Origin of the sequence: Streptomyces sp. NPDC006208 (assembly GCF_040613775.1) — a bacterium.
GTDB lineage: Bacteria > Actinomycetota > Actinomycetes > Streptomycetales > Streptomycetaceae > Streptomyces.
The window spans coordinates 14,395-71,644 of sequence record NZ_JBEXSW010000016.1 but is presented as its reverse complement, the minus strand read 5'-3'; the positions used below and the strand labels follow the sequence as shown (position 1 = coordinate 71,644).

Annotated in this window: 50 protein-coding genes (1 of these 50 cut by a window edge); 13 read left to right on the top strand and 37 right to left on the bottom strand. The window is 70.5% G+C overall.

The annotated features are described in order from the left end of the window. Positions 1-286 carry the 5' portion of a DNA polymerase III subunit alpha gene (locus ABZ208_RS15410; RefSeq protein ID WP_356909972.1) on the bottom strand. Its footprint begins 3,158 nt before the window's first position, so only the first 286 of its 3,444 coding nucleotides appear in the window; the start codon lies at positions 284-286; its stop codon lies off the left edge, out of view. 208 nt (positions 287-494) lie between these two features. On the opposite strand from ABZ208_RS15410, the gene ABZ208_RS15405 reads away from it, so the two are divergent. Next, positions 495-1,742: an AI-2E family transporter gene (locus tag ABZ208_RS15405; RefSeq protein ID WP_356909971.1), complete on the top strand. Its 1,248-nt coding sequence runs from the start codon at positions 495-497 to the stop codon at positions 1,740-1,742. 58 nt (positions 1,743-1,800) lie between these two features. Here the strand turns inward: ABZ208_RS15405 and ABZ208_RS15400 are convergent, their stop codons facing one another. Continuing rightward, entirely contained in the window at positions 1,801-2,985 is a 1,185-nt protein-coding gene (locus ABZ208_RS15400; RefSeq protein ID WP_356910058.1) for a S1 family peptidase, read from the bottom strand. 170 nt (positions 2,986-3,155) lie between these two features. On the opposite strand from ABZ208_RS15400, the gene ABZ208_RS15395 reads away from it, so the two are divergent. Further along, complete coding sequence (locus ABZ208_RS15395; RefSeq protein WP_356909970.1) at positions 3,156-4,022, top strand: alpha/beta fold hydrolase; 867 nt, start codon at positions 3,156-3,158, stop codon at positions 4,020-4,022. A gap of 189 nt (positions 4,023-4,211) precedes the next feature. Here the strand turns inward: ABZ208_RS15395 and fxsT are convergent, their stop codons facing one another. The 4 genes from fxsT to fxsB all read right to left on the bottom strand — a co-directional run bounded on the left by fxsT (position 4,212) and on the right by fxsB (position 12,535). After that, positions 4,212-8,150, bottom strand: coding sequence for an FxSxx-COOH system tetratricopeptide repeat protein (gene fxsT, locus ABZ208_RS15390; RefSeq protein WP_356909969.1), 3,939 nt, complete (start codon positions 8,148-8,150; stop codon positions 4,212-4,214). Continuing rightward, on the bottom strand, positions 8,134-9,471 hold the full coding sequence (locus ABZ208_RS15385) for a TIR-like protein FxsC (protein ID WP_356909968.1): 1,338 nt from the start codon (positions 9,469-9,471) through the stop codon (positions 8,134-8,136). Before ABZ208_RS15385 ends, fxsT begins: the two co-directional genes overlap by 17 nt. Positions 9,472-9,585: 114 nt before the next feature. Then, a complete protein-coding gene (locus tag ABZ208_RS15380; protein WP_356910057.1) occupies positions 9,586-10,296 on the bottom strand; it encodes an AAC(3) family N-acetyltransferase in 711 nt (236 codons plus the stop codon). Positions 10,297-10,354: 58 nt separating this feature from the next. Further along, positions 10,355-12,535, bottom strand: coding sequence for a radical SAM/SPASM protein FxsB, inactivated metallohydrolase extension form (gene fxsB / locus ABZ208_RS15375; protein WP_356909967.1), 2,181 nt, complete (start codon positions 12,533-12,535; stop codon positions 10,355-10,357). A gap of 424 nt (positions 12,536-12,959) precedes the next feature. On the opposite strand from fxsB, the gene ABZ208_RS15370 reads away from it, so the two are divergent. Beyond that, positions 12,960-13,868 (top strand): DUF4231 domain-containing protein, encoded by a 909-nt coding sequence (locus ABZ208_RS15370; protein WP_356910056.1) that lies wholly within the window; start codon positions 12,960-12,962, stop codon positions 13,866-13,868. Positions 13,869-13,887: 19 nt separating this feature from the next. Here the strand turns inward: ABZ208_RS15370 and ABZ208_RS15365 are convergent, their stop codons facing one another. The 5 genes from ABZ208_RS15365 to ABZ208_RS15345 form a co-directional block, all read right to left on the bottom strand. Beyond that, a complete protein-coding gene (locus ABZ208_RS15365) occupies positions 13,888-14,367 on the bottom strand; it encodes a hypothetical protein (RefSeq protein ID WP_356909966.1) in 480 nt (159 codons plus the stop codon). Positions 14,368-14,503: 136 nt separating this feature from the next. After that, positions 14,504-15,409, bottom strand: a complete 906-nt coding sequence (locus ABZ208_RS15360) for a S1 family peptidase (RefSeq protein ID WP_356909965.1) — start codon at positions 15,407-15,409, stop codon at positions 14,504-14,506. Between the two features lie 270 nt (positions 15,410-15,679). Then, the gene (locus ABZ208_RS15355; protein ID WP_356910055.1) at positions 15,680-15,901 is read right to left on the bottom strand and encodes a DUF1684 domain-containing protein; all 222 of its coding nucleotides are present in this window, start codon (positions 15,899-15,901) and stop codon (positions 15,680-15,682) included. After that, complete coding sequence (locus ABZ208_RS15350) at positions 15,808-16,299, bottom strand: hypothetical protein (protein ID WP_356910064.1); 492 nt, start codon at positions 16,297-16,299, stop codon at positions 15,808-15,810. The genes ABZ208_RS15355 and ABZ208_RS15350 overlap by 94 nt, the downstream gene beginning before the upstream one ends. Before the next feature lie 524 nt (positions 16,300-16,823). Next, positions 16,824-18,068: a DUF5685 family protein gene (locus tag ABZ208_RS15345; RefSeq protein ID WP_356909964.1), complete on the bottom strand. Its 1,245-nt coding sequence runs from the start codon at positions 18,066-18,068 to the stop codon at positions 16,824-16,826. 290 nt (positions 18,069-18,358) lie between these two features. On the opposite strand from ABZ208_RS15345, the gene sepF reads away from it, so the two are divergent. Next, on the top strand, positions 18,359-18,793 hold the full coding sequence (sepF, locus tag ABZ208_RS15340) for a cell division protein SepF (protein ID WP_328402318.1): 435 nt from the start codon (positions 18,359-18,361) through the stop codon (positions 18,791-18,793). An 84-nt stretch (positions 18,794-18,877) separates the two neighbouring features. On the opposite strand, the gene ABZ208_RS15335 is transcribed toward sepF, so the two are convergent. Both ABZ208_RS15335 and ABZ208_RS15330 read right to left on the bottom strand, forming a co-directional pair. Then, positions 18,878-20,068 carry an acyl-CoA dehydrogenase family protein gene (locus tag ABZ208_RS15335; protein ID WP_356909963.1) on the bottom strand — a complete coding sequence of 397 codons (1,191 nt, stop codon included), beginning with the start codon at positions 20,066-20,068 and terminating at the stop codon, positions 18,878-18,880. An 88-nt stretch (positions 20,069-20,156) separates the two neighbouring features. Beyond that, entirely contained in the window at positions 20,157-21,788 is a 1,632-nt protein-coding gene (locus tag ABZ208_RS15330) for an MFS transporter (protein WP_356909962.1), read from the bottom strand. 437 nt (positions 21,789-22,225) lie between these two features. Here ABZ208_RS15330 and ABZ208_RS15325 point away from each other — a divergent pair, with 437 nt between their 5' ends. After that, positions 22,226-23,209: a phosphatase PAP2 family protein gene (locus ABZ208_RS15325; RefSeq protein WP_356909961.1), complete on the top strand. Its 984-nt coding sequence runs from the start codon at positions 22,226-22,228 to the stop codon at positions 23,207-23,209. Positions 23,210-23,286: 77 nt separating this feature from the next. On the opposite strand, the gene ABZ208_RS15320 is transcribed toward ABZ208_RS15325, so the two are convergent. Then, positions 23,287-23,502 (bottom strand): proteinase inhibitor I78, encoded by a 216-nt coding sequence (locus ABZ208_RS15320; RefSeq protein WP_328402310.1) that lies wholly within the window; start codon positions 23,500-23,502, stop codon positions 23,287-23,289. Between the two features lie 319 nt (positions 23,503-23,821). Here ABZ208_RS15320 and ctaD point away from each other — a divergent pair, with 319 nt between their 5' ends. Further along, positions 23,822-25,543: a cytochrome c oxidase subunit I gene (gene ctaD / locus ABZ208_RS15315; RefSeq protein ID WP_356909960.1), complete on the top strand. Its 1,722-nt coding sequence runs from the start codon at positions 23,822-23,824 to the stop codon at positions 25,541-25,543. Here ctaD and ABZ208_RS15310 read toward each other — a convergent pair. The 3 genes from ABZ208_RS15310 to ABZ208_RS15300 form a co-directional block, all read right to left on the bottom strand. Further along, the gene (locus tag ABZ208_RS15310) at positions 25,494-26,459 is read right to left on the bottom strand and encodes a YafY family protein (protein ID WP_356909959.1); all 966 of its coding nucleotides are present in this window, start codon (positions 26,457-26,459) and stop codon (positions 25,494-25,496) included. The two genes, ctaD and ABZ208_RS15310, sit on opposite strands and share 50 nt — an antisense overlap. Before the next feature lie 75 nt (positions 26,460-26,534). Continuing rightward, on the bottom strand, positions 26,535-27,335 hold the full coding sequence (locus tag ABZ208_RS15305; RefSeq protein WP_356909958.1) for a hypothetical protein: 801 nt from the start codon (positions 27,333-27,335) through the stop codon (positions 26,535-26,537). Continuing rightward, positions 27,332-28,618, bottom strand: a complete 1,287-nt coding sequence (locus ABZ208_RS15300; RefSeq protein WP_356909957.1) for a glycosyltransferase — start codon at positions 28,616-28,618, stop codon at positions 27,332-27,334. The genes ABZ208_RS15305 and ABZ208_RS15300 overlap by 4 nt, the downstream gene beginning before the upstream one ends. Positions 28,619-28,896: 278 nt before the next feature. Here ABZ208_RS15300 and ABZ208_RS15295 point away from each other — a divergent pair, with 278 nt between their 5' ends. Together ABZ208_RS15295 and ABZ208_RS15290 are read left to right on the top strand one after the other, a co-directional pair. Beyond that, positions 28,897-29,676: a hypothetical protein gene (locus tag ABZ208_RS15295; protein WP_356909956.1), complete on the top strand. Its 780-nt coding sequence runs from the start codon at positions 28,897-28,899 to the stop codon at positions 29,674-29,676. A gap of 247 nt (positions 29,677-29,923) precedes the next feature. Next, a complete protein-coding gene (locus ABZ208_RS15290) occupies positions 29,924-30,208 on the top strand; it encodes a hypothetical protein (RefSeq protein ID WP_356909955.1) in 285 nt (94 codons plus the stop codon). Between the two features lie 76 nt (positions 30,209-30,284). On the opposite strand, the gene der is transcribed toward ABZ208_RS15290, so the two are convergent. From der to ABZ208_RS15260, 6 genes are all read right to left on the bottom strand, one after another. Continuing rightward, on the bottom strand, positions 30,285-31,733 hold the full coding sequence (gene der, locus ABZ208_RS15285; protein ID WP_328402298.1) for a ribosome biogenesis GTPase Der: 1,449 nt from the start codon (positions 31,731-31,733) through the stop codon (positions 30,285-30,287). A gap of 76 nt (positions 31,734-31,809) precedes the next feature. Then, the gene (locus ABZ208_RS15280; protein ID WP_328405996.1) at positions 31,810-32,412 is read right to left on the bottom strand and encodes a lysophospholipid acyltransferase family protein; all 603 of its coding nucleotides are present in this window, start codon (positions 32,410-32,412) and stop codon (positions 31,810-31,812) included. A gap of 53 nt (positions 32,413-32,465) precedes the next feature. Continuing rightward, a complete protein-coding gene (gene cmk / locus ABZ208_RS15275; RefSeq protein WP_356909954.1) occupies positions 32,466-33,149 on the bottom strand; it encodes a (d)CMP kinase in 684 nt (227 codons plus the stop codon). A gap of 182 nt (positions 33,150-33,331) precedes the next feature. Continuing rightward, positions 33,332-34,417: a prephenate dehydrogenase gene (locus tag ABZ208_RS15270; RefSeq protein ID WP_356909953.1), complete on the bottom strand. Its 1,086-nt coding sequence runs from the start codon at positions 34,415-34,417 to the stop codon at positions 33,332-33,334. Further along, positions 34,414-34,776 carry a chorismate mutase gene (gene aroH / locus ABZ208_RS15265; RefSeq protein WP_356909952.1) on the bottom strand — a complete coding sequence of 121 codons (363 nt, stop codon included), beginning with the start codon at positions 34,774-34,776 and terminating at the stop codon, positions 34,414-34,416. The genes ABZ208_RS15270 and aroH overlap by 4 nt, the downstream gene beginning before the upstream one ends. 89 nt (positions 34,777-34,865) lie before the next feature. Further along, positions 34,866-35,291: a YidB family protein gene (locus tag ABZ208_RS15260; protein ID WP_356909951.1), complete on the bottom strand. Its 426-nt coding sequence runs from the start codon at positions 35,289-35,291 to the stop codon at positions 34,866-34,868. Between the two features lie 139 nt (positions 35,292-35,430). Here ABZ208_RS15260 and ABZ208_RS15255 point away from each other — a divergent pair, with 139 nt between their 5' ends. Together ABZ208_RS15255 and ABZ208_RS15250 are read left to right on the top strand one after the other, a co-directional pair. After that, a complete protein-coding gene (locus ABZ208_RS15255) occupies positions 35,431-35,763 on the top strand; it encodes a DUF952 domain-containing protein (RefSeq protein ID WP_356909950.1) in 333 nt (110 codons plus the stop codon). Positions 35,764-35,908: 145 nt separating this feature from the next. Further along, on the top strand, positions 35,909-36,379 hold the full coding sequence (locus ABZ208_RS15250) for a Rieske (2Fe-2S) protein (protein WP_356909949.1): 471 nt from the start codon (positions 35,909-35,911) through the stop codon (positions 36,377-36,379). A 336-nt stretch (positions 36,380-36,715) separates the two neighbouring features. Here ABZ208_RS15250 and ABZ208_RS15245 read toward each other — a convergent pair whose 3' ends face one another. The 14 genes from ABZ208_RS15245 to ABZ208_RS15180 all read right to left on the bottom strand — a co-directional run bounded on the left by ABZ208_RS15245 (position 36,716) and on the right by ABZ208_RS15180 (position 51,542). Next, entirely contained in the window at positions 36,716-36,898 is a 183-nt protein-coding gene (locus ABZ208_RS15245; protein ID WP_356909948.1) for a hypothetical protein, read from the bottom strand. Between the two features lie 109 nt (positions 36,899-37,007). Then, on the bottom strand, positions 37,008-38,042 hold the full coding sequence (locus ABZ208_RS15240) for an ADP-ribosylglycohydrolase family protein (protein ID WP_356909947.1): 1,035 nt from the start codon (positions 38,040-38,042) through the stop codon (positions 37,008-37,010). Further along, the gene (locus tag ABZ208_RS15235; RefSeq protein WP_356909946.1) at positions 38,039-38,758 is read right to left on the bottom strand and encodes an NUDIX domain-containing protein; all 720 of its coding nucleotides are present in this window, start codon (positions 38,756-38,758) and stop codon (positions 38,039-38,041) included. The genes ABZ208_RS15240 and ABZ208_RS15235 overlap by 4 nt, the downstream gene beginning before the upstream one ends. Further along, positions 38,758-39,837, bottom strand: a complete 1,080-nt coding sequence (locus tag ABZ208_RS15230) for an AAA family ATPase (RefSeq protein WP_356909945.1) — start codon at positions 39,835-39,837, stop codon at positions 38,758-38,760. The genes ABZ208_RS15235 and ABZ208_RS15230 overlap by 1 nt, the downstream gene beginning before the upstream one ends. Next, on the bottom strand, positions 39,834-40,487 hold the full coding sequence (gene pnuC / locus ABZ208_RS15225; RefSeq protein WP_356909944.1) for a nicotinamide riboside transporter PnuC: 654 nt from the start codon (positions 40,485-40,487) through the stop codon (positions 39,834-39,836). Before pnuC ends, ABZ208_RS15230 begins: the two co-directional genes overlap by 4 nt. 109 nt (positions 40,488-40,596) lie before the next feature. Continuing rightward, positions 40,597-41,715 (bottom strand): pseudouridine synthase, encoded by a 1,119-nt coding sequence (locus tag ABZ208_RS15220; RefSeq protein WP_328402277.1) that lies wholly within the window; start codon positions 41,713-41,715, stop codon positions 40,597-40,599. Then, a complete protein-coding gene (scpB, locus tag ABZ208_RS15215; protein WP_328405994.1) occupies positions 41,715-42,284 on the bottom strand; it encodes an SMC-Scp complex subunit ScpB in 570 nt (189 codons plus the stop codon). Before scpB ends, ABZ208_RS15220 begins: the two co-directional genes overlap by 1 nt. A 32-nt stretch (positions 42,285-42,316) precedes the next feature. Next, positions 42,317-43,594: a segregation/condensation protein A gene (locus ABZ208_RS15210; protein ID WP_356909943.1), complete on the bottom strand. Its 1,278-nt coding sequence runs from the start codon at positions 43,592-43,594 to the stop codon at positions 42,317-42,319. Between the two features lie 44 nt (positions 43,595-43,638). Next, the gene (locus ABZ208_RS15205) at positions 43,639-44,217 is read right to left on the bottom strand and encodes a hypothetical protein (protein WP_356909942.1); all 579 of its coding nucleotides are present in this window, start codon (positions 44,215-44,217) and stop codon (positions 43,639-43,641) included. Further along, positions 44,202-45,368, bottom strand: a complete 1,167-nt coding sequence (locus ABZ208_RS15200; protein WP_356909941.1) for a ParA family protein — start codon at positions 45,366-45,368, stop codon at positions 44,202-44,204. Before ABZ208_RS15200 ends, ABZ208_RS15205 begins: the two co-directional genes overlap by 16 nt. Before the next feature lie 339 nt (positions 45,369-45,707). After that, positions 45,708-46,823, bottom strand: coding sequence for an alanine dehydrogenase (gene ald / locus ABZ208_RS15195; protein WP_356910054.1), 1,116 nt, complete (start codon positions 46,821-46,823; stop codon positions 45,708-45,710). A gap of 143 nt (positions 46,824-46,966) precedes the next feature. Continuing rightward, positions 46,967-49,024 carry a tetratricopeptide repeat protein gene (locus tag ABZ208_RS15190; RefSeq protein ID WP_356909940.1) on the bottom strand — a complete coding sequence of 686 codons (2,058 nt, stop codon included), beginning with the start codon at positions 49,022-49,024 and terminating at the stop codon, positions 46,967-46,969. Between the two features lie 158 nt (positions 49,025-49,182). Beyond that, a complete protein-coding gene (locus ABZ208_RS15185) occupies positions 49,183-49,809 on the bottom strand; it encodes an NUDIX hydrolase (RefSeq protein ID WP_356909939.1) in 627 nt (208 codons plus the stop codon). A gap of 83 nt (positions 49,810-49,892) precedes the next feature. After that, complete coding sequence (locus tag ABZ208_RS15180) at positions 49,893-51,542, bottom strand: CTP synthase (RefSeq protein WP_356909938.1); 1,650 nt, start codon at positions 51,540-51,542, stop codon at positions 49,893-49,895. Between the two features lie 428 nt (positions 51,543-51,970). On the opposite strand from ABZ208_RS15180, the gene ABZ208_RS15175 reads away from it, so the two are divergent. From ABZ208_RS15175 to ABZ208_RS15165, 3 genes are all read left to right on the top strand, one after another. Further along, positions 51,971-53,773: a glycoside hydrolase family 15 protein gene (locus tag ABZ208_RS15175; RefSeq protein ID WP_356910053.1), complete on the top strand. Its 1,803-nt coding sequence runs from the start codon at positions 51,971-51,973 to the stop codon at positions 53,771-53,773. Positions 53,774-53,861: 88 nt separating this feature from the next. After that, positions 53,862-55,244, top strand: coding sequence for an FAD-binding oxidoreductase (locus ABZ208_RS15170; protein ID WP_356909937.1), 1,383 nt, complete (start codon positions 53,862-53,864; stop codon positions 55,242-55,244). 40 nt (positions 55,245-55,284) lie between these two features. Further along, on the top strand, positions 55,285-56,943 hold the full coding sequence (locus ABZ208_RS15165) for a PucR family transcriptional regulator ligand-binding domain-containing protein (RefSeq protein WP_356909936.1): 1,659 nt from the start codon (positions 55,285-55,287) through the stop codon (positions 56,941-56,943). Positions 56,944-57,250 lie beyond the last annotated feature (307 nt).

The window sequence follows — 57,250 nt, the reverse complement described above, 5'->3', positions numbered from 1 at the left end:
CGATGAACGCCCCGCCGCGCACCGGAGTGCGCCGCCGCTCGGCGGGCCCCTCCTGGTGCGTACGCCCCGCCACCGCGAGGTCCACCCCGAACAGCGGCCGTACCCCGATGCCCTCCCTGGCGCAGGCCTTGGCGAAGCGGACCGCGCCCGCGAGGGTGTCGCGGTCGGTCAGCGCGAGGGCGTCCATGCCCCGCTCGGCGGCGCGCTCGGCAAGCCGCTCCGGGTGGGACGCCCCGTACCGCAGGGAGAACCCGGACACGGTGTGCAGATGCGTGAACCCGGGCACCCGCACCTCCTGGATCAGACCGTTTCACCTCCCCCCTGTCTCCACCATAGACCAAGTTTCGAACATTCGTGCGACACATGAGGGAAGCGTCCACGCCAGGCCCGCGGCCCCTGTCCGGCAGGTCCGCGGCCCGCCCCGGGCCTGCGGCCATCCGCCATTCGGCCCCGTCCCACCTGCACGAACACCGGGTGCCGCCGAGCGTTGGGCCATGGCACAGACAAGCCCCGGCCCGTCGGGTGGCGACAGGCCCGCCGGGGAGCCCGACGCCGGTGGCCCGTCCCAGGCGCGGCGGCTGCGGATCCGTACGGCACGCCGCACGGCCCACCGCCCGGCCGGCCCGGCTCACCGCGCCGGTACGGAGCCCGCCGGCACGGAGCCGGGCGCCGGGCCACGCGTCCCCCCGCTCCTTGGGACCGCCGCGGCGTACGCCTGGCGACTCCTGGTGGTGGGCGCCGTCGTGTACGCCGTCTTCTCGCTGCTGGGTCGCTTCCACGAGATCGCCGTGGCCGTCTTTCTCGGACTGGTCGCCACCGCGCTGCTCCGGCCGGTGACCGATCTGCTGGCCCGCAGGCTTCCACGGGCGCTCGCCGTTGCCATCACTCTGATCGGCAGCATGATCGCTGTCCTCGGCACCCTCGCGCTGATCGGCGAGGTGGTCGCCGGGGAGCGCGCCACGCTCCAGCGGGAGTTCGGGGCGGGCCTCGGCAGAATCGAACGGTGGTTGGAGGAGCCGCCGTTCCGGCTCAACCCCGACACCCTCACCGACATCCGGTCCCGGATCGGGCAGTTCCTGTCGAGCCACCGTTCCACGCTGATCAGCACGGCGCTCAGCGGCGCCGGGCGGCTGGTGCAGGTGCTGACGGTGCTCGCGCTGGCACTGTTCTGCTCGGTGTTCTTCCTGCACTCGGGCGACCGGCAGTGGAGCTGGTTCTGTGGCCGGCTGTCGGCGCGGCTCAGGAGCCGCGTGGTGCTTGCCGGACGGGCGGGCTGGCGGACCTTCACCGGGTACACCCGGGGGATCGTGCTGGTGGCCGCCACCAACGCCGTCCTTGTCGGCGTCGCCCTCTACGCACTCGGTGTGCCGCTCGCCGTGCCCCTCGCACTGCTGGAGTTCTTCGCCGCCTTCGTTCCGCTGATCGGCTCGCCCATCGCACTGGCCGTCGCGGCGGTGGTGGCGCTGGCCACCAAGGGGCCGGTGATCGCGGCCGTCGTCGTCGCACTGATCGTGATCATCGGCCAGATCGAGGGGCATCTGCTGCACCCGCTCGTGATGAGCTGGGCGGTCCGGCTGCACCCGGTGGTGGTCGCGCTCACGGTGATCGGCGGAGCCATCGCGGCGGGGGTGGTGGGCGCGGTGGTGGCCGTCCCGCTGGTGTCGGTCATCTGGGCGGCCCACCTGGCGCTGCGCCGGCCAGGCGAGCCGGGCCGGGAGAAAGGCCCGGAGGGCCGGGCATGAGCAGGGCCCGGGCCGCCCGTGACGGGAGACCCGGGCCCTCGGCCCACGGTGGGGTACGTCAGCCGATCTCGGCGCCGAAGACGCTCAGCGCCTCGGTCACCGGCTGGAAGAAGGTCTCGCCGCCCGAGGTGCAGTCACCGCTGCCGCCCGAGGTGAGCCCGATCGCAGCGTCGCCGGCGAAGAGGGAGCCGCCGCTGTCGCCCGGCTCGGCGCAGACGTTGGTCTGGATGAGGCCTTCCACGATGTCGCCGTTGCCGTAGTTCACGGTGGCGTCGAGCCCGGTGACCTCGCCGTCGTGGACCTGGGTGGTGGAGCCGCTGCGCTGCACCTGCATACCGACGGTCGCCTCGCCCGCCTGGGTGATGGCCTGCGCGCTGCCGTTGTAGAGGTCGACCTCGCTCGGGTGCTCGGTGCTGCCGCTGTACTTGACCAGCGCGAAGTCGTTGCCCGGGAACTGCGAGTCGACCATCGTGCCGATCGGCGCGCCGTCCGCGGACTCGGACCACTCGCTGCCGGACTGGCCGCAGTGGCCGGCGGTGATGAAGTGCGGTTCGCCGTCCTTGACCACGTTGAAGCCCAGCGAGCAGCGCCCGCCGCCGGAGTGGATCGCGTCGCCGCCCGCGATGAACGGCTTGAACTCACCTGCGGTCTTCTTGAGCTCGGCCTTGCCGCCGAGGCCCTTCACGACCTGCTGCAGCTTGGTCCATTCCGCGCCGGAGACCGTGCGGTCGGCCGTGACGACCACCTTGTTGGTGACCGGGTCGGTGGCCCACGAGGTGCCGGGAATGGACGCCTTGTCGGTCAGGGTCTGCCGGGCGCCGGTCAGCTCGGTAAGGGTGTTCTCGACGATTCTGGCCTTGCCGCCCGCCTCGCGAACGGTCTGCGCGGCTGCCTCGTCCACCACGTTGACGACGAGGGCCTTGGCCTTGGTGTCGTAGTACGCGCCTGCCTCGTCGGCTCCCAGGTCCGCCTTCAGCGTGACGGCGAGATTCCCGGCAGCCGGCGCCGTCAGCGACTTGACGCTGAACTGCTCGGTGTTGTCACTGGCGTTCGCACTCTGGAACGTGAGGCCGGCGGCGGCCAGGGCGACGATCGCGCCGCCGGCGATCGCTGCCTTCCGCTTGGGTATGCGTCGGTGCTTCAACGTTTGACCTCCTGTGGGGGCCGCGCCCGGCGCACGTGGGGGTGACCGGACACGGAGGATCGGCCGCCCACTATTCCGACGCGTCACACTCGCACACAAGGTCGACCGCGGGACGGGCACACGACACCACGGTTGCGTTCACAGACTCTTCACAGGAGGCCGGATTACGGCGGCACGTCTGCGTCCTGATGGGTAATCACCGGACGTGCGGGGAATTTCAGGCTCATGATGTCTGCATAGGGCAGGTACGGCCGAAGGGGGGCGTTCGGGTGCGACGTCGGGTGCACGCGACGGACGGGCGGCATCTGATGGTGGAGCGACTGGGCGATCCGCGCGGCAGGCCGGTCTTCCTGCTGCACGGCACGCCCGGCAGCAGACTGGGCCCGGCTCCGCGCGGCATGGTGCTGTACCAGCGCGGCACGCAGCTGATCGCGTACGACCGCCCCGGCTACGGCGGTTCGGACCGGCTGGCAGGTCGCAGCATCGCCGATGTGGCCGAAGATGTCCGCGCGATCGCCGACGCACTCGGCCTGGAGCGCTTCGCCGTGGTGGGCCGCTCCGGCGGCGCCCCGCATGCGCTGGCCTGCGCGGCTCTGATGCCCGAACGGGTCACCCGGACCGCCGCGCTGGTGACGCTGGCCCCCAAGGACGCGGACGGACTCGACTGGTTCGAGGGCATGGCCGCGTCCAATGTGCAGGAGTACAGAACGGCGTTGGCCGACCCGGCCGATCTCGTCGAACGGTTCATCACGCGCTCGGCCGAGATCAGGAAGGATCCGGTCAAGCTCCTCGACGATCTGCGCCGGGAGCTGACAGACTCGGACCGCATGGTGGTCGCGGACGCGGGCGTCAGATCCATGCTGCTGCGCAACTACCGGGAAGCGCTGCGCACTTCGGCGTGGGGCTGGATCGACGACGCACTGGCCTTCCTCAGCCCTTGGGGCTTCGATCCTGCGGACATCAAGGGCCCGGTGATGCTGTGGCACGGCGAGAAGGACGTCTTCGCGCCGGTCGGCCACTCCCGCTGGCTGGCGCAGCGCATCCCGGGTGTGACGGCCGTGCTGGAACCGGCCGCCGCACACTTCGACGCGCTGCACGCGCTGCCGAGGATCCTCACCTGGCTGCTCGACGACTGACTCAGGCGCCGGGGCCCGCGGACGGACGCGGGGCGCCGCCCCACGGACCTGCCTCCGGCCCCGCCACGCCACGCAAGTGACGCCGCCCGACCACCCCGACCCGGGAACCCGGCGTCGGCCCCCGGACCGCCCGACGCGCGCCCCGAAGCCCGGTGCGGGACACACTGCCCCGCACCGCGCCTTCGGGCCTCACACCGCCAGCGGCTCCAGGTCGCGGTGTGCCCTGCGCTCGTCGCGGGCGATCCGGGTCAGCGCGTGCTCGTCGCCGAGCTGGCGCTGCAGCTCCTTCAAGGTCTCCGTCCGCAGCTGCCCCGCCTCGTCCTTGCGCCCCAGCAGCCCGAGCGTGACGGACAGGTTGGAGGCGATGCCGAGCACCTCCGGGTGGTGCGGGCCGAGCACCTTGCGCAGCTTGGCCACGGTCCGCTGCTCGATCTCCAGTGCCTCCTCCAGACTGCCCAGATCCGCAAGGGCGTTGGCGAGGTTGATGGTGCAGTACAGGGCGTGCGGATGATTCTCGCCGAGCACTTGGCGCATCACGGCGGAGACATTCTGCAGCAGCTGCGCCGCGGACTCCGCAGACCCGCAGCCCCATGTGTAGATGCCGAGGTTGTTGATGGCGGCCAGGGTGTACGGGTGCCGCTCCCCCGGCACCAGCCTGTACTGGTCGACGACCTCCTGCGCCAGGTCCCGCGCCGCCACCGGCTCACCGGCCGCGAACAGGTCGGCCGCCAGGTTCAGGTCGCAGGCCAGCAGGTCCGGGTTGGCCGAGGTGTACTTGGCCCGGTAGCGGATCCGGGTCGCGGTCGTCAGCCGCCGCGCGTCCTCCAGCCGGCCGGCCCTGCGCAGCGAGACCGCCAGGCTCTTGGCGGCGGCCAGCGTGCCCGGGAAGGCCCGGCCGAGCTGCTCCTTGTAGCGCTCGTAGGTGCGGCTGAGCAGCGACACGGAGTCCTCGTACATCCCGAGCTCCCTCATGTCCCGGGCGAGGTTCATCGCGCAGGAGAGGGTGTACGGGTGTGCCGGGCCGTGGAGCTCGAAGCGCCGGTCGAACAGGCTCTGGTCGAGCTCGAGGGCCTCGGCGTACCGCCCGACCATGCGCAGGTTCAGGGCCAGGTTGTTGGCCGCGGCCAGCGTCCGCGGATGGGACTCGTGGAAGATCTGGCTGAATCCCTCGTGCGCCCTGGTCGCCAGCTCCATCGCCGTGCCGTACTCGCCGAGCGCGCCCAGGTCGGTCGCGAGTCCGCTGGTGGTCATGTACGTGTGCGGATGGGTTTCCCCGAGCACTCTCCGCTGCCTCTCCAGGGTCTCCTCGTCGAGCTCCTTGGCCTCTACGTAACGCCCTTGGGAGCGAAGGATGTTGGAGAGGTGGAAACGCAGATACAGGTACTGGAGGTCGTCGTTGCCGAGCATGTCCCGCCAGGCTTCGCGCAGATCGTTGGCGAGGGTGGAAGCCGTGTTCCAGTCACCGCGCTTCCACAGATAGCGCACCCGGTCGATCAGCAGCCGGCGCGTCTCCGGCTCCTTGCAGTACCGGGCCTCCGACGGGCCGAGGTGCGGCCAGATGGTGGCGAACCGCGGCCAGGTCTCGGGGTTGTCGATCGGCTCGTCGTCGTCGGGCCGCGCACCGGCGAGGATGCGGTGGACCGCGTGCCGCGCATCCATCTGCTCCTGTTCGCCGAGCTGGGCTCTGATGACCGCCTGTACCAGCCGGTGCACCTGGATGCTGTTGGAGACCTGGTCGACCTTGGCAAGGGCGAAACGGCCGATCTCCCGGATGACCCGGCCGAGCACCAGCTTCTCCTGGAGCGACGCGTCGTAGGGCTTGAGCTCGTCGATCATCTCCTTGCTGTAGAGCAGGTTCGCGGAGATCGGCTCGGGTGCGAAGAAGGCACAGAGCTGCAGCAGACGCACGGCGGCGGGTGAGCGTTCCTGGAGCTGCTCGATGGACACGTTCCAGGTCGCGGCGACCGGTTCGGGGTAGCCGGCGGGCTGGTTGAGCGCGAGGACGCTGGTGGCCTGCTCCCTGAGCTGTTCCAGATAGGCGGCGACCGGGGTCGCGGTCTCGGCGATCCAGGCGGCGGCCTGTTCGACGGCGAGTGGCAGGTCGCCGACGGCCGTGGCGACCTGATCCGCGTCCTCGACGCTCAGCCCTCGCGCGCGACGCTGGATGTGCTCGATGGACTCCTCGCGCAGGAAGACGTCGACGGGCAGGGCGTCCCCGTACTGCGACCAGGTCTGGTTGCGGGAGGTGACGAGGACGTGCCCCGGTCCGCCCGCGGGAAAGTACTGCTTGAGCTGCTCGGGATCGTCCGCGTTGTCGAACACGAGCAGCCAGCGGGGGGACGGCACGCCGCGCCGCAGCAGGTCGATGGCTTCCTGCGAGGCGGCGGCCATGTCGTCGCCGCCCTGCGCACCGAGGCGGACGGCGAGTTCGGCGAGTCCGGCCACCACATCGTCCGGCTGCTCTGCGGAGATCCACCAGACCAGGTCGTAGTCGGCCATGAACCGGTGGACGTACTCCAGCGCCACCTGGGTCTTGCCGACGCCGCCGAGTCCGTAGAGAGTCTGCGGCTGCGGCAGCACCGCGGCCACGGACATACCGCCGCCGAGCTGGTCGCGCATCCGCTCCAGGACCACCGAACGCCCGGTGAATCCAGGGTTGCGCGGGGGCGCGTTCCAGATCTTCGGCACGGTGCCGGGGAAGCGCGGCCCGGCCGACGCCGCCTCGGGCAGCTGCACCGGACGGTCGAGGGAGCGCAACAGCGACGCGGTTGCCTGGACCTCGTCGAGCCGGAACAGGTCGACGGGGTTGCGGTCGATGTTCGGACTGGTCATGCGTACGTCGCCGACCCGCACCTGCACCAGCTGACGCCGCGCGCCCGGTTCGGCGGCCGCGGCGCGGGAGAAGACGTCCACGGCGTGGGCGGACTTGAGGTACGCGGGCGACAGCAGCACCACGGTACGGGTGGCAGCCTCGTCGCTCTGCGTGTCGACCTCGACGCGCTCACGCTCGGCCGACACATCGCGCGGTACGACCCGGAAGCCCGCCCGGGTCAGGACGTACTCGACCCAGTCGGCCCACATGCGGTTCTCGGCCACGTAACTGAGGAAGAGGTCGGCGGGCAGGGCGGGCCGGCGGCGCGTGAACGCGTCCCTGATCCGCAGCCGGGCCTCGTCGCCGACCGCGGGCATGGAGGTGATCTCCTGGTCGGTGATGACGGCGGTGAGCCGCTCGAAGGCGGAGAGCAGCGAACTTGTCAGCCCGGCTTCGTCGCCGAAGGTCGCGAGCGTCTCCTCGTAGGCGTAGTACGGCCGGTACGGAATCTCCACCGCGCCCCAGTAGGCGGTCAGTTCGTCTCCGGTGAGCCCGCTCGGGATGCCGTCGAACTTGAGCCGGGCCAGTGCCCGTCCGGCATCCGCCTTCTCCTTCTCGCCCTCGTCGATACGGCACGGCACCGGGAAGATCCTTATCCCGCGGCCGCCGTAGCGCTCGTCGATCTGCCGGGCGACGGCGGCGGCGCCGTCGATGGACTGGTCGGAGAGGGTGAAACAGTCGACGAGCAGGTCGGGCAGGTGGACGGTGCAGATGTCGGCGATGTCGCTGAGGCCGGTGCGGCTGTCGATCAGCACGTAGTCGTAGTTGGTCTTCATGTCGTCGCGCAACGCGTCGAAGAAGTGTCCGCCGCCGAGCCGGTCGTAGAAGTTGTCCCAGTCGAAGGTGGACACGGTCGCGGAGTATTCGCGGTTCTGTTTGCCGGCCGAGACGAAGTCGAGTGTGCCGCCCTCGGGGAATTGCCAGCCCAGGCTCTCCGGTGTGAGGGAGACGGCGTGCGGCTGGATGCGTGCGTAGTCGAGATGCCAGTCGTCGCGGCGCGGTTCCGGGTTGGTGGCCGCCCAGGCGTACTCGGTGATCAGATCGATGACACCGGTGGTCGCACCGAGGGTGGAGGGGTCGAGGAAGGGGTGGAAGAACTTGTGCAGGCCGGGTGCTTCCAGGTCCCAGTCGACGGCGAGGACCCGCTTGCCGTTCGCGGCCAGGATCCAGGCCACGTTGGCCAGGGCCATCGTGCGGCCCGTGCCTCCCTTGTACGAGTAGAAAGTGATGATGCGCCCGTCACGACTGGCTGTCATCCGTGTCCTCCGCATCAGGGGCTATGTCACGCATGTTCGGGACGTAGTGCGTGGTGCTGTACTCGGCCGCCATCGGGCCGCGCAGCCGGGGCCGTTCGCTGCGGCTGCCGCCGCCCGGCGGGGCGGGCGGGAAGACCTCGGCGTGCCGTAGGTACTCCTGGGCCGCCGACTCCACCACCTGCGGCAGCAGTTGGCCGAACGCCTCCATACTGAGCACGCCCTTGGCCGCGGCCCGGCAGGCGGCGCGGCCCTGACGCATCTGGTGCGGCATGGTGCGCTCCAGCTTCTCGATCAGCTCGGCCTCCGAGGCCCGGCTCTGCGGGTCGTCCCGGTTCCACGGGACGACGACACAGACCCAGGGCCGCGGCTCGGCGTCGAAGGCCGCGAGCCGCCGGCGGCGGTCCTCGTCCTCCAGCGCCCAGCGGTCGACGAGCAGGATCTCGGGCCGGGTGGGCGGCTGCCCGGCGTCGGCGGGTGTCTCGTGGTCGAACGACGAGACGCTTGCCTGGTAGTTCAGTGAGCGCACCAGGTCCTGGGCCACATACGCCAACGGCCTTGCGGAGTCCGGATGGTAGGGGTTCCAGTCCTGGGACTGTTTGCCGTAGTAGTCGGAGGCGCGGCCTTCGGGGAGGTCGTGCTGGGTGGGTGCGGCCACGGTGACATGCATGGGCCGTGGGCCGCCGGTCGGTTTGCCGAAGGCGCTGGGCGCCTGGCGGTAGTCGACGGGGTTGCCGGACGGCACGCGCGTGGTGTCCGCGACGCTGACGATGCGTTTGGCCAGTTCGTAGACGGCGGCCTCGTACTCCTCGGCGAAGATCCGGAGTTTGATCAGCCCGTAGAGCCCGTCGGTCACATAGCGGTCGCCGAAGGCGCGATGGTTGAACTGCAACCGCTCCGCGGGTCCGGGGAGTTGCTCCGGAGGCATCGGCACCCATAACGCCGGGACGATCGCCTCGGCCGGCCGGTTGCTCTTGGCCTGGTGGTAGATGGCCCGTTGGGCAAAGGCGTACCACTCCTTGCCGCACATCTCGCTGGCGAAGTAGCGGGGGGAGAAGAGCGGCACGAAGACCCGGCAGGTGGCCAGAACTTCACCCAGCCGCTCGGACCAGCCCTCCCCCGACCGTATCTCCCGGTCGATGAACCCGGCGGGTGCGCCGGCCGGCAGATCGGTCATGGCCATCACATGGCCGCACAGATCGCGGAAGAGCCGTTCGACCCACATGTCGGGGTCAGGGCCTCCCGCTCCGTACCGCGGTGTGTGTGCGTAGCTCAAAAAGAAGTACGGCCGATGATCAGCCGTCCGTTGCGCTGAATCCGACACACGACCCCCGTCCTGTGTGAAGCCCGACCTGACACCCACGATCGATGAAAGATGCGAGCGACGACTTCATCATTCCGGAGCAGGACACACTCCATGCCCCCGACGTTCAGTCATTCAACGCCGCTTTTCGGTCATCCATCTCTCCGCATGGTCCACCGCATCCCTGATCGAGAACAACCTTGTGACCGCTCCCCCCAGTTGTCTCTCCTGTTTCAGGCCATCGGAGAAAGAACTGCCGATGACATCGAAATCGCTGTCGTCCAGTTCGATGTCCTTGTACTCGGTCCATTCCCGGCCACCGTCGGGCCGGGGCACCACACAGCGGTAGGTGCGCAGGGGCACCTGGGTGCGGTACTCGGCGAGATGAAATGCGGTGCAGACGCGGTAGCCGGTATTGATCATCAGTACGTGCGCATCGGCCCGGTAGAGCGCGCCGAGCGGTGAGCGCTCACCGAGATGGCAGGTCAGCGGATGGTCGGCGAGGAGTTCCGCGGACCGGCGCCCGATCGCGGCGAACGAGGTCTGCGGATGGCCGCTGCGCACAGCCCCCTCGGCGGTGCGTACGGACTCGGCCAACCGGCCCATCCCCTGGCTGGGTGTGGTGCCCGCGTGAAAGGCCGGCATGTCCGCCCGGAAGGCTGCCTCCTGCTGGGGTGTCATGCCACGCACCTGGGCCCGGTAGCCGGGGGAGGTGTCGGAGTTCTCCGCCGTGAAGGCGGGCACCACCAGCGTGCCACCGGGACCCAGTACGTCCAGCAGGGCGTCGCGCACGGCCGCTGCGCGCAGTCCGGTGCCGTGCAGGGAGGCATGCACGAGCAGAGTCATGCCGCTGCGTACGCCCGCCTCGCGCACGCTGTCCGCCAGGTTCCGGTCCTGCCGGGGGTCAGCCACGGGTGGCCTCCGCCCGCAGGACGGCCACCAGGCGCTTGCCGTCGACGGTCAGTTCGGCGCTGCTCTCCAGGACGGCGAGTGCGGGTCCGGCCGGCGCCGCCTCCCTCGCGTCGAGTGCCCGCAGTCCGACGCGTTCGTACGCCTCGGCCAGCAGTTGCGACACCGGCAGCGGCTCGTCCTGCCAGGGGGCTGGGTGGTGCCACCATCCGTCCTGGGCCCAGAGGTCCGTGACCTCGGTCAGCGCCTGGAGTTTGGCGCGGCGGAAGCCTCGCAGCAATGCGGCCGCCAGCTGGGCGGGCGGGCCCTGGATCCTCAGGCCGAGGGCTCCGTAGCCGTGCCGTCCGACGGACGGCCCGCCGTCCGGGAGCGGTGTCAGGGTGGTGAGCGAGTCCGCGATCTCGGCGGCCTGGCGCGGGTCGGCCCGCCGGAGCAGCGTCCATGCCTCGGTGAGCGGTTCGGGGTCCTCGTCCTCGTGCACCGGTTGCCGGAAGTCGCGGTGCGGGTCGATGTCGTCGAGCACCAGGTCGGGCCAGCCCTCCAGCCCGGGCCTGTGTACGGGCCGCCAGCCGTCGGCGGCGACTCCGGGGCGTACGCGTAACGCCTCGTGCCCCGGCACCCGCACCCACAGCTCGTGCCGGCTGCCTCGTACTTCGGCCTCGCACTGGTCGGGGACCCCGGCCAGCCGCAGCTCGCCGAGGGTGGGCAGGGCGAGCGTGCCGCCCCGGCAGGTGACCTGTACGGGCATGTCCAGCCCGCCTCGTACGGCCGCCGCCGCGACGTACGCGTCCAGCTGCAGTGCGAGCTCGACGGCGTCCGGCCGCTGCTCGTGGAGGGCGTCCCGGCAGGTGCGCAGCCAGCTGCGGGTGTAGGGATGGGCGAGGATCTCGTCCATCCCGTCCGACCGCTGCTCGACGACGGACGCCAGCTGCCAGGCCGTTGCCCACTTCTCGCCTCCGCGGCCGTCGAGGCGTGCGTCGAGCTCGGCGAGCAGAAGGCGGGTCAGCTCCTGCTGGAGGATGCGAAGGGCTTCCGGGTCGGTCACGGCCGGGGACCCGGTCGCGGCCGTGCGCTGTTCGATGCCGCGGACCAGCGCTTCGAGGTCGGTGCAGTACACGGAGGGGTTGTCGAAGGCGGTGCCGGTGGCGTACCGGTGGGTGTAGAGCCCTCCGCCGCACGAGCGTACGACGGGGCACTGGCGGCATGTCCGGCTGACGCCTGCCAGCCCGAGCTGTCGGGCGCGGACCCCGGGGTGGGCGGCGACCTCGTCGAAGGTGTGCGTGAAGACGTCGAAACCGGTGGCCGCGGCGCCGTCGTAGGCGCTCTTGAGCGAGTCGACCTGCTCCAGTGCGCCGTCGGTCTCGACGACCACGAGATCGGTGGGGGCGAGCCCCAGGGACTCGGTGAGGCTGGGGCCGCCGGCGAGGGTGGAGAGCACGGACTCGAAGAGCCGTACCGGCACCGGCCTGCCCTGTGCTTCCCAGCGGTCGAAGACGGTGAGGATCCAGTCGGCGTACGCGGTGGGCGAGCCGTCGGGTCGGACCGGAGGGTCGGCCCAGGTGGCGTGCGGCAGCAGGAAGTCGATACGGGGCGGCGCGAGCTCGGTGAGGGCGTCGTACACGGCGTGGGGATCGTTGGCCACGTCGATCGTGCAGAGCAGCCCGAGGAACAGATGCCGGTAGCGCTCCTGGCGGAGCAGGTCCACGGCCCGCAGAACCAGTGGATGGCTGGTGCGGCCGTCTGCGAAGCGGCGGTGGCGGTCGTTCGCGGCGCGGTCACCGTCGAGGGAGATACCGACCCGGACACCGAATTCGTCGAACAGGTCGAGGTAGCGAGGACTGAGCTGCAACCCGTTGGTATGGATCCGCAGATCGAGGGCGGTGTCCTTGTCGAGGGCCGCGGTGAGTTCCTCGCAGATCCGCCGCAGGCGTGCGGGGCCCGCCAGCAGAGGCTCCCCTCCGTGCAGGATCACTGACACGGAGGGCAGGGCATGGCTCTTGGCATGCTCGGCCAGTCGCAGAGCTGTCCAGGAAATCGCTTCGTCAGAGATTGCCTTCGGGCGGGTTCGCCAACTCTGATCAGCGTGTTCGTAGATGTAGCAGTGGTCGCACGCAAGATCGCACCTGCTGTGGACCTTCACCACAATCTCGCGGAAAGGGACCAGGGGTCCAGTCATTGCGCCAGTCTAGAGCGCAGACTGAAAGGTGGATGCCCGCATTGCTCGGTCGTCGGAAACCGGAAGCAAGCGCGCCAACTTCTTCGCGGCATCAGCACCACGCACGTCGATCTGCGCCAGCGGGGCCCGATTCTTCTTCGCAGCAGCGAAGGAAGGGGAGGAGTGAAGCGTCATAGGGGGCCGTCCTTGATGTTGTGTCCAGCTCAATGCCGTGTCCAGCACAGATACCACGCACCGTTGCGGTGCCGGCGGCACGACTTTACCCTCATGGCCACCCGCAGCAACTCAGCGCGTGCGATACGGAACGAAAGAGTTTCGCAGCATTCTCGCAGGACAGTACGGAACGAGCCATTCCATCTAAAGGGTGAAGGCAAAACCGCAGACGGGGGTGCGTATGAGCGAGTTTCCGCGGCCATTGGAAAGCATGGTCTTCCGTAACTCCGACCTGCCGGTTCTCTTCCATCACACGGACGCCGCAGCCATCGCCCGCCAGCGGGAGGCCGTCGCCGCCACCCGCCACCAGCTCCTGCTGCTGGTCCTGGGTGCCGCCTTCGCAGCGCTGCCGTCCTCTCTGCGGCTCGGTGGATCCTTCCAACTCATGGGATTCTTCAGTGCGTTGGCCTACGCCGGAGTGCTGGTGCTCAGTTACCGCTCCTCCCGGCGGCGAGCAAAGTCGCATTGGCAACTCAACCGCTCCGCCGCGGAGTTCATCAGGTCCATGTGCTGGCGCTACGCCGTCCACGGCACTCCGTTCGGAACCACGGAGGCCGGCACCGATGCCGACGCCTTGTTCACCGCCCGGCTGGAGGAAGGGTTACTGGAGCTGGCCAAGGTCGGCTGGGATGACCCGCGTGGCGCCGATGCGAGTGCGGCGGCCGCGGACCTGATCACCACACCCATGCGGCGGCTGCGGGCGAAGGCGTTCAGCGTACGCAAGGAGACGTACGTCAGGGACCGGCTGATCGAGCAGCGCAACTGGTACCACCGGCGTACGGAGATATCCCGTCGCGCCACCGCGTTCTGGTCCGCGTCGATCGGCCTGCTCACACTGTTCGCACTGTTCTTCGCCACACTGCGGACCTTTTCGGTCACCGGGTCCGCCCATGTGGCCGGGGTGCTGTCGGCCGCGGCGGCCGCGTGTCTCGCCTGGAGCGAGATCCGCCGGCACCAGCCGCTCATAGCCGCGCACTCGCTGGTGGAGGAGGATCTGGCGGCACTGCACACGGCGATGGAGACCACCGTCACCGATGCGCAGTGGCCTTCCGCAGTCTACGAGACCGAGCGGATCGTCTCGCCCCAGCACACGGACTGGCTTGTCAGGCACCGTAGTTGAGGCTGCGTCAGTCCGGTGTTCAGTCGCGCTCGAGGCCCTCACGCCACAGGACGGTCACCGGTTTGCCGAGATCGCGGGCGTAGCGGACGATATCGCCGGTTCCGCCGTGGCCGCGGGCGGGGCGTCCGTCCCAGACTGCGAGAAGCCGGTCGCAACGGTCCGCGATATAGGCGCCGGCCGCGTAGTACGCCTCGTCGGTCGAGGTGGGGAAGGACAGCTGGATCTCCCGGGTGGCCAGGCTCTTCAGCCGTCGGTAGTGGGCAAGCTCGTCGGGCCGCACGAAGCCCCGCTCGTAGTCGCCGCTGGGGATCACCACGGTCAGCTCCGCGCCGCAGGCCAGTGCGACATCGGCGAAGAGCTGGTCGGCGCCGACCGCCAGGGAGGACAGCGCCTCCAGCGAGCCCCGATGGCCGCAGAGCGCGGCATGCATACCGGCCCGGATGTGAGCCAGTGCCTCAGGCGGGATACCCCGGTGGCCGGTCACTCCAATGCGTTTCACGAAGCCTGCAACCCCCGTCACTGCGACGTCCACGCCTCCTGACATCCTCTCAAACAGGGGCGGAACGTCGAAGCCCCCGTCCGGCATGCAGTGCATGCGGACGGGGACTCGACCGGCTCGGTTGTCTGCGTCGGCGTCAGTAGACGCTCACTCCATAGGCGCTCAGTGCCTCGGTGACCGGCTGGAAGAACGTCGTGCCGCCCGAGGAGCAGTTGCCGCTGCCGCCCGAGGTCAGACCGATCGCCCGGCTGCCGGAGTAGAGCGGGCCGCCGCTGTCGCCTGGTTCGGCGCACACGTTGGTGCGGATCATGCCGTAGACGACGTCACCGCCACCGTAGTTCACGGTCGCGTTCAGGCCTGTGACGGAGCCGCTGCGGGTGCCGGTGGTGGAGCCGCGGCGGGTGACGGACATGCCGACGGTCGCGTTGGCGGCGCTGGTGATGTCGACGCTTCCGACGGAACCCGGGTGCGACAGCGAGGTGTTGGTGTAGCGGACGATGCCGTAGTCGTTGCCCGGGAAGCTGGAGCCGGCGGTGGGTCCGATGCTCGTGGTGCGTGACGAGTTGGTGTACCAGGTGCCCGCACCGTCGGTGCAGTGGCCTGCGGTCAGGAAGTAGTAGGTGCTGCCGCTGCGGACGTTGAAGCCGAGGGAGCAGCGCCAGCTGGTGGCGTAGACGGCGTCGCCGCCCGAGATGAGCTTGGAGAAGGTGCCGGGCGTGCGCTCGATGCGCAGGGCTCCGGCGTTGCTGCCCGCCTCGCTCCTGATCCTGGCGATCTCGGCCTTGGAGACGGTGCTGTCGGCCGTGACGACCAGGGTGTCCGTGGCCTGGTCGATGTGCCAGGCGGTGCCTGCGACATCCGCTTCGAGCACGGCGTCGCTCGCGGCAGTGAGCTGGTTCGCGCTGAAAGTCTGTGTTGGGTCGGCGGTGGCGGTGGCGGTGGGGACGGCCAGTGCTGCGGCTGCGATCAGGCCGGTGGACGCGGCAAGCAGACGGATGCGTCTGGAGCTGCCGCTGCGGGGGATGGTGCGCTTGATCCTCACTTTTCGTTCCTCCCGAGGGGAATGGGGGCCCGTTCGTGGGGTTCGGGGCCCGTGAGGCGCAGCCAGGACGTACGGACACCATCCGGTCATTCCGCTTTCCGGACAGGCCATACCCCTGACAAGCGCTGCTCGGGAGTATTCGTGCCGTCAACTTGCCGCACAAGGGGTCTTTTCGGCCGCTCGGCACATGCATGCCACAGGGCCCCGGCGGCCTCTTCGGCGACCGGGGCTGTGCATGCGTCTCGGTGTTCGTCCGCCCCCTAGGACGGATCAGCGTCCCGTGCGGTTCCGTTCGCCGGCCGGGACCGCGACGGGCAGTGTGTTCCCGGGCGTCGGGAAGGGGCAGATGAAGTGGCCCGCGAAGACGCACGGCGGCAGGAGCGCGGCTGAGTCGACGCTCACCGAGCCCTCCGGTGACGGCGCGGCCGGCCGCAGAAACCGGAAGCGGTGGCTGCTGTCACCGCTGGTCGCGTCGGCGAAGGCCGCCCACAGCGATCCGTCGCCCCGACCGGCGCCTTGAGCGTGCGCTCCTCGCCGTCGAGGTCGAAGACGATCTCCCCGCAAAGGCCGAGACCTCGCTCGCGGCCCTCGGTGTTCTCGACCCGGATGCTGTGGTCCCGCTCGTCGGCCCGGAAGTGTCCCTGCACTGCCCGGCGAAGTCGTACCGTGCCGCCTCGATGCCCCGGAAGGCCGTGCGAGCCTGCCTGCGGGTCGAAGTCGCGCACTGCCCACAGGTCGTCGCGGCACAGCACGACCAGTCGGCGCTCGCCGTGGGAGACGCGGTTTCCGGGGACCGGCGCATGGTCGGCGGTGAGGCGGATCCGGCAGGTGAGCGGCTTGCCGTCGACGGTGAGAGGTTCGCGTCGGTGGCGCTGAGCCCCCCTCGTCACCGTCCTCGGTCCAGGTTCCCGGGACGGCCGGAATTGCCCTTCCGGGCGGTCGGCAAGCCTGGGAGCACCTCCGACCGAAGGCAGGGGAAGGGTCCCGGTGAGGGACAGCGGGCCGTACGGACCCGGGATCATGGCGAGTGCCTGTTCCACTTGGGCCATGCATGCGCAGCAGTGGCTGGGCACCCGCTCCCCCATCGACTTCGGTCGCGTGTGGTCCTCGTCGTGTCGAGCTGATCCGACGGCATTCTCGCGCATGTCTCCCGCAGACATGCCGGACGTGCCCGTCCACTCCCCCGCGCCGCTCGCGCGCGGCTGCGCAGATCTCCCGCTTCCCGCTTGTCGCCTTCACGCACACAACACCGTGCCGCCCCCTCGCCGCACCCGTCGTTCCCTCCTCCGAGTGAGCCACCTGGAGACTTCACGCCCCTCATGTTCAGGACACGCCGTACCACCGGCTCGCACCGAGGCGGGAGCGCGAGCCGGCCGGGACCAGGTGACCCGGTCCCCAGAGGTCCGACGCCCCGTCAGCAGCCGTCGCAGGGGCAGCAGCAGTCGCAGTTCGGACCGCAGTCGCAGTCGCACTTGTGGCAGCAGCCCTCGCGCTTCTTGCGGGACCAGGGGCCCTCGTACTCCTTGGCGCAGCAGATGCGGCAGGTGCAGAAGAGCCCGGTGAAGACCGCGCAGCCTGCCCAGAAACCGCGCGGCTTCGGTGTCGGCGGCTCGCCACCGAACTGCGGGGGCAGGCCGCCGCCGGGACCGCCCGGGCCGCCCGGCATCCCACCGCCGTAGGGGTTGTTGGAGCCGTAGGGTCCGCCGCCGGGGTAAGCCCCGCCCTGGCCGTACGGGTTGCCCTGGCCGCCGTACGGGTTGCCGCCCTGCCCGGGCTGCGGGCCGTACCCCTGGTGCGAGCAGGTGGTCGAGCCGAAGGCACGGTTCACCGAGGTCCGGAGCTCGTGCGCGAGCAGTACGTGCGCCAGTTTGCCGTCCACGAAGTCCGCGTCCCGCAGCGCCAGCCGGATGCCGTGCACCGCGTCGTCCGCGAGGCGGCGCGCCTCGGCGAGCGACGTGCCGGTCGCCGTGAGCGGGTTCCACGCTCCCGACGCGGCGTCAGCCTCCTTGTCCTCGACGGCATCCAGCAGATGCGCAAGCCGCCCGAAGAGCCGGCCGGCCTCGGCGAGGGGTGCCACGTTCTGCGGACGGCCGGCGAGCACTGCGGTGTGCGCGAAGGCGGCCGCCGTGGCCGTCTCGGTCGGCTCGGTCACCGTCAGCAGGGAGGTCCCCGGGCCGGCCAGCGTCTCGATCCCTGCCTGCCGGTCGACCGCGTCCACAAGCACCGCCGTGTCGAAGCCGAGCTCCGCGCCGGTACGCGCACCCGCCCGGTCCCAGCCGGAGGCTATCCGGCGGGCGGCAGCGGCCACCGGCCTGCGGGCCAACACGCCGTCCCGGTCGGCGACGTGGTCCCGCACCTTCGCCGAGGCCAGCACCAGCGACACGGCGGCCGCCAGGCGCGCCCCCTCGCCGCGGGCGACGGGCGCGGTGCGCATGGCGCGCAGCGGGCAGGGCCCGGCGGTGCGCCGCTGTGCCGTGGTGCGCTCGGTCTGAGCCTCCGTCAGAACCGAGACGATCAGGCCGTCGTAGTTGGTGACGATCCGGGCGAACTGGCCGTGGTCGGCGCGAAGTGCGAGACACAGGCCGCACAGATGGGCCATCCACTCGGTCTTCAGCCCGTCGCCGAGCCTGTGCGTGCAGGGTCTGACGATTCCGAACACGACGCCCCCCGAGGGTCGATCGACAGTGCGGCACGCATCGTATCGAGTGATCCGTTCACCCATACGCCCCCGGACTCACCCGTCCGGCCCGACTTATATATTTTGATCCCCTCACGCCCCCTACGCAGGAAGAACATTGACGAATCGCCACATCTTCTGCACCAGTACCGTCACGAATCCCCTGCGCGGCGACTATCCACTTGGCGCGCGATCCGCATTATGGACGACCATAGGGGTGCGGAACGACAGAGACCGCAGTGAGACCACTGCAGCAGCGGAAGGAGGCGTCCATGGGTTCGGTACGCAAGGCGAGCGCCTGGCTGGGACTCGTCGAGGACAACGACGGGCGTTACTACGACGACGAGTACGCCGGGGATGCTGACACAGGTGACGCATGGGTCACCGACCCCAGGGTGCGCGTGGCCTCCGAATCCGCCCAGGAACAGGGCCGACGGATCGCCACCATCTCCCCGGACGGATTCCGGGACGCGCGCGGCATCGGCGAGCTGTTCCGGGACGGCGTTCCCGTCATCGTGAATCTGACCTCGATGGAGGCGGCCGACGCCAAGCGCGTGGTCGACTTCGCCGCCGGGCTGGCCTTCGGGCTGCGCGGCTCGATCGAGCGCGTGGCCACCCGCGTGTTCCTGCTGACCCCCGCCGACACCGAGATCGTCAGCGGGGAGTCCGCGGGGCGCGTGCAGGACGGTTTCTTCAACCAGAGCTGAGCGTGGGGGCACTCCCCCAGACTTCGTCCGGGGGCACCCCCTCCCAGCGGTGGCCGGGGGAGCTCTCGCCGGCCGAACCGGGACCTACCGGAACGCGTCCAGGCCGGTGAGCGCCTTGCCCAGCACCAGCTGGTGCATCTCGACCGTGCCCTCGTAGGTGAGCACCGACTCGAGGTTGGTCGCATGGCGCATCACGGGGTATTCGAGGGAGATGCCGTTCGCGCCGAGGATGGTGCGCGAGGTGCGGCAGATCTCGATGGCCTCGCGCACGTTGTTGAGCTTCCCGAAGCTGACCTGTTCGGGCCGCAGCGTCCCGGCATCCATACGCCTGCCCAGGTGGTGGGCGAGCAGAATGCCCTTGTGCAGCTCGACGGCCATGTCGGCGAGCTTGGCCTGGGTGAGCTGGAAGCCGCCGATCGGCCTGCCGAACTGCTCGCGTGTCCGGGCGTACGCCACCGCCGCATCGAAGCTGGAGCGCGCGGCGCCCATCGCGCCCCAGACGATCCCGTAGCGGGCATGGCTGAGGCAGCCGAGCGGTCCGCGCAGTCCGGTGACCTCCGGCAGCACCGCGTCGGCGGGCAGTCGTACCTCGTCCATGACCAGTTCGCTGGTCACGCTGGCCCGCAGCGACCACTTGTGCTTGATCTCGGGCGCGGAGAACCCGGCGCTGTCGGTGGGAACCACGAAGCCGCGGATGCCGTCGTCGGTCTGCGCCCAGACGACGGCGACGCCGGCGACCGAACCGTTGGTGATCCACATCTTGCGGCCGGTCAGCACCCAGTCGGCGCCGTCCTTCTTGGCGTAGGTACGCATGGCCGCGGGGTCGGAGCCGACATCGGGCTCGGTCAGGCCGAAGCAGCCGATGATCTCGCCGGCCGCCATGCCGGGCAGCCAGCGCTGCTTCTGCTCCTCGGAGCCGTACCGGTGGATCGCGTACATGGCGAGCGAGCCCTGCACGGACACCAGCGAACGGATGCCGGAGTCGGCGGCCTCGAGCTCCAGGCAGGCCAGTCCGTACTGGACGGCGGTGGCCCCGGCACAGCCGTAACCCTCGAGCGACATGCCGAGCGCGCCGATCGAGCCGAGCTCCCGGGCCAGCTCCCGGATGCCGGGCAGCTCGCCGCGCTCGTACCAGTCGGCGATGTACGGCAGGACGCGGTCGGCGGCCCAGGTGCGCACAGTGTCGCGGATCGCGATGTCCTCGGCATCGAGCAGATCGTCGATGCCGAGCGGATCGCCGGCGTCGAAGGGCGGCAGCTTCGAGGGTGCGGACATGGTCTGGCCTCCGGCGGCTCTCACACAGCGGAACACGAACACACGACGGACGAAAACTAGCAGTGCTAGTTGCGGCTGACGTTACGGCTCAGTGTGCCGTGCGTCCAGACCCCGCCGCCTCCGCCGGCTCACGGCCGGCCGGGATCGAGACCTCGGGCAGCCGCTGCCGCGGGCACTTGTCGACCGCCGACTCCATCATGCGCGGCAGCTTGAGCGCCGCCAGGGCACCGACGAGCAGCAGCCCGGCGCTGACCAGCAGCGTGACATGCAGACCGTGGACGAAGGAGTGGCGGGCCGTGGTCCGCAGCGCGTGTCCCGCCGGCCCGCCCAGCGTGTCGGCGATTTGGTAGGCCTCCCCCAGGGAGTGCGCGGCAGCGGCACTCGCCCGGTCCGGCACTCCGGACAGGGCGGTGACCGCCGGCGCGTACGCGGCGTTCATCACGCTTCCCAGCAGTGCGATGCCCATGCCCGCGCCGAGCTGGTACGAGGTCTCGCCGATTGCGGCCGCTCCGCCCGCCTGGTGGGCCGGGGCCTCGCTGAGCATCGACTCGTACGCGCCGAACAAGGTGGTCTGCAGTCCGAAGCCGAGCAGTACGAACGCTGCGGTGAGCAGCCAGGGCCGGTCGTGCTGGCCCATCACGGTCAGCAGCAGCACGGAGGCCGCGGTCAGGACGAAGCCCCAGCCGACCATCCGGCGCGGGCCGACGCGGTGCAGTGTGTACGAGCCGGTGGCGCCGGCGGCCATCGCGGCGAAGGTGAGCGGCAGCAGCCGCAGGCCGGTCTCCAGCGGGCTGAGCCCGAGGACCAGTTGCAGGTACTGGACGGCTATGAGCTCCAGGCCGACGAGGGCGAGCATCGCGAGGATGATGCAGCCGACGGAAGAGGAGAACGCGGCTCTGGTGAACATCTGCATGTCGATCAGCGGGTGTTCGCGGCGGCGCTGACGCCGTACGAACACCGCCAGCAGGGCGGCACCGGCCAGCAAGGGACCGAGGGTGCCGGCGTCGAGCACCTGGTCGCCGGCGCCGAGGCGCTTGACTCCGAGAACGACTCCGAGCACACCGGCCGCGGCCATCAGCGCGCCGAGTACGTCCCACGGTCCATCCGCCGAGCCCCTGGACTCGGGCAGCAGCCAGCGGCCGACGGGGAGGATCAGAGCCATCAGCGGGATGTTGATCAGGAAGACCGAGCCCCACCAGAAGTGCTCGACCAGAAAGCCGCCGAGCACCGGTCCGGTCGCGGCTCCGATCGCGGCGACCGCGGTCCAGATGCCGATGGCCATGGCCCGCTCACGGCGGTCCGGGAAGACGTCGCGCAGTATCGACAGCGTCGCGGGCATGATCATGGCGCCGCCGACGCCGAGCAGGGCGCGCGCGCCTATCAGCACCTCGGGCGTGGGCGCGAAGGCGGCGACCGCGGAGGCCGCGCCGAAGAGGCCGTAGCCGATCAGCAGCACCCGGCGACGGCCGACCCGGTCGCCCAGCGTGCCGAAGAGGATCAGCAGGGAGGCACAGATCAGCGGATAGGCGTCCACGACCCACAACAGCTCGACACCGCTGGGTCGCAGATCCTCGGTGACGGCGGGAACGGCGACATGCAGCACGGTCGCGTCGAGGGCGACGAACAGCAGACTGACGCAGAGGACGACGAGGACGACCCAGCGGTTGGCACCGCCGCCGGCGGCACGCAGGCGTGCTCCGGCCGTGGTCGTCACGGACATGTACGTACCTCCCAGTGAGTCCCTCGCACTCGGCGGGCCAGCGCCGGGGACGGTATTTGCTTGTCGTCCCGGTGGGCGGCCCGGCGTCGACGCGCGAGCGAGCCGCCAGCGTACGCGAGTTCGGGCGTGTGATGCGTGGTCGATCTCTCACCTGGGCGGATGCCCTGGTGTGGCGTACGACACTCCCCGCGCGGGCGAAGCGGATCTTGGCGGGCCCTGAACAACGGGGAAATTCCGCACGGTGCACCGGTGAACCATTTCGAACCCGAGATAAGAACGTGACAGGAAGACCGTCCGATAAATAGGGAACAGGGTCACCTGCTTTTCCTGACGGACCGTGAATAGAACCGGCCCTGAGACATACTCCACATCACATCGGCATCACAAAGCCCGTGGATCGGCCGGTCCGCTCACTCACTCGCTGTAACGTCGATTAGGTGCGTACCGACATCTTTGCCCGGCTGGACCGGGAGCCGGAACCGCCGAAGATAGAGATCCCGCGGATGAGCCGCACCCGTCTCGCCCTCTTCGGCGGGACGTCGGCGTTCTATCTCGCCATCGTCGTCGCCGTTCTGGCCTCGACCTGGCTGGTGGCCCTCGACTGGAAGCTCATGCTCTTCCGGCCGTACGAGCAGTGGCCCGAACAGCACGCGCTCCTCGACTACTACGTGGTGCTCGGCCAGCGCGGCCCGACCGCCGTGATGGTGGCGGCCTGGCTGGGCTGGCGCTCCTGGCGCCAGCACACGCTGCGGCCGCTGCTGGTGCTCGGCGCTGCCCTGCTGCTGCTCAATGCGACCGTCGGAGCGGTCAAGATCGGTCTGGGCCGGCTCGGCCCTCACTACGCGACGCAGATCGGCTCTGCCGAGCTCTTCGCGGGCGGCGATATATTTCCGTCCGGACACACCGCCAATGCGGTGGTGACCTGGGGAATCCTGGCCTATCTGGCCACCACCCCGCGGGCTCGCCGCTATCTGTCGGCACTGTCGGCCGTGGTCTCGCTCGGTGTGGGTCTGACCACCGTGTATCTCGGTACGCACTGGCTGAGCGATGTGCTGCTCGGCTGGGCCGCCGGTCTGCTGATCATGCTCGCGCTGCCCTGGTGCGAGCCGCTCATCGGCCGTGCGGAGGCCTGGATCCTGGCACTGCGCGACCAGTGGCGTGCACGCGGTCGGCTCACTCCCTCCCTGCCCGTCGCGGCGGGCGGTCTGCGGCCGGCGATATTCCCTCAGCGCGACCCGCACAGCAGTGATCCGTCCCGCGAGCCGGTGGCCACGGTCGGCCACACCCGGCCCGGGCCGGCAGGCAGGACGAGCGGCCACCTCACCCAGCCACGGCCGCATGCGATCCGCTCGGAGCGCGCGCCCATCACCCCGTCGGGCAGCCGCAGACCACCGCACTCGCGGCCGGTCGCGGGCGGCTGATCCGGCCCTGCGTCCCTGCTGTATGTGACAGGCCCCGGCACTTCGGTGCCGGGGCCTGTCACATACAGCAGGGACTGTCAGCCCTTCCAGCAGCGGATCACCGTGCCGTCCACGACCTCGAAGTTGAGCCGGCCGACCATGTACTCCATGGTGATGATCGCGCCCTTCGGCAGCGATCTGACGGATGTCCAGCCGCGCTCACGGGCCAGCAGTTCGGCGGCCTGCGCCCCGAGGCCGACATACGAATCGGGGGCATCCTGGGGTTCTTGGGAGGAAGACGGTATGGGTGCCATGCACCCACGGTAGGCGGCAGCGGACGGTGACGGAAGGCGGATCACCAGCTTGCTCAGCAGCCACAAGTACCCCAGCTGTCACGCTTCTGTCACAGGATCTCGACACCTGTTCAACGCGGGCCTGTTCACCCGAACGGGCAGTTCAGCGACGTTCGTACGGTAATTCGGCGAGGCCTCGGCGCAGGCCGGAATTACCGTTGCGGAATTGTCTCGGACACCGGAAGCAGGATGAATTGGAGCACCGTCAGAAATTCACCGCTTCCTTACACGATCCCCCCGACCCGAAGATGCCCGGGGCGTTGACTGCGAGGGGACGGCGATGAGTACACGGACGGCCGAGCCGGTCGCGGAGGCACCGTCGCACCGGCTGGGCAGGGTGATCGTCGACTGGCTGACCACGACCGATCACAAGAAGATCGGGCATCTGTATCTGGTCACCTCGTTCGGCTTCTTCCTGATCGCCGGGGTGCTGGCCATGGTGATGCGGGCGGAGCTGGCCCGCCCCGGACTGCAGCTGATCAGCAACGACCAGTACAACCAGGCGTTCACGCTGCACGGCACGATCATGCTGCTGCTGTTCGCGACGCCCACCTTCGCGGGCTTCGCGAACGAGCTGGTGCCACTGCAGATCGGTTCGCCCGACGTGGCCTTCCCCCGGCTGAACATGCTCTCGTACTGGCTGTTCCTCTTCGGCGGCCTGATCGTGCTGGGCTCGCTGGCCGTGCCCAGCGGCCCGGCGAGCTTCGGCTGGTTCGCCTACGCGCCGCTCAACTCCCTGGACCGCTCGCCCGGCATCGGCGCCGACCTGTGGATCATGGGCCTGGCACTCGCCGGCTTCGGAACCATCCTCGGCTCGGTGAACTTCCTGACCACCATCCTCGCCCTGCGCGCCCCCGGCATGACCATGTTCCGACTGCCGATCTTCACCTGGAACGTGCTGTTCACAACCATCCTGGTGCTGATCGCGTTCCCGGTGCTGGCGGCGGCACTGCTGGTGCTGGAGTCCGACCGGCAGTTCGGGTCGGTGGTGTTCCAGGCCCAGAACGGTGGTGCGCTGCTGTGGCAGCACCTGTTCTGGTTCTTCGGCCATCCCGAGGTCTACATCATCGCGCTGCCGTTCTTCGGCATCATCAGCGAGATCATCCCGGTCTTCTCCCGCAAGCCGATCTTCGGCTACCTCACGCTGGTGGGGGCCACGATGGCCATCACGGGTCTGTCGGCGGTGGTGTGGGCGCACCATATGTTCGCCACGGGCTCGGTGCTGCTGCCGTTCTTCTCCTTCATGTCCTTCCTGATCGCGGTTCCGACCGGAGTGAAGTTCTTCAACTGGACCGGCACGATGCTCAACGGATCACTGAGCTTCGAGACCCCGATGCTCTGGGCGGTCGGCTTTCTGGTCTCGTTCCTGTTCGGCGGGCTCACCGGGGTCATCCTGGCGTCACCGCCGATGGACTTCCATGTCACCGACTCGTACTTCGTGGTGGGCCACTTCCACTACGTCGTCTTCGGCACCGTCGTCTTCGCGATGTTCGCCGGTTTCTCCTTCTGGTGGCCCAAGTTCACCGGGAAGATGCTCGACGAGCGCCTCGGCAGGATCCATTTCTGGACGCTGTTCCTGGGATTCCACATGACGTTCCTCGTCCAGCACTGGCTGGGCGCGGAGGGCATGCCCCGGCGGTACGCGGACTATCTGGCTGCCGACGGCTTCACGGCCCTCAACACCTTCTCCACCATCGGCTCCTTCCTGCTGGGCGCGTCGACGCTGCCGTTCCTCTACAACGTCTGGAAGACGGCCAGGTACGGCAGGAAGGTGGAGGTGGACGACCCGTGGGGGTTCGGGCGTTCGCTGGAGTGGGCGACCTCCTGCCCGCCGCCGCGCCACAATTTCACGGCGCTGCCCCGGATCCGCTCCGAGTCGCCCGCCTTCGATCTGCACCACCCCTCCTTCGCCGCCGAGCGCCCGGCCGTGCCGGAGGCCCCGCACGACGACATCAGCCGGCGGGGGCCAGAGCCCGGGACAACCGGTCCCGGATCGCTGTGATGTGCTCGGTCAGCTCCTGCGGTTCGACCACCTCGAAGTCGACGCCCATGAGCATGATGTGGATGACCAGGACGTCCAGGCTCGCGGCTCCCGTGCGCAGCAGGCAGCAGGTGTCGTCGACCGGCTCCAGCACTCCGTCGGACGGGCCGATCGTCTGTGCGGCCCGCTCGGCGGAGGTGTGCAGCCGGATGACGGCCTGGGCCGCGTACGCCCGTGTGGACACGCCCCGGGAGACATAGGCGGCAAGGTCCTCGGCCGGCGGGGTGCGCGGCGCGAACCGCGGGCCGTGCGGCGGCTTCGGTGTGATCCGGTCCGCCCGGAACGTACGCCAGTCCGAGCGGTCCACGTCCCACGCGACGAGATACCAGCGGCGTTCGGTGCACACCAGCCGGTGCGGCTCGACGGTCCGGCGAGTGGTGCTGCCGCCGTGGTCGCGGTACTCGAAGCGCAGCCGCTCGCTGTCCCGGCAGGCGTTGGCGAGCTCGGTGAGCACGGATGCGTCGAGCTGTCCTTGGGGCGTGCGGAACATGGGCACGGTGAAGGTGTTGAGGGCGCTGACCCGGCGGCGCAGCCGGTGCGGCAGGACCTGCTCCAGTTTGGCGAGGGCCCGTACCGAGGTCTCGCCGATGCCCTCGATGCCCTGGCCTGCGGCTGTGCGCAGCCCGACGGCGACCGCGACCGCCTCGTCGTCGTCGAGCAGCAGCGGCGGCAGTTCGGCACCCGCGCCGAGCTGATAGCCGCCGCCCGTACCGGGGCTGGCGTTGACCGGGTAGCCGAGTTCGCGCAGCCGGTCGACGTCCCGCCGTACGGTGCGCGGGGTGACTTTGAGGCGTTCGGCCAGTTCGGCGCCGGACCATTCGCGGTGGGCCTGCAGAAGGGACAGCAGGCGCAGCAGACGTGCCGAGGTTTCCAACATGCGGCGAGTCTGCCAGCCGTCGAGGACAGTATCTGTCCTCGACGGTCGGCGGAATTCCGCGCTGCCTGCGGACGGTCAGCCGGCCGCCGTGAGCCGCACGCACAGGTCGTTGTCCCCGGTGTAGCAGGGCGCGGCGCGGTAGCTGTCCGTCGTCTGCTTGGGGTAGACGAAGATGCCCTTCTTGTCCCATATGTCGTCGAGGATGCGGGAGATCCGTATCCCGTCGGCGTCCCGGGCAGGGCGCAGCCACAGCTCCCACAGCTGTTCCTTGCCCGGTGGCGTGTCGGAGATCGGCGCATACGGCAGGGTGAACCCGAAGGCGCGGCCCTCGCCGGTGACCGGCACCTCGTGCACCCGGCCGCCGGAGCTCAGCCGGGCCTCGGCCACGGCACCCTCGCCCAGCTCGGTTCCGTACAGCAGGCCCTCGACGGACATCGTGCCCGCCTCCGGCGCGAGCCCGATCGCGCCGGCCTCGGCGTGCGGGGCGCGCACCCAGCAGCGCACCGCGAGCCGGCCGTCCGTCGTCGGGTACGGGACACGCACGGCGATGCGGTCGGTCCCGTCCCCGGGTGTCTGGTCGACGATCGCCCGCAGATCACGGATGCCGGGCTCGAGGGCCACGCCGTCGTCGGTGCGGGCGTCCCAGCGGCCTTCGGCGAGTTCGACCGTGCTCGGCAGCACGGCACGGGAGACGCCGCCGCCCAGAGGGGTCAGCGGAAGGCGCAGTTCGTCCTCGGGGGCCTTGCCGCCGCCCCTCCGCTTCAGCACGAGCGCCGCCTGGGGCGTATCGGCTCCCACCACGTCGAAGGTGATGCCGCCTGCGGCATCCGCGATGCAGTCGGCCCGCGGCACGGGCCGCAGGGTGGACGTGGTCATGAGCTCTTCTTCCGTTTGCGGATCACATCCGCGGCAACATAACGCAGGGAGTAGGCGGCGTCATAGAGTGCGCTTCGGCACCTGTGGAACGCGTCACGTGCGGCGCTCACCGAGCGGCCGCCCTCGCCGCGGGCGACGAGTTCGGTGAACAGCGCGAGGTGACGCCCCGCGATCCGCGCGGGATCGAAACGCGCGGAGGACGCCAGAGCGGCCTGGCCGGTGCGGCGGCGCAGATCATCGTCGTCGATCAGTGCCAGCAGCGCGTCCGCGAACCCGTCGACGTCGCCGACCGGCACGAGCCGGCCGTCCGCGCCGTCGTCGATGATCTCGCCGGGGCCGTGCGGGCAGTCGGTGGACACGACCGGGAGGCCGCAGCGCATCGCTTCCACGATGGTCATGCCGAACGACTCGAGGTTCGAGGTGACCACGCCGATCGACCCCTTGACCCACTCGGGCTCCAGCGGGTTCGCCGTACCCATCAGAAAGACATGGTTGTGCAGGCCACGCTCCTCGATGAGCCCGCGCAGCGCGTTCTTCTCGTTTCCGGTCGCGTCCCCGCTTCCGTAGATGCGCAGCCGCCAGTCCGGGCGGGCGGCAACGACCTTGGAGAACGCCTCGATCAGCACGTCGTACCGCTTCACCTTGGTGAGCCGGCCGGCCGCGACGACCCACGTGGCACTCAGGTCCGCCGGCGCCACGCCCGGCGCTGGGACGCTGTTGGGCACCGCCTCGATCCGTACGCCGGGCAGCTTCAGCCGCTCGCGGTAGCACCGGGCGTCCGCCTCGGTGACCGTGGTGACGGCGTCGAGCACGCGGTAGCGGTGCCCGATCTCGCGGCGCAGCCGGTAGCCGTGGCTGTCCAGGGTCAGATGTTCCTGGCCGATCCGGACGGGGCCGCGCCGGGTCTGGCGGGCGACATGGACATTGAGGCCGGGCCGGGTGCCGACGACCACATCGGCCTCGACCGAGGCGAGGTGGGCGCCGATCCGGGCGTCGGTGAGCCGGCTGTACTGCTTGTGCCGGCCGTCCCCGCGAGGAAACACCTTGGCCGGTGCCTTGGCCAGCGGGTCGTCGCCGTCGTAGCCGGAGCTGTTCTTCCGCAGATCGACGAGATGCTTCATCGTGACGCCGGCCGGTGCCCCCATGGCGGGTTCGTCACGATGACGGAAGACCGAGACGATCTCGACTTCGTGGTCCTGCGCCAGCGCGCGAGCGAGATTGAACGTCGTCCGAATCGTCCCGCCTATGCCGTAGGCATTGTGCAGCAGAAATGAAATACGCATGGCGTCGCCGCGTTCCCCCTGGTCCTGGTCGTTTCCCACAGGACTCTACTAAGGCGGGTAGCAGTTCCCTGGGATGCAGTGCGGCAGGGACGCGTCGCGGCACCCCGAGGCTCCGCGCCATGGGTGCGGCGGCGGCGCACGTACGCCCCGGGCCGCGCCCTCCGATTCCGTCCGCGTTCACGCGTGACCCCTGCCGCACATCACCCGTTGAGCTCTTTATGAGCCGGGAACCCGCCCGGCCCCATGATCGAATCCGTACCAAGTCCGAGGAGCCACCCGTGCCGCGCATGCTCGACGTCAGCGAGGACGTACGCGCCGAGATCGGCGACGAAGAAGCCGACCGGCTGCTCGCCGGGGAGAACGCCCCGGGCAGCTACGACTGCACCTCCTGCCGCACCCCCGGCGACTCCGAGCAGGAACGCACGAGCACCGTGCTGTTCGTCGGCGAGGAGACCGCCGTGCTCGCCTTCGCCCACGCCACCTGTATCCCGTCCCAGGTCGTCCAGGTCGCCGAGGACCAGCTCCAGGGCGCCGTCCGCTCCATCACCGGCGAGGAGCCGCAGGTCCCCGGGTCCGCGCCCCAGCAGGCCGTGCTCGGTGTCACCAGCGGACTCGTGCTGATCAACGGTGACGTGCACCCCGCCCTGGTGGTCGAACCGACCGCCCCCATCGCCCGCCCCGGCACGGCCGGAATCGGCGGCGACGACTTCCTCCCGCTGCTGATCGAGTCGGGCTTCCTCCCGGTCACCGACGTCAACCAGTACCCCGCCCAGCTGCCGGGCTGGTCCGTGCTCGTGGCCATGGGCCAGCTGCACGCCGTGCTGCAGCCCGGAAACGGCGGAGGCAGCCCCGTCGCCTGGTGGCAGGCCCACCAGCCGCTCCAGGTCACCGAGGGCTGGCGCACCGCCGCCAACAAGTCGCGCATGGTCCTGGTCTTCGCCGCCCCGGTGGGTTCGATCGGCCAGCAGCCGCGCGAGGACCTGTTGCGTGACGCACTGGAGAAGGCCGCCGCCAACGGCCGGCTGGTGGCCGCGGCGATGCCGCTCGCGGGCACCTGAGACCTACCCGTCGTACGGCAGAACCGCAGGTGAGGAGCGCCTGCCCGATCGGCCGGGCAGGCGCATCAGGTACGCCGGGGGTGCTTTCGTGCCCCGGCGTACGCCTTCGTGTGTCCTGAGAGGTACTGCCTCCGGCCCCCACAGAATCATCCCGGGCCCGCCCGCATCCGCCGGGCCGCGGGGTCGTTGCAGGTACGTGCACTCATACGACCCCTCCCGTCAGCCGTTCCAGAGCCACATCCCCTCCATGCGCCCCGCGCACGACATGTCGGCAGGCCCGTCGGCCACGCCGATCTACGACGCGCTGTACTCCGAGTTCCGCCGGGCCTTCAGGACGCTGCCCGGCGACCGCAGCGGCGAAGAGCATCTCGGCTTCAAGGCCTTCGGGACGGGACTGCACAGCAGCCGTGGCGGATCGTTCAGCCAGGGCGGCCAGACCGGCCATCAGGGCAACTGGCAGCCGTACCAGCCGAGCCGGCCGAGCGCCCACCTGCCCCCGGCGCTGCCCCCGGCCCCCCGCAGAGGCATGTGACCGGCGGGGCGCGGACACGAGCACGGCCCCTGCACCGGAGTTCACCGGTGCAGGGGCCGTGCTCGTGTATCTGCGGCTACTTCTTGCGGCTGCGCTTCTCGCGCACACGGACCGAGATGTGGATCGGCGTGCCGTCGAAGCCGAACTCCTCGCGCAACCGGCGCTCGACGAAGCGGCGGTAGCCGTGCTCGAGGAAGCCCGAGGCGAACAGCACGAAGCGCGGCGGCTTGGTACCGGCCTGAGTGCCGAACAGAATGCGGGGCTGCTTGCCGCCACGGATCGGGTGCGGGTGGGACGCGACGATCTCGCCCAGGAAGGCGTTCAGCCGGCCGGTCGGGACACGGGTCTCCCAGCCCGCCAGCGCGGTCTCGATCGCCGGGACCAGCTTCTCCATGTGCCGGCCGGTCAGGGCCGAGACATTGACCCGCGGGGCCCAGGCGATCTGGCCGAGCTCGGTCTCGATCTCGCGCTCGAGGTAGTAGCGGCGCTCCTCGTCGAGCGTGTCCCACTTGTTGTAGGCGATGACCATCGCGCGGCCGGCCTCGACGGCCATCGTGATGATCCGCTGGTCCTGGACGCTGATCGTCTCGCTCGCGTCGATGAGAATGACGGCGACCTCCGCCTTCTCGACGGCGGCGGCGGTACGCAGCGAGGCGTAGTAGTCCGCACCCTCCTGGAGGTGGACACGGCGCCGGATACCGGCCGTGTCGACGAACTTCCACGTCACACCGCCGAGTTCGATCAGCTCGTCGACCGGGTCACGGGTGGTGCCCGCCAGCTCGTTGACGACGACGCGTTCCTCGTTCGCCACCTTGTTGAGCAGCGAGGACTTGCCCACGTTCGGGCGGCCGATCAGAGCGATCCGGCGCGGGCCGCCGACCGCGTTGCCGAAGGTCTGCGCCGGGGCGTCGGGCAGGACCTCCAGGACGGCATCGAGCATGTCGCCCGTGCCACGGCCGTGCAGCGAGGAGACGGGGTGCGGCTCGCCCAGGCCGAGCGACCACAGGGCGGTCGCGTCCGCCTCACCGCTCGGGCCGTCGACCTTGTTGGCGCACAGGACGACGGGCTTGCCGGCCCTGCGCAGCAGCTTGACGACGGCCTCGTCGGTGTCGGTCGCGCCGACCGTCGAGTCGACGACGAAGACGACCGCGTCGGCGGCCTCGATCGCGTACTCGGCCTGTGCGGCGACGGAGGCGTCGATACCGAGGACGTCCTGCTCCCAGCCGCCGGTATCGACGATCTTGAAGCGGCGGCCGGCCCACTCGGCCTCATATGTGACACGGTCGCGGGTGACGCCGGGCTTGTCCTCGACGACGGCCTCGCGGCGCCCGATGATGCGGTTCACCAGGGTCGACTTACCGACATTGGGGCGGCCGACGACGGCGAGGACAGGCAGCGGGCCGTGCCCGGCCGCCTCGATCGCGCCCTCGACGTCTTCGACGTCGAATCCCTCTTCCGCGGCGAGCTCCATGAACTCCGCGTACTCGGCGTCGCCGAGCGCTCCGTGGTCGTGCTGGTCGTTCATGAAGTGCTTACCTCGTTACGTTGCATCATCGATGGACCGCGTCCCGCGGCCCACTACTCGTGTCCTGCTTCAGGTACTACTCAAGTCTCGCCCGGCGCCCCGTGAGGTGCCTGGCGTTTTCCAGGTGGGCGGTGAGCCGCTCCTGGATGCGCACGGTGGCCTCGTCGAGCGCCTTGCGGGTGCGACGGCCGCTGCCGTCGCCGGCCTCGAAGGCGTCGCCGAACACGATGTCGACCTGGCTGCGCAGCGGAGGCAGCGCCTTGACCAGCCGTCCGCTGCGCGCGGTACTTCCCAGCACCGCTACCGGGACGATCGGCGCCCCGCTGCGCAGGGCGAAGTACGCGAGCCCTGCGCGCAGTGAGGCGAAGTCGCCCTCACCCCTGGTGCCCTCGGGGAAGATCCCGAGGACCCCGCCGTTGTCCAGTACGCCGAGCGCACGGGTGATGGCCGTACGGTCGGGGGCGTTGCGGTCCACCTTGAGCTGCCCGATCGCGGTGAGGAACGGGTCGAGCGGGCCGACGAACGCCTCCTTCTTGATCAAGAAGTGCACGGGACGGGGAGCGGTGCCCATGAGCATCGGCCCGTCGATGTTGTGCGCGTGGTTCACCGCGAAGATCACCGGGCCCGCCGAGGGCACCCGCCAGGCACCGAGGACGCGCGGCTTCCACAGGCCGTACATCAGGCCGATGCCGATGCCCCGGCCGACCGCGGCGCCCTTGGCTGACGGAACGGTCACTCGGCCGCTCGCTTCTCCTCGACCAGGGTCACGACGCACTCGATGACCTGCTGGAGGGTGAGGTCGGTGGTGTCGACCTCGACCGCGTCGTCCGCCTTGGCCAGCGGGGAGGTCTTACGGCTGGAGTCGGCCGTGTCGCGCTTGATGAGCGCTTCCTTGGTGGCGGCGACGTCCGAGCCCTTGAGCTCACCGCTGCGACGGGCCGCGCGGGCCTCGGGCGAAGCGGTGAGGAAGATCTTCAGGTCGGCGTCCGGGAGGACCGTGGTGCCGATGTCCCGGCCCTCGACGACGATGCCCTTCTCGGCGCCCGCGGCGATGGAACGCTGCAGCTCGGTGATCCGGCTGCGGACCTCGGGCACGGCGCTGACGGCGCTGACCCTGGAGGTGACCTCCTGGGTACGGATCGGACCGGCGGCGTCCAGGCCGTCGACGGTGATCGTCGGCGCGTCGGGGTCCGTGCCGGACTCGATCACGGGCTTGCCGGCGGCGCTCGCTATGGCGACAGGGTCCTGCACGTCGATGCCGTTGCTGATCATCCACCAGGTGATCGCGCGGTACTGGGCGCCGGTGTCGAGGTAGCTCAGCCCCAGCGCTGCGGCGACCGCCTTCGAGGTGCTCGACTTGCCCGTGCCGGAGGGGCCATCGATGGCGACGATCACGGATTCCACGGTGTCGGACACCTTCCTGGTTCGTGGGAGAGGGCAGGCGGGAATGCCGATGCGCCCCGAACAAGGTTACCGAGTCCTGGACACCACCTGCGCACCCCGTCGTCGACGGGCTGAACGGCCGGGCGGCGCGTGCCCCGCCACGCTGCGGCGAAGCCTGCGGGGCGGGCGCGGGGAAGCGCCGCCCGGCGCCGTCCCTACTGCCGCAGCGCCCAGCCCCGCTCCCGCAGTGCCGCCGAGAGCACCGGCGCCGCCGCCGGCTCCACCATCAGCTGGACCAGACCCGCCTGCTGGCCCGTCGCGTGGTCGATGCGGACGTCCTCGATGTTCACGCCCGCACGGCCGGCGTCCGCGAAGATCCGGGCCAGTTCGCCGGGCTGGTCGCTGATCAGGATCGCCACGATCTCGTACGTCGCCGGGGCCGCACCGTGCTTGCCCGGCACGCGTTCCCGTCCGGCGTTGCCGCGGCGCAGGACGTCCTCGATGCCCTCGGCGCCGCCTCGGCGCTTGGACTCGTCGGCGGACTGCAGGGCCCGCAGCGCCTGGACCGTCTCGTCCAGGTCCGCGGCCACCCCGGCGAGCACATCGGCCACCGGGCCCGGGTTCGCGGTGAGGATCTCGACCCACATCCGGGGGTCGGACGCCGCGATGCGCGTCACATCGCGGATGCCCTGACCGCACAGCCGTACCGCTGTGTCGTCCGCCTCCGCCAGCCGCGCCGCCACCATCGAGGAGATCAGCTGCGGCGTGTGGGAGACGAGAGCGACCGCGCGGTCATGGGCATCGGCGTCCATGACGACGGGGACGGCGCGGCACAGTGCGACCAGTTCGAGGGCGAGATTGAGCACCTCGGTGTCGGTGTCGCGGGTCGGCGTGAGCACCCAGGGACGGCCCTCGAAGAGATCGGCGGTGGCGGCGAGCGGACCGGACTGCTCCTTGCCGGCCATCGGGTGCGTGCCGATGTAGTGGGACTGGTCCACGCCGAGCGCCTCGAGCTCCCGGCGCGGTCCGCCCTTGACGCTGGCCACGTCGAGGTAGCCGCGGGCGACCCCGGCGTGGATCGCGTCGGCCAGCGCGGTGGCGACATGCGCCGGCGGCACGGCGACGACCGCGAGGTCGACCCGGCCCTCGGGCGGCTCGTCGGTGCCCGCGCCGAGCGCGGCCGCGGTGCGTGCCCGGGCCGGGTCGTGGTCGACGAGGTGCACGACGACGCCGCGCCCGGCCAGTGCGAGCGCGGCGGAGGTTCCGATCAGTCCGGTTCCGATGACGACAGCTGTTCTCACTGGGCGATGTCCTTGCGGAGTGCGGCTGCGGTGCCCAGATAGACATGCGCGATCTGCGACTTGGGCAGGTCGCACTCGACGTGCGCGAGTACCCGTACGACGCGCGGCATGGCGCCCACGACGTCGAGCTCCTGCGCACAGATCAGCGGTACGTCGACGATGCCGAGCTTGCGCGCCGCAGCCGCCGGGAAATCGCTGTGCAGATCGGGGGTCGCCGTGAACCAGACGCTGATCAGATCGTCGGCACCGAGCCCGTTGCGTTCCAGGACGGCGGTGAGCAGCTCGCTGACCTGCTCGTCCATGTGCCCGGCCTCGTCCCGTTCCAGCTGGACGGCTCCACGGACCGCTCGTACCGCCACGTCGTGCTCCTAACCTGTGCGAGTGCTTCGTTCAGCGTAGTCAGCGCACGGGCGCGCAGCCGCGCCGACCGCTCTGCGAGACGGTCAGGTCAGAGCTGCTGCTGGCGGATGATGTCCTCCAGGGACGCGCCGGCGGGCGGCAGCTGTCCGCTCGGCGTGAGCCTGTCGACGGCCTGCGGCAGCGACCGGGCGATCTCGTCCGCGGCCTGCTGCGGGGTGACACCGGCCTGCTGGGCGACCTGGTCCAGGGTCTCGTTCGGCAGTGCGTCGGCGATCTGCGTGCCGCTGACCGGTTGGTTGTCACCGGTGCCGACCCAGGACTGGGTCCGGTCGGCCAGACCGGACCTGGTGAGCGTGCCGATCAGAGCTTCGAGCGGGCTCCCGCCGGCGCTTCGGCCGCCGGCACTCTGAGCGCCACCGCCGAGCGCGCCCAGCAGCGCGCCGAGGATGTTGCCCGCGCCGCCGCCGCTCTGGCCGCCGCCACCGAGAAGGCTGCCGAGGTCGTTTCCCGCCATGGTTCTGCCTTTCGCCTGGGAGAGTCGCGAGGTGGGGGGATCGAACACGGTCAATGTCACCCGAACCACATCGCCCTGCCACCTGGGGAACCCCGTCCCCCGACACCCTGGGCCCGGGCCCTGGGCTACAACTGGCGGCATGATCTTTCATGTCGTGCCCGCCGACGAATGGACCGCGGACACCGAGCGCCCGTACGCCCCCGCCTCCCTGGCCACCGAGGGCTTCGTGCACTGCTCGGGTGACGAGCCCGCTGCACTCGCGATCGCGGACGCCCTCTTCCGCGCTGTGCCTGAACTGCTTGTCCTGCAGATCGACGACGCCGCGCTCGACGCCGAGGTCCGCTGGGAGGGATCGCAGGGCGCGCGGTTCCCGCATGTGTACGGCCCGATCGAGCGCCACGCCGTGACCTCCGTGCTGGCGGTACGCCGCGACGCGGACGGCCGTGCACGGGAACTCACCCCCTGGGCCTGACAGCGACGAGGCGCGCACTGGGCTGACGGACGGACAACGCACCCGCATTGGGGGCACGCGCTGCCCGGTTGCTTCGCCTTCGGCGTCCGCGGAGTCAGGATGCTCGTGCCCCGAGCGGGTCGGGGCGCGAGCAGAGGAGACTGTCATGGACACGTGTCGAAGGACGGTCCTGGCGGCGGGTACGGCGGGCGCCGCCGCGCTGGTGGCGGGTTGTGGGAACGGCGGCGGTGATGCGGGCGGCGAAACGACGGCACCGGCGAAGACGAAGGCCGCGCCTGCGGCATCCCCGTCGTCGACCGGGAAGCCGGGCGAGTCACCGTCGCTGGCCGGCAAGAAGCTGGCCGCCGCGTCGGAGATCCCGGTGGGCGGCGGAAAGGTCTTCGCGAGCGAGAAGGTGGTGGTGACCCAGCCGACGGCCGGGGACTTCAAGGCCTTCTCCGCGATCTGCACCCACCAGGGCTGCACGGTCCGCACGGTCGCCGACGGAACCATCGACTGTCCGTGCCACGGCAGCAAGTTCCGGGTCTCGGACGGCTCGGTGGCGGAGGGCCCGGCCACCAAGCCGCTGCCGCCGAAACAGATCATGGTGTCCGGGGACACGATCACCCTGGCGTAGCCGGAAGAGACGGGCACCGCCGGTCGTTCGCTCTCGCGCATGGTCCCCGACGCACGTACCGCGCTGGTGCGCGACCGCACCGTCCACTCCTGCGTTCATGGGGTCGCGTGCCTTCGGGCCGGCCACCGACGTGCCTTCGGGCCGGCCACCGAGGGGAGCGACGACACCGACCTCCGCGGAGCACGCTCCCCACTCCGCCGGCGGTGTCCACCGGTCCCGTGGCGTCCACCGGTCGGTCCCGTCCGGCCGAGCGGTCCGGGCGGCGGCCGGGGCCGTCTCCCGCGCTTCGGGCAGGCCGCCCGCACGAACGATCCGCCCACCCCGGCACGGCGTCGGTCACTCCAGGCGCACCCGGACCACGAAGTCGGCCGGCCGTGCGTATGTCTCGGCAGAGGGCTCCGACGGCAGCCGCGACGCCGTCCGCGCGTCGTCAAGGACGGCGTGCGGCCTGTCGACGTCCGCGTGCACCCGCTCCGCGTCGACCCCGGCCGGTATGTGCTCGGCCGCCGCCTTCGCCACTGTCAGGCCCGGCCTACGGCGGCGCCTCCCTCTCGCCGAGCAGCGTCGGCCGGGTCGGCCTGGGCGGTGACGACCGGGCCAAGATCCATGGCCAGGGGGCAGCCATGGATCAAGAGTCCCAGAGCGCGGCGAGGGACAGCAGATCGCTCCGGTACTCGATCCGCTCCGCCCACTCCTTGGGCCATGCGCCCGCCCCCAGGTGCGCCCCCGCGAACGCGCCCGCGAGGCACGCGATCGAGTCGGAGTCGCCCTTGGTGCAGGCGGCACGGCGCAGCGCCGTCACGGGCTCTTCGGGGAACATCAGGAAGCACAGCAGCGAGGTGGCGAGCGCCTCCTCCGCGATCCAGCCGTCGCCGGTCGCCAGGCAGGGGTCCAGCTCCGGATCCGGTGAGCGCAGGGCCGCGGCGAGCCGCTCCAGCACCTGGAGGCAGTCGTCCCAGCCGCGGGCCATGAAAGCCTCGGGCGTCGGGTCGTGGGAGTAGGTCCACAGATTGCCCAGCCAGTTGTGGTGGTAACGGCTGCGGTTCTCGTAGGCGTACGAGCGCAGCCGGCCCACGAGCTCCATCGGCTCGCCGCCCTGGGCGAGGAGGTACACGGCCCGTGCGGTGAGGTCGCTCGCCGCGAGGGCGGTGGGGTGCCCGTGGGTCAGCGCGGACTGCAACTGCGCCGCGCCCGCCCGCTGTTCCTCGCTCAGCCCAGGGACCAGCCCGATGGGCGCGACACGCATGTTGGCGCCGCAGCCCTTGGAGCCGATCTGGCTGGCCTCGTGCCAGGGCAGCCGCTCGTTGTCGAGCAGCCGGCAGGCGTCCATGCAGGTGCGGCCGGGGGCACGGTTGTTGTCCGGTGAGTGGTACCAGGACGTGAACTCCTCGCGCAGCGGCCGCACCAGCCGGGATCCGACCAGCAGTCCGCGGTCCATCGCGGTCCGTACGGCCCGGCCCAGGGCGAGCGTCATCTGGGTGTCGTCGGTGACGAACGCGGGCGTCGGCAGTTCCATCTGCCGCCACGGTCCGCTCTTGGCGAGGATGGCGGGCACGTCGTTGAACTCGGTCGGGAAGCCGAGCGCGTCCCCGAGCGCGAGTCCGATCAGCGAGCCCGTCGCGGCCTGCTTGGTGATGGTCCGGTGAGTCCCCAGAGTGGTCATGAGTGCCGTCCTTCCGGTCGCAGGAGTGGCGGGTGCAGCGTGGTGGCCCCACCCGCCCGGTACAGAGCGGCCGGTTTCCCCCGTCCGCCGGTCAGGCGCGGCGGTCCCTTCACGGCCTGGACGAAGCCGGGTGTGGTGAGGACCTTGCGCCGGAAGTTGGGGCGGTCGAGCTCGACGCCCCAGACCGTCTCGTACACCTGCCGCAGCTCGCCGAGGGTGAACTCGGGCGGGCAGAAGGCGGTGGCGAGGCAGGTGTACTCGAGCTTGGCGCAGACGCGGTCGTGTGCGTCGGCGAGGATCGTGTCGTGGTCGAAGGCGAGGGGCCCGTACGTCCCGAAGGGCATCCACTGGGCCCTTGCCGCGTCGCCGCCGCCACGCGGCTCCGGCAGATCCGGCAGGAGCGCCGTGTACGCGACGGAGACGACGCGCATCCTCGGGTCGCGGTCCGGTTCGCTGTAGGTGCGCAGCTGTTCCAGGTGAAGGCCGGCCGCAGTCTGCTGCGACAGCCCCGTCTCCTCGGCCAGTTCGCGGCGTGCGGCGAGTTCGGCCGACTCGGCGGGCAGGACGAAGCCGCCGGGCAGCGCCCACGCGCCCAGGTACGGCTCCTGACCGCGCTCGACGAGCAGCACGTGCAGCCGCCCGTCGCGCACCGTGAAGACGGCGAGGTCGACGGTGACGGCGAAGGGCGGGAATGCTCCCGGGTCGTAGCCCTCCATCAGCGGCGCTCCGGAAGGGGGTCGGCGAGGTCCCAGCCCTCGTCGATCAGGGCGTCCACGGCGGCGACGGCGGTGGCGAGCCGCTGCTCGTGGGGTCCGGTGAGTTCGACGAAGGTCCGGCCGGTACGGGTCAGTTCGTCGCGGAACCGCTGGGTCATCCAGGGCCGCAGTTCCTCGCCGTCGCGCAGCCCGTCGTCCTCGAAGGCCACGCCCTCGTGGTCGGTGAGCAGCCAGAGATGGTGGGTGACCCGGTCGGCGATCTCGTCGACCAGGGGGTTGCGCCCGCCGATGTACCGCTCGTGCCACACGGTCGTCGCGAAGGAGTCGGTGTCGCAGAAGAGCACCGGCGAGCCGCTCCGGGCGGCCCGGTTCTCGCGGCGGTTCTGCAGCCTGGCGATCACCGGGAACTCGTCCGAGGTGAACTCCACGTCCTCCCACTGGGCTTCGGGCCACTGCTCCCGCAGCGAGGCGAGTTTCCCGGCGCTGTAGTCGCGCCCGCACTCGGGCACCCAGCGGGTGCCGGACCATGCTCCGCCGCGCCGCTGGTAGTGCTCGGCGAGTGCCCGCGCCATCGTGGTGGTGCCGGTGGACTCGGCGCCGAGAACGACGACGCGCCGGGTGAGCCAGGCCCGGGCCGGCTTCTCCAGGAAGTCCCAGCACCCCACCGGGTCCTTGCGCACCGCGGTTCCGGAGACCGGGAAGAGGGTGCGGTCCAGATCGACGCAGATGTGCTCCGCGCCGAAGCGCCGGGCGAGTTCGTCGCCGTACGGCTCGGACGTGAAGACCGCGTCCACGGGGCGTGTCACGGCTTCCCGGAAGACCGCCATGTGCGCGTCCCAGACGGCGGGGTCGTCCAGATCCACCGGGATGTCGTCGACGGCCCCGACGACCCGCACGTCCGGGTGCACCTCCTCCATCCAGTGCACCCTTTCCCGCAGCGGGATCGACTCCACGGAGGAGGCGCAGACCAGTACGGTCAGCCGCTCGCAGCGGTCGGCGGCGGTGCGGACGAGATGGTGGTGGCCCGCGTGCGGCGGATAGAACTTCCCGAGGACGAGGCCGTGTCCGTAGCGCTTCATGCGGTCACCTCGAGTACGTCGCGCCGCCGTACGGCGAGGTCGCGCGACCAGCTGCGCAGGCCGACGACGCAGAGCGTCATGAAGCCGACGTAGAGCAGGGAGGTCAGATAGAGCTCCTTGTAGGCGTACAGCGGCACATAGATCACATCGGCGGCGATCCAGAGCCACCACGACTCGAGGCGCTTGCGGCACTGCCCGTACGTCGCCATCAGGGACAGGGCGGTCGTCAGCGCGTCCCAGAAAGGGACGGTCGAGTCGGTGGCGCGCTCCAGCAGGAGAGTGAGGCCGAGTGTCCCCGCCACCCCCGCCGCGATCAGCCACGTCCACTCGGTGCGGGTGGTGCGTCGCACCGGGAGGACGTCGGTCCCTGGTCCACCCCCGTGGGTCCAGGTCCACCAGCCGTACGCGGCGAGGGTGATGAAGACGACCTGCAGGCCGGCGTCGGCGTACAGGCCCGCCTGGGTGAACAGCAGGATGAAGAAGAGGTTGTTGGCGATGCCGATCGGCCAGTTGGCGATGTGCTGGCGGGCGACGAGCCACACGCACAGTGCGCCGCTGCCGAACCCGAGGAACTCGGTCCAGCTCACCGCAGTGCCGAGCACGGTGAACAGCGGTTGCTGCAGGGGTTCGAGGATGTCCGCGAGGCTCACGCCCGCCTCCTTAAGAGTCACCTTGACTATAAAGGGCGGAGGTCGCGTCCACAAGACGAAAAGGCCCGCGACCTGAACGGTCACGGGCCCTTTCGGATGCTTTGTACGGCTACAGGCCGACTTCCTTCATCAGCATGCCGACCTCGGTGTTGGTCAGGCGGCGCAGCCAGCCCGACTTCTGGTCGCCGAGCGAGATCGGGCCGAAGGCGGTCCGTACGAGCTTGTCGACCGGGAAGCCTGCCTCGGCGAGCATGCGGCGCACGATGTGCTTGCGGCCCTCGTGGAGGACGACCTCGACCAGGTAGTTCTTGCCGGTCTGCTCCACGACCCGGAAGTGGTCCGCGCGGGCGTACCCGTCCTCGAGCTGGATGCCGTCCTTGAGGCGCTTGCCGACCTCGCGGGGCAGAGGGCCCTGGATGGCGGCGAGATAGGTCTTCTTCACGCCGTACTTGGGGTGGGTGAGGCGGTGTGCCAGCTCGCCGTGGTTGGTGAGCAGGATGATGCCCTCGGTCTCCGTGTCGAGCCGTCCGACGTGGAAGAGACGCGTCTCGCGGTTGGTGACGTAGTCGCCGAGGCACTGGCGGCCGTCCGGGTCCTCCATGGTGGAGACGACACCGGCCGGCTTGTTCAGCGCGAAGAACAGGTACGACTGGGTGGCCACCGTCAGGCCGTCGACCTTGATCTCGTCCTTCTCGGGGTCGACGCGCACGCCCTGCTCGATGACGATCTTGCCGTTCACCTCGACCCGGCCGGCGTCGATCAGCTCCTCGCAGGCGCGGCGCGAGCCCACACCGGCGCGGGCGAGCACCTTCTGCAGCCGCTCCCCCTCCTGCTCGGCGCCGGGGAACGTCTTGGGCGTCCTGACCTCCGGCTTGTTCGCGTAACGCTCGCGGTTGCGCTCCTCCGAGCGGGCGTCGTACTCACGCGACCGCGCCGGAGCCGTACGGCCGCCGCCCCGCTGGGGAGACTGCCGGGGGCCACCCTTGGCGCCGCCGCGGGCGGCGGCGCCACGGCCGCGCCTGGGGCCCTCGGAGCCGTCGCCCACGTCGTAGGTGCGCTCCTCGGGGCGGGGGCGGCGCGGGTTGCTGTCGCGCTGCTGCCGGTCGTCGCGGCTGTTACCGGCACCCCGGTAATTGCCGCGGCCGGCGCTGCTGCCGCGGCCGCCGCTGTTGCCACCACGGCTCCCGCCGTTGTTTCCGCTGCTGTTCCTGCCGCTGCTGCTTCGCATCAAATTTCCGTCTTGTCGTCTGCGTCGTCGGAATCCGGTGCATCCGGATCGAACGACGGAACGCCTTCCTGCGTCTCGGCCTCGATCGCGTCCGCCTCGGGGAGGAAGGGCGCGAGCTCCGGGAGCTCGTCCAGGCCGCGCAGGCCCATCCGCTCCAGAAAGTAGTTCGTCGTCCTGTACAGGATCGCACCTGTTTCGGGTTCCGTGCCCGCCTCCTCGACCAGACCCCGCTGGAGGAGGGTGCGCATGACCCCGTCACAGTTCACTCCGCGCACCGCGGAGACCCGCGAACGGCTGACCGGCTGGCGGTACGCGACGACCGCCAGCGTCTCCAGGGCGGCCTGGGTCAGCCGTGCGTGCTGTCCGTCGAGCACGAAGCGCTCGACGGCGTCGGCGTGCTCGGCGCGGCTGTAGAAGCGCCAGCCGCCCGCTACGAGCCGGAGTTCGAAGCCGCGGCCCTGGACGGTGTACTCGTCCGCGAGCTCCCGCAGCGCGTCTGCGACGGCCCTGCGGGGCTGCTCGAGCACCTTGGCGAGGTGCTCCTCGGTCGCGGGCTCGTCGACGACCATGAGGACGGCCTCGAGGGCGGGCTTGAGCTCGCTCACTGCTTCTCCTCCGTGTTGTCGGGGACTCGGTCGAATTCGTCCGTGACGGTCACCGACCCGCTGCCGGACCAGATGACGACGAGCTCCCCCAGCGCGTGCTCCTGGTCCAGTGCGACGGCCTTCTCGCGGTAGAGCTCGAGCAGGGCGAGGAAGCGGGCGACGACGGTGAGGGTGTCGTCGACGCCCTCGGTCAGCTCCGCGAACGTGGCCCGCCCACGCTCCCGCAGCAGCCCGACGACCACGCCGGCCTGCTCCCGGACGCTGACGAGGGGGGCGTGGATGTGGTCGACGTACACCTGCGGCCTGGGCTTGGGCTGCATGGCCTTGACCGCGAGTCTGGCGAACCCCTCGGCGCCGATGCTGATGACGACATCGGGCAGCAGGTCGGCGTGATGGGGCTCGAGCCCCACGGTACGGGGGTAACGGCGGGCCTCGGCATCCAGCCGGGCGCTGAAGATCTCGGCGATCTGCTTGTAGGCGCGGTACTGCAACAGCCGCGCGAAGAGGAGGTCCCGCGCTTCGAGCAGCGCCAGATCCGCCTCGTCCTCCACCTCGGCGGAGGGCAGCAGGCGGGCGGCCTTGAGGTCGAGCAGCGTCGCGGCGACGACAAGGAACTCCGTGGTCTGATCGAGGTCCCAGTCGGGCCCCATGGCCCGGATGTGGGCCATGAACTCGTCGGTGACCTTGGAGAGCGCCACCTCGGTCACGTCGAGCTTGTGCTTGGAGATCAGCTGCAGCAGCAGATCGAAGGGGCCTTCGAAGTTCGCCAGCCGCACTGTGAAGCGCCCGTCGTCGGCGGGTGCGTCACCGTCCGGGGGGCCTGCTGTCTGCGCACCGATGCGCACGCCGGCGCCGGTCGCGCCGCCGCCAGCGGTTCCGGTGCCGACTCCGCCGTCTTCCGACGGCGTGACGACCGCATCGGCGCCGGTGTCGGGGGCTTCGTCACGGGCGGGAAGCTGCCCGTCGCTCGTCCGGTCGGCCGCGCCCTGGGCGCTGCCGGGGCAGGACAGGGCAGAAACGCCGCTCTCGCGCTGCGAGCGGCCCGGTGCGGCGGCCTCGCCGTCCGCCGGGTCGCCGTCCGCCCGGTCGGCCGTGGCGTCGGTCCTGGCCTCGGTCGTGGGCGTCCGGGGCTCCGGGGGCCGAGCCCCGGATTCAGGAAGCGACGGGGTAGGGGAAGGCTCCGCGTCCGGCGGCGCATCGCGGACAGGGCCCGTGCCCGGGCCGCGGCCCAAGAGGCGGCGGGAGCGGGCTGGTGCGTCGTCGGTCGGGGGCATGGTGGTCCAGGGAGCGGAAGGAACGTCGCGCGCAGGCTACCCCGTCAGCGCCCGCGCAGGCGCCGCACGAGGATGCTCGCGTCGCCCCGCTGCTCCAGGTCCGCCAGCACCACCGCGACCGCCTCGCGGACGATCCGCCCGCGGTCGACGGCCAGCCCGTGCTCGCCGCGCAGCACCAGCCGCGCGTGCTCGAGGTCCATCAGCTCCTCGGCCGAGACATAGACCGTGATCTTCTCGTCGTGCCGTTCACGTCCACTGGGCCGGCGGTTCGCGCCGCGACCGCGCCGCCGAGGCTGGGCGGCGGCCTCGGCCTCGGCCGCGGGTGCCCGGCGCGCCTTGGGCGGCCCGGCCGCAGCAGGCGCTCCCGAACCGGCGGACGCGGTTTGTCCCGAAGGCTCCGCGGCCCGGCTGCGTTCCTCCCCCGCAACCTCCGCCTCGGCGGCCGAGTGCTCCTGCGAGCCGCCTGTGGCCGAGGACTGTGCGGCGGAGTCGTTCTCCCCGGCCGGTGCGGGCACCCGCGGCTCGCCGTTCGCCTGACGGCGAGGCGTGGACGACTGCAGCGCCATGCCCCCGGTCGTACGGAACAGCTCGTCGGCCCCGGGCAGACTCACTCGGCGTGACACCGGGCGAGCACCTCCCTGGCCAGCTGGCGGTACGCGGCGGCGCCGACGGAGTTGGACGCGTAGGTGGTGATGGGCTCACCGGCGACCGTGGTCTCCGGGAAGCGCACGGTGCGCCCGATGACCGTGTGGTAGACGTGGTCGTCGAAGGCCTCGACCACCCGCGCGAGCACCTCACGGCTGTGCACCGTGCGCGAGTCGTACATCGTGGCCAGGATGCCGTCGAGCTCCAGGTCGGGGTTGAGCCGCTCCTGGACCTTCTCGATCGTCTCGGTCAGCAGCGCCACACCGCGCAGCGCGAAGAACTCGCATTCCAGCGGCACGATGACCTTGTGAGCCGCCGTCAGGGCGTTCACGGTCAGCAGACCGAGCGAGGGCTGACAGTCGATCACGATGTAGTCGTAGTCCGACATCAGCGGCTTCAGAGCACGCTGCAGCGTGGACTCACGCGCGACCTCGCTCACCAACTGGACTTCCGCGGCCGAGAGATCGATGTTGCTCGGCAGCAGGTCCATGTTGGGCACGGCGGTCTTCAGCAGCACGTCGTCCGCCGACATGCCCCGCTCCATGAGCAGGTTGTAGACGGTGAGGTCGAGCTCCATCGGGTTGACGCCGAGGCCGACCGAAAGGGCGCCCTGCGGGTCGAAGTCGACGAGCAGCACACGCCGTCCGTACTCCGCGAGCGCTGCGCCCAGGTTGATGGTCGACGTCGTCTTGCCGACGCCGCCCTTCTGGTTGCACATCGCGATGATCTTCGCCGGGCCGTGGTCGGTCAGCGGGCCCGGGATCGGGAAGTACGGCAGGGGGCGCCCGGTGGGGCCGATCCGCTCGCGGCGCTGGCGGGCAGCGTCGGGGGCGAGGGTGGCCGCGTACTCGGGATCGGGCTCGTATTCGGCATCGGGGTCGTAGAAGTGCCCCTCGGGGACTTCCTCGTAGGCGGCGAAGTGGGTGGACTCTCGGCCACTCTCGTTGCCGGCCATGGCGTTCACGTGTTGGCCGTCCATCATCTTCATCGTGTGGGGTGTCGTCATGTGCGTCGTGTGCTGGTGCGTCGCGACGGTGCGGACAGCGACGGAGCCGACAGCCTCGAGCCCGGACGACGCACTCTGGCCCGTCGCAGGCGTTCCCCCGGGAGTAAATGTCGACTCATTCACAAGTCGTCTTACCTCCTTGGACGTGACCAGGAAACTTATCGATAGGTCAGCGTGGCACCATGCCGACGGTTGGCGACTCTATGGCGTGTCACCGGTCCGCAGCAACACAATCCGCCGGACCCGGCCCGATGTGTCGGCAATCGAACACATCCCTGTCAAGGGTGCACTGGGGTCCGGGCGTGCTCCCGTGCGCATGTTTCATGGGTACGCGAAACGGTTAAAGGGCTTCGTTCGAGGCGAGTTGAGCAAGCGCGGCAAAGCGGTCGGACATGCGTCCGGCCGGACCTTGCTCGGCAAGGTCCGGCCGGGTGCGTGATGTTGACGCCGGGCGTTGACCGCTCAGCCGAGCAGCGTGCTCAGCTCGACGCTTTCGAGGCCGTGGGCCTCGGCGACCGGGCCGTAAACGACTTGGCCGTCATGGGTGTTGAGGCCCAGGGCGAGCGCCTGGTCGCGGCGCAGGGCCTCGGCCCAGCCGCGGTTGGCGAGCTCCACGATGTACGGGAGGGTCGCGTTGGTGAGCGCGTAGGTGGAGGTGTGGGGCACCGCGCCGGGCATGTTGGCGACGCAGTAGAAGACCGAGTTGTGCACCCGGAAGGTCGGCTCGGCGTGGGTGGTCGGACGCGAGTCCTCGAAGCAGCCGCCCTGATCGATTGCGATGTCGACAAGTACACTTCCGGGCTTCATCTTGGCGACAAGCTCGTTGGTGACCAGCTTCGGGGCCTTGGCGCCCGGGATGAGAACGGCGCCGATGACGAGGTCCGCCTCGACGACGGCCTTCTCCAGTTCGAAGGCGTTGGAGACGATCGTCTTCACCTTGCTGCCGAAGACCTTGTCGGCCTCGCGCAGCTTGTTGATGTCACGGTCGAGCAGAGTGACGTGGAAACCCATGCCGACCGCGATCTGCGTGGCGTTCCAGCCGGAGACGCCGCCGCCGATGACGACGGCCTCGCCGGCCGCCGTGCCCGGGACGCCGCCCGGCAGCACACCGCGGCCGCCCGCCGAGCGCATCAGGTGGTACGCGCCGACCTGCGGGGCCAGCCGGCCCGCGACCTCGGACATCGGGGCGAGCAGCGGCAGCGCGCGGTTCGCGGTCTCGACCGTCTCGTAGGCGATGGCGGTCGTGCCGGATTCCAGCAGGGCGTCCGTGCACTCGCGAGAGGCGGCGAGGTGCAGGTAGGTGAAGAGCGTCTGGTCCTTGCGGAGGCGGTGGTACTCCTCGGCGATGGGCTCCTTGACCTTCAGCAGCAGGTCGGCGACAGCCCAGACCTCGTCGGCGGTGGGCAGGATCTGCGCACCGGCGGCGATGTACTCGTCGTCCGTGATCGAGGAGCCGACGCCGGCGTTCTGCTCGACGAACACCTGGTGGCCGTTGCGCACGAGCTCGTGCACTCCGGCGGGGGTGATGGCCACCCGGAACTCGTTGTTCTTGACCTCGCGGGGGATGCCGACCTTCACGTCGATCACGGTCCTTGGCTCTGGGATTTCAACGGTCAATGCCATACATACCCGGATACTCAGGGCGCACCGGGAGACACCGCAGCAACATGCGATGGAGCCAGTCTAATGAAGGATTTCTCGCTGTCTAGCCTTGCAAAGCACTAATCTTCGAGCGAGGCACTACGGATTTCGTAGGCGGAACCTTCCTCTCCGAGCAGCCTTTCCGCAGTGGAGCGGTGCAGACGGGCCGCCGCCGGGTCGCCGAGCCGGTCGAGTGTGTCCGCCAGTCTGAGCTGCAGCGCGGCCTGCAGCCGGACGTCGCCGGCCCGGCGCGCCAGCTCCACCGCTTCCCGGCAGGTGTGCAGCGACTCCTCGGGCCGCCCCGCGTACTCCTGTACGCGCGCCGCCTCGCTCAACGCTCGCGCCTGGGACGGGAGATCGCCGAGCCTGCGGTAGCCGGCCACCGCCGCGCGCCAGTTGCGCAGCGCCTCTCCGTAGTGACCCGCATAGGTGTGCACGGTGCCCAACCGCCCGTACAGGCGGGCCTCGTCGGCCCGCTCCCCGCGTGTCTGCCGCTGGGCGAGCGCTCTCCCGTACCAGTCACCGGCCCGCTGCCAGTCCCCCAGCTCCTGGTACGCGCCGCCTACGGATTCCATCGCGCGGCCGGTCGCATACGGATCGTTCGCGGCCCGCCCTGCGTCCAGTGCGGCCCGGTAGCGGGCCAGTGAGTCCTCGACCCGGCCGGTCTGCGCGTCGAGATCGGCGAGATTCAGCAGCGCGGCGGCCTGCTCGCGGTGCAGGCAGCGGCGCTCGGCCACATCGAGGACCAGCTCGTGCAGACCGTAGAGCTCGGGGGCGGCCGCTTCGGTGCCCCGGTGCGCGACCAGCGCTCTGACCAGGGCGGAGACCAGCCGGCGCGCCAGAGTGTCCAGCTCCCCGTCCTCGACCGCGAGCCGTGCCGAGGCCAGCAGCGTGCCGAGACGGTCGCGCAGCCACGCGTCGGCGGCCTGCGGGGTGGGAAAGCGCAGTGCACGGGGCAGCGCCGCCAGCTTCTTGCGGGCCGCCGACCCTTCGGGTTCGGTGATCGCCCGGCAGGACTGCAGCAGCCGTACGGTCCGCTCCAGCATCCGCGCCCGCGCCAGCTGCACCTCGGCGGGCCGGTCGGTGCCCTCGAGCAGCGTACGCAGCATCGGCAGCAGGGCGCCGGGCACCTCGAAGCACTCGTCGGTCCGCTGCCGTACGAGGCCCAGCGCGGCGAAGTTGTCCAGCGTCGCCCGGGCGGCCGAGACCGAGCAGCCTGCCAGCGCGGACGCGGTGTGCGCATCGGCCAGACCGGCCGGAGCGAGCGCCAGCAGTCGCAGTGTCCGCGCGGCCGACTGCGGCAGGGACTCGTACGCCAGCCGGAAGGCGCGGGCCAGCGGGCGTGTGCCCTTGGGCTGCTCGTGATCGTCGGGCAGCACCCGCAGCCGCTTGACGGCGTCGGCGACCGAGGCCTTGGGCCTGGCCGCGAGCCAGCCGCCGACCAGCACCAGCGCCGCCGGCTGTCCGCCGCACTCCTCGGCGATCGTCTCCGCGGCCTGCGGGTCCACGGTGATGCGCACGGAGCCGGTGAAGGTGGCGAGCAGTTCGATCGCCGCCTTGGCGTCCATACCGCCGAGCGCGCAGGGCCGTACGTCGGGGATACCGGTGAGCGGGCCCCGGGAGACCGCGACCACCAGGCAGTCGGGGTTGTCGGGCAGCAGGGCGTCGACCTGCTCGGCGTCGACCGCGTCGTCGAGAAGGAGCACCGCGCGGCGCGCGGCGAGCGCGTCGCGCACCAGCTCGGTCAGTTCGTCCTCGGCCGCGCCCGGCGGGGCCGCGATGCCGAGGGAGTCCAGCAGCTCCCGGGCGGCTTCGTCCAGGGGGACGGGCCGGCCGGCCGGTTCGGTCAGCCGCAGGCGCCACACCCCGTCGGGGTAGTCCTCGGCGAGCCGGCGCGTGAATTCCTCGGCGAGCGAGGTTCTGCCGGAACCAGGGTTGCCGGCGATCAGCAGCACGCGGGCGCGGGGGGCCTTGCGGCCGGCAAGCGTGTCGAGCCCGGCACGCTCGATGTCGGCGCGGAGCGCTTTCAACTCCCGTTGCCGTCCGAAGAACCGGGGTTCGGGCGCGGTCCCGGCGGCGGACGGCCCGGCAGCCTCCGCGCTGTCGGGGCAACCCGAGTCCACCGCCTGATCCGTCACGGGGCCACGCTCCAGTCCGTCCGCGCACGAGCCGAGCCCGCCGGGGCTCCACACGGGCGTTCCGAGCGTAGTTCACGCTCTGCGACGAACCGTGCGGAGCACGACGGACAGATCGCCCGTTCGGATCAGCAGATCGTCACATCGCCCCTCGGAAGGGCTCAGGCCTCGAACGGACGGGCGGGCCAAGGGGCTTCGGCCGCCCGCAGCGCGTCGAAACCGGTGCCTCTCAGCGCGGCCGCGGCCGAGAGAACGCCGACGACCAGGCAGGTGTTGTGGAGTTCACCGGCCAGCGCACCCCGTACGAGCTCGTCCAGGGGAACCCTGGCCAGCTCCATGTCGGCCTCCTCCTCGGAGACCTCGAACCGCTCGCCCTCCGCCTCCGACAGATCGCGGGCCAGGAAGATCCGCACCGCCTCGTCGCAGCCGCCTGGTGTGGTGTAGATGTCGGTGAGCACCCGCCAGTCCTCGGCCTTGACGTGCGCCTCCTCGTACAGCTCGCGCTGTGCGGCGTGCAGCGGGTTCTCCCCGGGCACGTCGAGCAGGCCGGCCGGGATCTCCCACAGCTTGTGCCGCACGGGGTGCCGGTACTGGCGCAGCACCAGGACCCGTCCCTGGGTGTCGAGGGCGAGCACCGCCACCGACCCCGGGTGCACCTGGTAGTCGCGCTTGACGACGGTGCCGTCGGGCATGACCACATGGTCGGTGCGGACGCTTGTCTTGTTACCCCGGAACGGGGTGTCGGTCGCGGTGACCTGCCACTCTTCGGGCGTGTCCTTGATGGTCATGAAAAGCGTCCTCCCACCACACAACAGAAAACCGGGGTACGGCCGCGTCGGCCCGTACCCCGGTCAACCGTATCGCCAAAGGATTACGCGCCCGTCGTACCAGCGGCTTCCTGACGCTGCACGGCCGCCTTCACCAGACCGGCGAAGAGGGGGTGAGGGCGGGTCGGGCGGGAGCGCAGCTCGGGGTGGGCCTGCGTGGCGACCAGGTAGGGGTGCACGTCACGGGGGTACTCGACGTACTCGACGAGCTTGTTGTCCGGGGACGTGCCGGAGAAGAGGATGCCCGCCTTCTTCTCCAGTTCGGCGCGGTACGCGTTGTTGACCTCGTAGCGGTGGCGGTGGCGCTCCTCGACGTACGGCTGGTCGTCGTAGACCTCGCGCACGATGGAGCCCTCGGCCAGCTTGGCCGGGTAGAGACCGAGCCGCATGGTGCCGCCCAGGTCACCGGCGCCCTCCACATAGGCCAGCTGCTCCTCCATCGTGGAGATCACCGGGTGGGCGGTGGCCGCGTCGAACTCCGTGGAGTTGGCGTCGGTGATCTCGGCGAGGTTGCGGGCGGCCTCGATCACGATGCACTGCAGCCCCAGGCACAGACCGAGCAGCGGGACCTTGTTCTCGCGGGCGTAACGGATCGCGCCGACCTTGCCGTCGACCCCGCGCTCGCCGAACCCGCCGGGGATGACGATCGCATCGACGTCGCCGAGCTGCTTCTGGGCGCCCGCCTCGGTCTTGCAGTCGTCGGAGGTGACCCACTTGACCTTGACGCGGGCCTTGTTGGCGAAGCCGCCGGCGCGCATGGCCTCGGTGACCGAGAGATAGGCGTCGGGCAGGTCGATGTACTTGCCGACCAGGGCGACGGTGACCTCGTGGGCGGGGTTGTGGACGCGGTCCAGCAGGTCGTCCCAGAGGGTCCAGTCGACGTCTCGGAACGGCAGGTCGAGCTTGCGCACCACATACGCGTCCAGGCCCTCGGTGTGCAGGACCTTGGGGATGTCGTAGATCGACTTGGCGTCGATCGCGGCGACGACGGCGGCCTCGTCCACGTCGCACATCAGCGAGATCTTCCGCTTGATCGCGGTCGGCACGTCCCGGTCGGCGCGCAGCACGATCGCGTCCGGCTGGATACCGATGTTGCGCAGCGCGGCCACGGAGTGCTGGGTGGGCTTGGTCTTCAGCTCGCCGGAGGGGCCGATGTAGGGCAGCAGTGAGATGTGCACCACGAAGACGTTGTCCCGGCCGACCTCGTGGCGGACCTGGCGCACCGTCTCCAGGAACGGCAGCGACTCGATGTCGCCGACGGTGCCGCCGACCTCCGTGATCACGACATCGACGTCGTCGGTGGCCATCCGGCGGATACGGGACTTGATCTCGTTGGTGATGTGCGGGATGACCTGCACCGTGTCGCCGAGGTACTCGCCGCGCCGCTCCTTGGCGATGACCTGGGAGTAGACCTGCCCGGTGGTCACGTTCGCGGAGCCGTCCAGGTCCACGTCGAGGAAGCGCTCGTAGTGGCCGATGTCCAGGTCGGTCTCGGCGCCGTCGTTGGTGACGAACACCTCACCGTGCTGGAACGGGTTCATCGTGCCCGGGTCGACGTTCAGGTAGGGGTCGAGCTTCTGCATGGTGACCCGCAGGCCTCGGGCCTTGAGCAGCGCGCCCAGGCTGGAAGCCGTCAGGCCCTTGCCGAGGGAGGAGGCGACACCCCCGGTGACGAAGATGTGCTTGGTCGTCATGGAATTGGGCGGCATCGCCAAGAGGGGGCTCCCGTGGTCGCGAAGTGTGAAGTGCTTGAGGCATCTGCCCGGGATGATCCTGGGGTGCCGAAGCTGCGGTTTCGGGGCCCCTGATTTACGCAGGACGGCCACCGGTCCACGGGGTACCAGGGTATCAGCGCCAGCGGATGACCGCTTCCGGCCACGCGTGCCGGGGCGGGACCGGCCGCTCACCGCAGCTCACCCGCCGCTCACCCGTTCGGCGTAGCCTCGTTGCCGGGACGGCCGCGCAGATCACTAGGGTGCGTCGTATCCTGCTCGGACATCGCTGCCGAGCCAGGCCGGCAAACGGCACCATCCCCGCCCGTCAACGCCGCGAGCTCGTCAACGACCCTTGACCGCAGTAAGCGCCCCGCGGGGCGGACGTGGCCGTTCGACTGGAGATGCACGTGGCCGGGCGCATCGAGGATTACGCACTCATCGGAGACATGCAGACCGCAGCACTGGTCTGCCGGGACGGCACGGTGGACTGGCTGTGCCTGCCGCGCTTCGACTCGCATGCCGTCTTTGCCGGGCTGCTCGGCACCGAAGAACACGGATTCTGGCGGCTCGGCCCGGCGTACGGCGAGAACGCCGAGCCGCAGGCCGCGGACCGCCGCCGCTACCGGGGCGACTCCCTGATCCTGGAATCCGAGTGGGACACGCCGCGCGGCACGGTCCGGGTGACCGATTTCATGCCCCCGCGTGACGGAGCGCCCCAGCTCATCCGCGTCGTCGAGGGCGTGAGCGGGCGCGTTCCGATGCGCTCGGCGCTGCGCATGCGCTTCAGCTACGGCCGTGTCGTGCCCTGGGTGCACAAGGTCGGCGCGCGCACGGTCGCCGTCGCCGGCCCCGACTCGGTCTGGCTGGACACGGACGCGGAGACGTACGGCGAGGACCTCACGACGTACTCCGACTTCACCGTCACCCCGGGTGAACGGTTCACGTTCACGATCAGCTGGCAGCCCTCGCACAAGGGGCCGCCGGCGCTGCCGGACCCGGAGGGCGCGCTGGAGGCCACCGGGGACTTCTGGCGGGAGTGGGTGGAGCACTGCACCTACCACGGGCCCTATCGCGAGGCCGTGGTCCGCTCCCTGATCACGCTGAAGGCGCTCACGTACGCGCCGACCGGCGGGATCGTGGCCGCGCCGACGACCTCGTTGCCGGAGGAGATCGGCGGCGTACGGAACTGGGACTACCGCTACACCTGGCTGCGCGACGCCGCGATCACCCTGTCGTCGCTGCTGCGCACCGGCTACCGCGAGGAAGCCCGCGCCTGGCGCGAGTGGCTGCTGCGCGCGGTGGCGGGCGACCCGGAGAACCTGCAGATCATGTACGGGATCGCCGGCGAAAGGGAGCTGGGCGAGGCCGAGTTGGACTGGCTCCCGGGCTACGAGAACTCCGCCCCCGTCCGGGTCGGCAACGGAGCCGCCAACCAGCTGCAGCTCGACGTCTACGGCGAGGTCACCGAGGCACTGCACCTGGCCCATATGACGGGTCTGTCGCGCAACGACTACGCGTCACTGCTCCAGCTGAAGCTGATCCGCTACCTGGAGGACCACTGGAACCAGCCTGACGAGGGCATCTGGGAGGTCCGCGGGCCACGCCGGCACTTCGTGCACTCGAAGGTGATGGCCTGGGTCGCGGTCGACCGCACCATCAAGCTGATCGAGTCCGGCGACGCGGACGGGCCGCTGGAGCGGTGGCGCGAGCTGCGCGACGAGATCCACTACGACGTGTGCGAGAAGGGCTACGACAAGGAGCGCAACACCTTCACGCAGTCGTACGGCTCGAAGGAGCTGGACGCCTCCCTGCTGCTGATCCCGCAGATGGGCTTTCTGCCGCCGGACGACAAGCGGGTCATCGGCACCATCGAGGCCATCCAGCGGGAGCTGTCCACCGAGGACGGCTTCATCCTGCGCTACCCCACCGAAGGCGCCGACGAGGGTGTGGACGGGCTGCCCGGGGACGAGGGCGCGTTCCTGGCGTGTTCGTTCTGGATGGCCGACGACCTGGCGATGATCGGCCGGGTCGACGAGGCACGGCGGCTGTTCGAGCGGCTGCTGGCGCTGCGCAACGACCTCGGGCTGCTGGCGGAGGAGTGGGATCCGCGGCTGCAGCGGCAGGTGGGGAACTTCCCGCAGGCCTTCAGCCACGTTCCGCTGATCGACACGGCGCTGCGGCTGACCGCGTCCGGCGCCTACGGCGGATAGGGGCGCGGGCGCCAGGTGCGCGGGTGCGGGGCAGGACCGCACGACCCTACGATGAAAAGGTCCTGCTCGCGCCCCGGAAGGGGGCACCATGACGCCCCATCCCCTCGCGGAACCGGCCCTGAACGGACTCCGCGAAAGCCTGGTCGGCGACGCCATCACCCCTGGTGACGCGGCCTACGACGGGGCTCGCGCGATCTTCAACGGGATGATCGACCGGCGGCCCGCGGTGATCGTCCAGTGCGAGTCGGCCGCCGATGTGGCGGCGGCCGTGCGCTTCGGCCGGGAGCACGACCTGGACGTGGCCGTCCGCGGCGGCGGACACAGCGTCGCGGGGCTCGCGACCACCGACGGCGGTCTGGTCGTCGATCTGCGCCGGATGCACTCGGTCGTCGTCGACCCCGAGGCCCGTACGGCACGCATCGGCGGCGGGGCCACCATGAGCCATCTGGACCGGGCCACGCAGCCGTTCGACCTGGCGACCACCGGCGGCCGGGCCTCCACCACCGGAGTGGGTGGCTTCACGCTGGGCGGCGGATCGGGCTGGCTGGAGCGGAAGTTCGGCCTGGCCTGCGACAACCTCGCCGCTGTCGACCTGGTGACGGCCGAAGGAGCCGAAGTCCACGCCGACGACGACGAGCACCCGGAGCTCTTCTGGGCGCTGCACGGCGGCGGCGGCAATTTCGGCGTGGCCACGTCGATCACGCTGAAGCTGCATCCACTGCCCGCCATGTCGGTCGCCCTGCTTCTCTTCCCGGCCCAGCGGGGCGATGAGGTGCTCCCCGTCTACCGCGAGGTGCTGGAGTCCGCACCGGACGAGGTCGGCGGAGGGTTCATCTACCTCACCGGCCCGCCCGAGGAGTTCGTGCCCGAGCACCTGGTGGGCAAGGCTGTGGCCTGTGTGCTCGTCACATATACCGGCACCCTGCCCGAACTGCGCGAGGCGGTGGCGCCGCTGCTCGCTGTCGGACACGACGCGGAGCTCATCACGGAGCTCCCGTACGCCGATCTGCAGTGCATGATCGACGACCCGCCGGGGCTGCGGAACTACTGGTCGGCGGAGTATCTGGCCCGACTGCCCGAGGAGGCCATGCAGGTCTTCTGCGCGCGTGCGGAGAGCATGATCGTGCCCTCGAACTCGCAGCACATCCTCTTCCCGATGGGCGGGGCGCTGGAGCGGGGCGACTCCGCCTATCCGGTGCCGTGGCGGACCGCGTCCTGGGTCTCCCATCCCTTCGGGATCTGGGACAGCCCGGCCGACGACGAGCGCGGCAGGAAGTGGGTCCGTGACGCGCGGGAGGACGTCACACCGTGGTCCATCGGTCTCGTGTACCTCAACTTCATCGGGCTGGAAGGCCCCGAGCGGATCGTGGCCGGTTTCGGCGCCGAGAACTACCGGCGACTCGAAGCGGTCAAGGCGCAGTACGACCCGGACAATGTCTTCAGGCTGAACCACAACATCAAGCCGCGATGACAGTTGTCCTTCGAACCTTCGCCCAGGTAGCGTCCCGGCCATGGAAACACAGGGCGGAATCACGGTGCAGCGGGCGCTGGAGCTGCCCGGACTCCGCAGCGGGCTCCCGGAGGTCTTGGCGGGGGCCGACCGGCTGAACCGCACCGTCCGCTGGGTGCACGCCGGTGAGGTACCGAACATCGCGTCGCTGCTCAAGGGCGGTGAGCTGCTCCTCACCACCGGCCTCGGCCTCGGCACCCGCCCTGCCGAGCAGCGCGCGTTCGTGGCACGGCTCGCGGAGCGCGGGATCGCGGCGCTGGTCGTCGAGCTGGGTCCGCGCTTCACCCGGCTCCCCGCCAGTCTCGTCGAGGCGGCGAAATCCGCCGGGCTGCCACTGATCCAGCTGCATCGCGAGGTGCCGTTCGTCTCGGTGACTGAGGAGATCCACACCGAGATCGTCAACGGCCACTACGCGCTGCTGCAGCAGGCCGAAGAGGTGCACCGGCGGTGCACGCAGGCGCTGCTGGGCGGCGGCGGAGTCCCGCAGGTGCTGGCCATCCTCGCCGACTTCACCGGCGACCCCGTCTTTCTGGAGACCCCGGGCGGGCAGTTGCTGTACGCGGCGGACACGCCCGGCGCGGAGCCTGCCGTCGCCGATCCGCTCCAGGTGTGGGAAGGGCTGCGCGGCGGGCGCGAGGCCCAGCAGGACGGTCCGCCGGCCAACGCCGTGCTGGTCGATGTGCCGGGCGGCGGCCAGGGCACCGGGGCCGTACGCGCCCGGATCGTGCTGCTGGCCGTGTCGTCGCCGCTGCAGCCCGTCCACCGCATCGCTGCGGAGCGGGCCGCGGCCATCCTGGCCGTCGTGCTGATGCAGGCCCGTCAGGAGGAGGAGCTGGCGGCCCGCGGGCGCGGTGACTTCCTGACCGACCTGGCCGAGGGCCGGATCGCGGCGGACGACGCACCGGCCCAGGCACGTGTTCTCGGCTTCCGGCCGGGGGCCGGGCCGCTGCTCCCGGTGGTGATGCGGCTGGCCCCCGAGCTGTCGCCCACGGGCAACTGGGCGGTCCTGGCGCGGGCCGTCGCCGAGGAGCTGTCCTCGCTCGGTGTGCCGGTGCTGCTCGGGGTACGTCCCGTGGAAGGGCGGGTGCCGCTGCTGCTGGGCCTGCGCTCGGAGTCGGAGCGCACGGCGGTGGCCGACCGGGTCGCCGCAGCGCTGCGGGCCGGGGTCGAGCGGGCCGGCCTGGCGGGGGTTCCACCGGCCGGGGGCCTGGGGAGGGCGGGCGCGCATCCACCGGTCGTGGTGGTCGGGGTCGCGGGCGGCTGGGCGGCGGCGAGTGCGGGCCTGCGCCACGCGGCGGAGACGGCGACGGCTGCGCAGGGGCTGGGCGACCGCCCCTGGTACGACGCCCGCCGTCTGGACATCGATCTGCTGTTGTGGCGTCTGCGCGAACACCCGGACCTGGCGGCGTTCGTGGACCGCGCGATCGGCCCGCTGCGCGAGCACGACAGGACGTCACGGCCCGCGCTGCTCCCGACGCTGGAGACGTATCTGGCGCATGCGGGGCGCAAGGCCGAGACGGCGCGGGAACTGCATCTGAACCGGCAGACGCTGTACAACCGCTTGGCGCGGATCTCGGAACTGCTGGGCACGGACCTGGACGATCCGCAGACGGTACTGGCACTGAGCCTGGCGCTGCGGGCTCGGCGGCATACGCCGTAGCGGCGCGGGGAACGGGAGCCGAAGCCGTCAGGCCCTGTCCGGGCGATCCTGTCGGGCCCGCGGCGACAGCTACGGCACCTCGCCGTGTTGTCGAAGTCGCCCACGTACGTGCGGTACGAGGGCGATCTCCCCCGGCCTCCGGCCGGGCGGTGTCCCAAACGCCTTGCGATGCGTCCCCTCGGCCCTTTGGGGCCTGGGGAGACCCCACGCCACGGCCCTTTGGGGCCTGGGAAGACCCCACACCTCGGCCCTTTGGGGCCTGGGAAGACCCCACACCTCGGCCCTTTGGGGCCTGGGAAGACCCCAC

What these genes read in the sequence shown, in the direction of transcription:
- ABZ208_RS15405 (WP_356909971.1), top strand. Translation starts at nt 495, where the DNA reads ATGGCACAGACAAGCCCCGGCCCGTCGGGTGGCGACAGGCCCGCCGGG.
- fxsT (WP_356909969.1), bottom strand. Translation starts at nt 8,150, where the DNA reads ATGACAGCCAGTCGTGACGGGCGCATCATCACTTTCTACTCGTACAAG.
- ABZ208_RS15380 (WP_356910057.1), bottom strand. Translation starts at nt 10,296, where the DNA reads ATGACTCTGCTCGTGCATGCCTCCCTGCACGGCACCGGACTGCGCGCA.
- fxsB (WP_356909967.1), bottom strand. Translation starts at nt 12,535, where the DNA reads ATGACTGGACCCCTGGTCCCTTTCCGCGAGATTGTGGTGAAGGTCCAC.
- ABZ208_RS15370 (WP_356910056.1), top strand. Translation starts at nt 12,960, where the DNA reads ATGGTCTTCCGTAACTCCGACCTGCCGGTTCTCTTCCATCACACGGAC.
- sepF (WP_328402318.1), top strand. Translation starts at nt 18,359, where the DNA reads ATGGGTTCGGTACGCAAGGCGAGCGCCTGGCTGGGACTCGTCGAGGAC.
- ABZ208_RS15335 (WP_356909963.1), bottom strand. Translation starts at nt 20,068, where the DNA reads ATGTCCGCACCCTCGAAGCTGCCGCCCTTCGACGCCGGCGATCCGCTC.
- ABZ208_RS15330 (WP_356909962.1), bottom strand. Translation starts at nt 21,788, where the DNA reads ATGTCCGTGACGACCACGGCCGGAGCACGCCTGCGTGCCGCCGGCGGC.
- ABZ208_RS15320 (WP_328402310.1), bottom strand. Translation starts at nt 23,502, where the DNA reads ATGGCACCCATACCGTCTTCCTCCCAAGAACCCCAGGATGCCCCCGAT.
- ctaD (WP_356909960.1), top strand. Translation starts at nt 23,822, where the DNA reads ATGAGTACACGGACGGCCGAGCCGGTCGCGGAGGCACCGTCGCACCGG.
- ABZ208_RS15310 (WP_356909959.1), bottom strand. Translation starts at nt 26,459, where the DNA reads ATGTTGGAAACCTCGGCACGTCTGCTGCGCCTGCTGTCCCTTCTGCAG.
- ABZ208_RS15305 (WP_356909958.1), bottom strand. Translation starts at nt 27,335, where the DNA reads ATGACCACGTCCACCCTGCGGCCCGTGCCGCGGGCCGACTGCATCGCG.
- ABZ208_RS15300 (WP_356909957.1), bottom strand. Translation starts at nt 28,618, where the DNA reads ATGCGTATTTCATTTCTGCTGCACAATGCCTACGGCATAGGCGGGACG.
- ABZ208_RS15290 (WP_356909955.1), top strand. Translation starts at nt 29,924, where the DNA reads ATGCGCCCCGCGCACGACATGTCGGCAGGCCCGTCGGCCACGCCGATC.
- der (WP_328402298.1), bottom strand. Translation starts at nt 31,733, where the DNA reads ATGAACGACCAGCACGACCACGGAGCGCTCGGCGACGCCGAGTACGCG.
- ABZ208_RS15280 (WP_328405996.1), bottom strand. Translation starts at nt 32,412, where the DNA reads ATGTACGGCCTGTGGAAGCCGCGCGTCCTCGGTGCCTGGCGGGTGCCC.
- ABZ208_RS15260 (WP_356909951.1), bottom strand. Translation starts at nt 35,291, where the DNA reads ATGGCGGGAAACGACCTCGGCAGCCTTCTCGGTGGCGGCGGCCAGAGC.
- ABZ208_RS15255 (WP_356909950.1), top strand. Translation starts at nt 35,431, where the DNA reads ATGATCTTTCATGTCGTGCCCGCCGACGAATGGACCGCGGACACCGAG.
- ABZ208_RS15250 (WP_356909949.1), top strand. Translation starts at nt 35,909, where the DNA reads ATGGACACGTGTCGAAGGACGGTCCTGGCGGCGGGTACGGCGGGCGCC.
- ABZ208_RS15240 (WP_356909947.1), bottom strand. Translation starts at nt 38,042, where the DNA reads ATGACCACTCTGGGGACTCACCGGACCATCACCAAGCAGGCCGCGACG.
- ABZ208_RS15235 (WP_356909946.1), bottom strand. Translation starts at nt 38,758, where the DNA reads ATGGAGGGCTACGACCCGGGAGCATTCCCGCCCTTCGCCGTCACCGTC.
- ABZ208_RS15230 (WP_356909945.1), bottom strand. Translation starts at nt 39,837, where the DNA reads ATGAAGCGCTACGGACACGGCCTCGTCCTCGGGAAGTTCTATCCGCCG.
- ABZ208_RS15220 (WP_328402277.1), bottom strand. Translation starts at nt 41,715, where the DNA reads ATGCGAAGCAGCAGCGGCAGGAACAGCAGCGGAAACAACGGCGGGAGC.
- scpB (WP_328405994.1), bottom strand. Translation starts at nt 42,284, where the DNA reads ATGGTCGTCGACGAGCCCGCGACCGAGGAGCACCTCGCCAAGGTGCTC.
- ABZ208_RS15210 (WP_356909943.1), bottom strand. Translation starts at nt 43,594, where the DNA reads ATGCCCCCGACCGACGACGCACCAGCCCGCTCCCGCCGCCTCTTGGGC.
- ABZ208_RS15185 (WP_356909939.1), bottom strand. Translation starts at nt 49,809, where the DNA reads ATGACCATCAAGGACACGCCCGAAGAGTGGCAGGTCACCGCGACCGAC.
- ABZ208_RS15180 (WP_356909938.1), bottom strand. Translation starts at nt 51,542, where the DNA reads ATGACGACCAAGCACATCTTCGTCACCGGGGGTGTCGCCTCCTCCCTC.
- ABZ208_RS15170 (WP_356909937.1), top strand. Translation starts at nt 53,862, where the DNA reads ATGACGCCCCATCCCCTCGCGGAACCGGCCCTGAACGGACTCCGCGAA.
- ABZ208_RS15165 (WP_356909936.1), top strand. Translation starts at nt 55,285, where the DNA reads ATGGAAACACAGGGCGGAATCACGGTGCAGCGGGCGCTGGAGCTGCCC.